We start from the raw sequence: 57671 nt of genomic DNA, 5'->3' as shown, positions 1-57671 counted from the left end.
TGTGCCAGAAAAAATCCGCTGCATTATTCCATTGCTGGTTGTTTTCAAGATCGGCGATGCGTTTATATCCGATTACTTTCGGAATCTGAGTATTGGCATGAATTCCTGTAAGTTTGTCTTCTCCCAGAAGCAAAGGATTAAGAATTGCCTGATGCGAAAATCTGTGGGCAAGCTTAAGGTATTTTTTATCTTTTGTAATTTCATAAACATCCGCAAAAACCTCATTCAGTCCGCCGTGCTCACTTCGAAGCATATCCTGGATCTGTTCATCAGAAAGTCCGGAAACTTCATTGACCATCCAGTCGGTAAGCTTAATGAGCATATTTTTTGCCTTTTCGCTTCCGGCATACCAATAAGCATCCCGGAGCCCGGCATACATTTTATGAATATTGTATAAAGGAACCCATCTGTCATTCAGTCCAAAACTGGAAGCGCGGATGTTACCTTCTGAAATTTCTTTCCAGATTTTTTTGCCTGCAGGAACTCCTGAAATATAACCTTCCCCGGACGTCATCTGACAACGGTCAAGCTCATCAATCATGTAATCCAGTCTCTGTTTGATCTTAGGATCTCCTGTTGACGCGTACATCAGTGATAACGCCGAAAGATAATGCCCTCCGATATGGCCGTCAAGACCTGTATTTTCCCAGTTCGGATAGTTTTCCGCTTTTGGTTTTAAGCCTGCTTCCTTGAGATAAGGTGCCAAAAGTCTGTCGGGTTCCATAGAGAGGATATAATTTTTATCCGCCTGCATGGCTTTATTGAAAACACTTTCCGACAGCCTGACATCTCGCAATGGAAAATATTGGATTTTCTGACTCACTTGTGCGAAAGTCAACGATGCGAAACCTAATGCTATAATGGAGAATTTTTTATTCATTAATAAATGTTATTTCAACATTTCTAAAATAAAAGAAAGAATCTATATACAAAACATTTTAAGAATTTGTAAGGTAAAATCGTTTAAGCAGAAAATTTAAAATACAATTTAAAACAGACAAAACTTTAGTAACTTATCATAAAAAATAAGATTATTAATCGATAAGAAAATCAGACCAGTAAATTTAAATGATTGTATACAAAATGAATACACGACATTTAACTAAAATTGTTAATAATTCAGAAAACCACTTATCGTATTTTTAATAGTAAGGCCTGAAAATTATTTTCTGGTTATTGATTGAATAAAAATTTAAAAATTAACATAATTTTAACATTGATTTCATGTTCAATTAATGCTTTTTATTGATAAAAATTACGCTAAAATGGATTTTTATTCTCCCGAAATCATTTCCAACAGACGTATTTTTAAGCAAGCTAAAAAATTTCAGAAAAAAAGTGTAAAAAACACATTTCTATATTATCGTAACACTAAATACTTTACCTTTGTATAAAATATAAAGATGACGCAGGATTATTCTCAATATCCCAGACATTTAGTAGCTGTTGACTGCATTATTTTCGGATTCGATGGTGAAAATCTTAAAATACTTCTTGTACAAAGAAATTTTGAACCCAAACTGGGAGAATGGTCGCTAATGGGCGGTTTTATTGATGATAAAGAAAGCTCTGACCAAGCGGCCAATCGCGTTCTGAATACGCTTACCGGGCTTGAAAACATCTATCTCGAACAGCTCAATTCATATACCGAAATTAACAGGGAGCCGACAGCCAGAATTATGTCGATTTCGTATTACGCTTTAATCAATATTGAGAAAAATATTCAGATTAATGAGAAATACAGTGCCAAATGGTTTGATCTTCAGAATTTCCCTACTCTTATTTTTGATCATAATGAAATGGTGAAGGATGCAGTATTACGATTAAGAAGAAGAGCTTCTACAAGACCTATTGGATTTGAGCTGTTACCGGAAAAGTTTACCATGAAAGATCTTCAAAGTCTTTATGAAGCCATTTTCAATGAGCAATATGACAAGCGTAATTTCATCAGTAAAATCAATGCGCTGGATATCCTTGTGAAAACAGAGGAAAAAGATATGACATCTTCGAAAAAAGGATCATTTCTGTACCGATTTGATGAAGGTAAATATAAGAAAAAGCTTGCTGAGGGTTTTATGTTTAAGATTTAGATATCATTCTTTTTACCGGCCCAGCCTAAATGGGTATGCTTAGAATGATCGTTGAATTTCAGTCCGTATCCGAAAATCCGGTCCATCGCAGAATGTGCGAATAGAATAATTCCAATAAATTCTACAACTTGAATTTTAAGGTAAAATCCTAAAATCAAAACAACGACTGCGAACAATTTATGATGGAAAAAGTTATAAACCCAAGCTCCAATTTTAGGACTGATTAAGTAACCAATCATGGATACATCTGGAAGCAAGAGGCAAAGCGGAAAAAGCCACCATGAATACTGTAACTGACTGAAAAGGAAAATAGCGAGACAAAATTGTCCTAATTCTTCAAGCATCAAAAGATTTTTCATTTCGAATATTTATCAGACAAATGTCTGACAATTCAAAATATGTTCGCTTGACAAAAATCAAGAATTTTCCGCCTGTCGCTTTCTGATTCTGCTGAATGTTTCCGGCGTCATTCCCAAAACTGATGCAATATACTGCAACGGAACCTGATGGAATAATTCCCTATTTTGCTCAAAATATTGATTGTACCGTTCCTCTGCCGTCATCGAAAGATGCGAAAAAATTCGGTCTTCCATCATTGCAAAACATTTAATAATAAATTGTTTCTCAATTTCAAACCATTTTGGAAATTCCTGACAGAGTTTTACATAATCTGTTTTGGAAATGGTCAGTAATTCGACTTCGGTAAAAGCCTGTATCGTCCATCGATTGGGTTGATTAAAGAAGAACCCCATTAATTCGGTAACAAAAAAATCTTTGGTGGAAAGCCATTGCGTAATTTCTCTGCCATTTTCCGACAAAGCAAAAACACGTAAAATACCAGATTTTACAATGCTTAATCTGTTGCAAATCTGTCCGGAATTTGTAAATATTTCATTTTTACATAATTTCTCTTCTTTAAAATAAGACTGAATAACAGAAAGTTCCTGAGAACCCAACGGACCAAAATATTGCTGTATCAATTCCTTAAAATCATTCATTTAATTCTTTCTAAATTGTGAATTAAAATTAAACAAAAACAGGATACCATTTCGGCATCCTGCATTTATTTTATTGTATGATAATTTTACCAGAACCTCACATAAAGTGCTGTCAGTAAAAGTAATGTTACTACAATCAGAACCAACGTTCTGTTATCCACTTTGAACATTGAAGCGTCGATAACAAAAGCTTTTGGATTCACTTTAGGGCCGGCAAGACTTATGAGAATCATAACAACAATTGTGATAAAGAATGACCATCCCATATTAATCAAAAATGGAATTTCGGTAATCGTGTGAACTACGCCATTTTCCAGTTTTTCATAAGTGAAAGCTGTGTATAACCAGGTTTCTTTTCCGAAAATTTCCACAGCAAAGCTGTTGAAGAAAATCGCCAGAACGAATCCTAAAATTACGCCTACCAAAGCTGCAGTTCCCGTCGTTCTTTTCCAGAACATTCCCAGTAAGAACATCGCAAAAACTCCCGGACTTATGAATCCTGTATATTTCTGAATGAAGGTAAATCCACCTTCACCGCCGATTCCTAAAACGTCTGTCCAGGTAAATGCTAAAGCGACAAACATCGCAATAATAATTGCCCAACGTCCGGTTCTTACCATCTCAATTTCTGTGGCATCAGCTTTTAAATACTTTTTATAGATATCTAAAGTGAAAATCGTCGAAATACTGTTTACTTTCCCTGCCAGTGAAGCAACGATTGCTGCCGTCAAAGCCGCTACAGCAAGACCCTTCAGACCAACCGGCAAAAATCCTAATATTGCAGAATAGGCGCCGTCTTTCACTCCATTGAAACCAGGCAAGTGACCTTTCGTGTATAAAACATAAGCTGCAATTCCCGGAAGCATTACGATAATCGGCATAAATAATTTTAAGAATCCTGCGAATAAAATCCCCGTTCTCGCCGTCTTCAAATCAGCTCCCAAAGCTCTTTGCGTGATGTACTGATTACAACCCCAATAATTTAAATTTACAATCCACTGTCCGGCAAAATACATTGCTAATCCAGGAAGAACGACATATTTCTGAACATTCAGGTTTTCAGGCATTGCCAACGTTGTAGTTGTGGTCGTTGGTTTATCAAGCATTAATTTAAAATGTTGTGGTGCTTCATGTATTAATGTATTGAAGCCTGCCAAAGCATTTCCTACCGCCGCGCCGTTTACTCTTTGGTCAACGATCTGAAGCGCCATATATACCGTGGCAAAACCTCCGATAATCAAAACCGCCACCTGAATTACGTCGGTGTAACCGATTACTTTCATTCCGCCAAGACCGATTAACAAAGCCATTACAAGTAATCCGATCATGATGATATGCAGACTGCCGCCGCCAAGCAAAGTATCAATTGCCAAAGCACCTAAATAAAGGATTGAGGTTAAATTTACAATTACATATAAAAACAGCCAGAACACAGCCATAATCAGGGAAACCGATTTGTTGTAACGGGTTTCCAGGAATTGCGGCATGGTGTAAATTTTATTTTTAAGATAAATCGGAATGAACCAAATCGCAATAATGATGAGAGCCAACGCAGCAATCCATTCGTAAGCAGCCACCGCTACGCCCACGAAAAATCCTTCGCCGGACATTCCGATGAACTGTTCCGCCGAAATATTAGAAGCAATTAAACTCGCCCCGATTGCCCACCAAGTTAATGAACCTTCCGCCAGGAAATAATCTTTACTGCCTGTTGCTGCAGATTTTTTTCTGTTATAAATCCAGATTCCGTAGCCTGCAACCACCACAAAATAAACCAGAAATATGATGATATCAAGAGTTGCTAAATTTCCCATACTTTATTTTTTAACTGAGAATTTATAAATTGTTTTCGAATGATATTTTTGTCCCGGCTTCAACTCTGTAGAAGGGAAATTCGGTTGATTCGGAGAATCCGGAAAATGCTGGGTCTCCAGACATAAACCTGTTCTTAACTCATTTTTACCACCGGTTTTGGCATCGAATTTTCCATCAAGGAAATTCCCTGAATAAAACTGAACACCTGGTTCATCGGTTAACACTTCCATTACTCTCCCTGATTCCGGGTGATAAACTTTGGCAATGCTTCTCAATCCGCTTCCGTTCAGAATCCAGTTGTGGTCGTAACCTTTTCCTTTTTTCAATTGGTCGTCATCAGCATTGATATCTTTTCCGATAGGTTTTGAAACTGTGAAATCGAATGGACTTCCTTTTACTGCTTTTTGCTCACCAGTAGGAATCAATGTTTCATTGACAGGTAAAAATTTATCTGCATTGATTTGTAGTTCGTGGTCAAGAATTGTTTTTGAGAAATTTCCTGAAAGATTGAAATACGAATGTTGAGTTAAATTAACAACAGCCGGCTTATCGGTTTCCGCTTCGTAAGAAATTTCTAAGGCATTGTCGTCGGTTAAAGTATAGAAAACGGTTGTCGTTAATTTTCCAGGATAACCTTCTTCACCATCTGCGCTGGTATAAGTCAGTTTCAAAGTCGGAAATTTGGTATCTTTCAACGGTTCGATATTCCAGAATTTGGTATGGAATCCTTCTTTTCCACCATGAAGGCTGTTTGGTCCGTCATTTTTATCAATGTCATACGATTTGCCATCCAAAGTGAACTTCGCATTCGCAATTCTATTTCCGTAACGGCCAATTAATGCTCCGAAATAGTAAGGATTTCCGTTGAAATAATCTTCAGGCTTGGTAAATCCTAAAACGACATCTTCATATTTTCCTTTTTTATCAGGAGCGGTAAGTGAAGTGATGATTCCACCGAAGTTAATGACTTCCAGCTTCATCCCGTTTTTATTGGTTAAAGTATATTTTTTGATAGAATCACCTTTTGAGGTAACTCCGTAATCTGAAACCTGTATGTTTTCCATGGGTTGCGCTTGAGTTTTTGATTGATTTTCCTTTTTATTGCAGCCGAAAATACATAAAAAGGCAAAAAGAATGAGCAGATTGATACTTGTTTTTTTCATTGTTGAGAAAGTTTTGCAAGTTTAACGATAATATATTTCATTCCAGCGAAGCGTGTTCTTAAAATCACGGATTTTCGTATCTTCATCGATAACAAGCGATTCGATACCTGCAATCTCCGCAAAATCTTCCAATTGTTCCACGCTGATGTTTTCACTGTAACACGTGTGATGCGCACCACCTGCCAAAATCCAGGCTTCAGCTGCAGTGTACAGGTCAGGAAGCGGTTTCCAAAGCACTCTCGCAACAGGAAGTTTTGGTAATTCTTCGGTGATTTCCAATGCTTTTGTTTTATTGATTAATAGTCTGAAATGATTTCCGAAGTCCATCAACGCAGCATTTAAAGAATCAATATTTCCTCTCGAATTGAACACCAGACGAACCGGATCAGCTTTTCCACCAATTCCCAATGGATGAATTTCACAAGAAGGTTTGTCAACCGCCAAAACAGGGTCAACTTCCAACATGTGCGAGCCTAAAATCGAAGGATTTGAAGGGTTTAAATGATAAGTATAATCTTCCATGAAGGCATTTCCGCCTTCAAGACCTTGTCCCATTGTTTTCATTGCACGAACTAAAGCGGCAGTTTTCCAATCACCTTCTCCAGCGAAACCGTAACCTTTTTCCATTAATCTTTGAACGGCAATTCCAGGCAATTGTTCCAAGCCGTGAAGGTCTTCAAACGTGTCTGAAAAACCTTTGAAATTTCCATCTTTCAGGAACTTTTCCAAACCTAATTCAATTCTTGCAGCAACTTCCAGAGATTTTCTGTTTGAACCTCCGGAAAGAAGAGATTCTGCCATTTTGTAAGAAGCTTCATATTCTTCAATTAAGGTTTTGATTTCACCATCGCCAATCGAATTGACAACGCTCACCAAATCTCCGATTCCCCAGGTATTGACTGAAAAACCAAATTTGGTTTCCGCTTCCACTTTATCGCCATCCGTAACGGCTACAAATCTCATATTATCGCCAAAACGGGCGAACTTCGCACCTTGCCAATCATCCCAACCTGCGGCAACTCTACTCCATTCTCCGATTTGTTTTTGAACTCTTTCTTCAGCCCAGTGTCCTACGACCACTTTTCTATTTTTGCGAAGACGGCTCACCATAAATCCGAATTCCCTATCACCGTGCGCAGCCTGATTTAGGTTCATAAAGTCCATATCCATTGTAGACCACGGAATATCCTGGTTGAACTGTGTGTGAAGATGCAACATTGGCTTTTGTAAAGCGGTCAGTCCGCGAATCCACATTTTTGCGGGTGAAAATGTGTGCATCCAGGTTACGATTCCGATGCAGTCTTTTGCGAAGTTTGCAGCGGTAAGTGTTTCAAAGATTTCTTCCGTCGTTTTTACGGTTGGCTTCAAAACGACTTTCACAGGAATCTGTGAAGAAGCGTTTAAAGCTTCCACGATTTTCGCTGAATGTTCTGCAACCTGCGCTAATGTTTCAGGGCCGTATAAATGCTGGCTTCCGGTGATGAACCAGATTTCTTTCGTATTGAGAGGTGTTAACATATTTTATAAATGATGATTTATAATTGATAATTGATTTTTATTTTCATTTTTCCATAGGTTTCACCTACGGTTACTGATGTTGAACCCTTCGGGTTCGTAGTGTTCTATTGAACGATGACAATTGCCAAAAGCTAAAAGCCATTCGCCAGAAGCCAAACTACTGTCCGTAATAGGCATTTTTGCCGTGTTTCCGTTCGTAATGTTTTTTGATGAGTGAATCTTTCAAACGGGGCGCATTTGGGTTGATTTGTCTTGTGAGATAAGCCATTTCTGCGATGGTTTCGAGAACTTTGCTGTTGTAAACCGCTTTGTCTGCATTTTTTCCCCAAGTGAACGGTCCGTGATTTCCGATGAGCACCATTTCTACTTCTTCGTAAGACAAATCTTTTTCTTTGAAACAGTCGAGAATCTGGATTCCGGTGTTGTATTCATAATTGCCTTCGATTAAATCATCGTGCATCGGTGGTGCGCAAGGGATATCCGTTGTGAGATGGTCTGCGTGTGTCGTTCCGAAAATCGGGATATCCAGTTGCGCTTGTGCCCAAGCTACTGAATAGATAGCGTGCGTATGTGAGATTCCGCCGATGTTTTCCCAGTTTTTGTAGAGATAAGCGTGGGTTTTGGTATCGGAAGATGGTCTTAAATTTCCTTCGACCACGTTGGCATCGTAATCTAAAATCACAATGTCTTCCGGTTTCAGTAATTCGTAAGGAACACCGCTCGGTTTGATGGCAAAGATTCCTTTATCACGGTCAACCGCGCTTACGTTTCCGAATGTGTAAACTACCAACTTCAATGCATCGAGCTGCATATTGGCTTCGTAACATTCTCGTTTTAATTCTTTATAGATGCTCATTTTATTTGCATATTTTTTGAAAATCTGTTTTTTCATCCATAGGTTTCACCTACGGCTATTTATATTGAACCCTTCGGGTTCTCTCCTACGAATCAATCGCAGCCCGGCTTGAGCGGAGCTCTTTTTGTAGCATAGCGGAACAAAAAAGCGGGAGCCCTTCGACAAGCTCAGGATAAACTGCAGACGGATAAAGCTGCCATAATTATTTTAGTTATTGGTTGATGGTTGTTGGTTGATGGTTTTTAAATGATTGTAAATATTTAAAAGGTCGCCTCTACGAGGCTCTCTTTATGATGACAATATTTACATATTTGCTATTAACAGGGCGCTCCTACGGAGCTTTTCTGCTTTAACTTCTATCAACTACAAACTGTCAACCGTCAACTTTTTCTTTGATTTGATATTGTTTTCTGTGAAATCTGCGAGAATCTGATATTGTTTCATAAATTCAGCATATTTTTCTACCTTTTCCACTTGTGGGAAATATTCTGCTTCGAAATCGGAGCCCATTTTCTGGCTGGCTTCCTGAACAGTCGGGTAAATTCCAGCCGCAACAGCCGCATAAATGGCTGCACCCAAAGCCGGAGCCTGGTCTGATTCCGCCACTACAATCGGCATATTAAGAACGTTGGCCAACGTCTGCATAATGAAAGGGGATTTTCTGGCAACGCCTCCGATTCCGATTACTTTTTCGATTTTTACGCCTTCTTCTTCGAAACGGTCGACGATTTTTTTGGCTCCAAAGCAAATCGCATTCACCAACGCTTTAAAAATATGCGGTGCTTTTGTCCCCAAGGAAAGGTTGCTGATCGCCATTTTCAGTTCCTGATTGGCGTCTGGCGTTCTTCGTCCGTTAATCCAATCCAAGGCAACCGGAACCACCTCCGAAAGTGGAATTTTTTCCGCTTCCAAAGTGAGATTGCGGATAAGATTGTTTTCTATTTCGTCTTTCAATAATTGCTTTTGATTGTCGTCAATCACGTTGGAACTCATCAGAATATTGTGAGTTGGCCAGGTCAGAATATCTTTGTACCAGGCCAGAACATCGCCAAATGCAGATTGCCCTGCTTCCAATCCCATCAAGCCTGGAATCACGGAGCCATCGACCTGTCCGCAAATCCCTTTAACCGTATTGTCGCCGATGATTTCTTTGGGAGCCACCATAATATCACAAGTAGATGTTCCCATAATTCTGATCAGCGTATTTTCCTCCACTTTTGCCCCCACCGCTCCGGAATGAGCGTCGAAAGTTCCGACAGCAATTACGGTGTTGGTTGTTAAGCCTAATTTTGTTGCCCATTCTTCATTCAGATTTCCGGCAATTTCATCGGAGGTGTAGGTTTTTTCATACAATCTGTCGCGAAGCTCTGCCAGTGAAGAATCCAGCTGACCGAGAAATTCTTTGGAAGGCAATCCGTCCCATGATTCGTGCCACATTGCTTTGTGACCGCCTGCACAACGGCTTCTTTTAAACGTTGCTAAATCCTGATTATCGGAAAGTAAAAAGGTAAGGTAATCGCAGTGCTCCATCCAGCTGTATGCTGCATTTTTTACGGTTTCATCTTCTCTGTTGATGTGAAGAATTTTTGCCCAAAACCATTCGGAAGAATAAATTCCACCTTCAAATTTTGTATAATCTTCGCCGCCCCAGTTTCTTGCCAAATGATTGATTTCTTCAGCTTCGTTGATGGATGTATGGTCTTTCCATAACACCATCATTGCATTCGGATTTTCTGAAAATTCAGGTAAAAGTGATAAGGCAATTCCTTCTTTGTTCACGGGAAGCGGTGACGAACCTGTCGTATCTATACAAATACTGACGATATTTTCAGGAGCAACACCACTTTCTTTGACAACAGTTGAAATGGTTTTTTCCAACCCTTCGATATGGTCTAGCGGATGCTGACGAAATTGATTTTCTTCCGGCTTACAGAACTTTCCTTCTTTCCATCTTTGGTAATAACTTACGGAAGTCGCCAGTTCTGCCCCATTCTCCGTATCAATCAAAACGGCTCGAACAGAATCTGTCCCATAATCTAAGCCGATAACGTACTTTTTCATTAACGAAAGTGATTTATTTGATTATTTGTTTTAGCTCTTTTTAAAACAACAGATGTAATGGATTACATTCTGCAAAGATTTCTCCTTAAGTTTTCATTTACCTTAAAGAATCCTTTAATTTTCTATTTAAGAGATAAAACAAATATAAGATTCTATTTTAAATAAATGTAATAATCACACTTAATTTTAAAATTTCCTTTATTAATGGTAGTTTACAGCTATTTTATTTTCAAAATAACTAAAGAATTTGCCGGAATTTCAACAGAAATCTTTCCTTTTTTAATGGCCTGCGTTTCCTCTTTTGGCGTAATGGTTTCTGATTGGAAATTATTTTCATCGGAAAGTCCTGCAGAGGTCAGCACAATTTTGGTGAGTCGACTGCCCATTTTGATGTTTTTCGGATTGATTTCAACGGAAGTTTCCTGAGGATTAGAATTAACAATTTTAATGATGATTTCTCCTTTTTTAAGGTCACGAACTGCCGATGCGTAGAGATTATTCTCACCTTTCAACGGTTTTCCGTTTTCTGAGATTTTAATTAAATCCGTTCCTTTGTTGTTGGAGAATAATTTCTGAACGTAATAATTCGGAGTGGCATAAGATTTTAAATTATTGAACCAAATCAAATCCGGAGTCCATTGCCAACCTTCTGCGTGAGCGAAAAGCGGTGCGTAGGAAGTCATTGTCACAACATCTGCGTTGCGTTCCAATCCGGTCATAAAAGCAGCTTCTGAAAGTGCGGTCAGCCAATTGTTCTTATTGTCGGGTTTTACAACACCAACCGATTGCGCGGCATATTCTCCGGCAAAAACTTTTGGTCCTCTTCTATCGTATTTATCGTATCTGTCAGCATTTTTTAAGAACCATTCAGGGGAATTGTAGTAATGTTCGTCCACAATCTGAGCATTCAGTTTTTTAAGTTCTTTCCAGCCGTAATCGAAAAATTCGCCATCGGGAGACGGTCCGCTTCCGGAAATGATTTTGATGTCGGGATATTTGTTGTGAATCGCTTTTTCAAAAACTTTGTAGCGTTCAATATAATCCGCGCCCCACTGCTCGTTTCCAACGCCAATGAATTTCATATTAAAGGATTTCGGATGTCCCATTTCAGTACGGATTTTTCCCCATTTCGTGTTGGAATCACCGTTTGCAAATTCAATCAAATCCAAAGCATCCTGAACGTAAGGGTCTAAATCTTCCATTTTTGCAAGTTCAGCTGTGTTAAATTGGCAAGCCATTCCGCAGCTGAGAATCGGAAGCGGTTCTGCTCCCAAATCTTCCGCCAACTGGAAATATTCAAAAAAGCCAAGTCCGAAAGACTGCCAATAATCCGGAGTGAGACGGTGGGCAAATCCATTGTTCCATTTGTTAATCAAATTTTCGCGGTCTTCTACTTTACCAATCGTCTTTTTCCATTGATATCGCTCTGCTAAGGTTCTTCCTTCGACGATACAGCCACCAGGAAAACGTAAAAATCCAGGTTGTAAATCATATAATTTTTGAACCAAATCCTTTCTTAAACCGCCTTTTCGGTTTTTCCAGGTGTCTTGCGGGAACAGTGAAATCATATCCATATTCACAACGCCTTTTCCTGTAAAAGTGATTTGAAGCTTTGCTTTTTCAACAGTTTTAGAAGGTGTGAAAACAGCATTGTATTTTTGCCAGCCTCTGCCTTTTATAATTGTTGAAACTGAAGAAATCACTGTTCCATTTTCATCAATCAGGCTTGTATTGATGGCAGAAATATTTCCTGAAATGTTTTCTAAATTGAAACTTAAGTCATATTTCTCCCCTTGATGCAAACCAATTCCTCGGAAACCTTCGTTTTCCAGCACATAATTTTTGTCATTCCAGACCGTAATTCTTGCGTAGTTTTTATTGGTTTTGGATTTGTCGGTTATAATCGTCAAAAAACCGGAATCCAGATTCGGAGACAATGTTTTTGTGTTGGGTTGTTTCCAGCCTGTCAGAGGTTCGTCAAACTCGAAACTGCGATTTTTTATGAGCTCAGCATACAATCCGCCGTCTGCCGCAAAGTTGATGTCCTCGAAGAAAATTCCGTACATTGTTGGTTGGATTTTGATGTTGGTGGAAGTTCCGTCCAATTCGAGAAAATGCTTTTTTATATTTCCATTTTGTGCCGAAAAGAAGGTTACGCTTAAAGAAAATGCGGTTGCGAATATTTTGGATTTTGTTTTCATTTTTGAGTTGAAAAGTTGAATTTTTTATTGATAAACCTTATAGGTTTTTAAAAACCTATAAGGTTTCGTTGTCTGAGGGCTAATTAACTTTCATTTGAATACTTTTCAATCCGGATTCATCGGAAGTTCCGCCGTAGAAAATCGTGTAATTTCCAGCTTTTGCAGCCAAATCATCTACTTTTTCATCATAAAATTTGAATGAATCCTGAGAAATAGTAAGCTGAATATTCTTTGTTTCGCCCGCTTTAATCAACACTCTTTCAAAAGCTCTCAAAGTCTTTACTGGTGCGGAAGCATCATTATTTCTTTTTACATATACCTGAATCACTTCCTCTCCATCTCTGATCGAACTGTTTGTAACAGGAACTGTAATCGTCAGATTTTCATTAGAATTGATGGTATTTTTGTTCAGTTTAGCATTTCCGTAAGCAAATTTTGAATAACTCAACCCGTGACCGAAAGCATACAAAGGTTTTTCGGTCATATAACGGTAGGTTCTTCCCTGCATATCGTAATTTTCAAAACCCTGATGCTTACTGGTTTTTGATAAATTATTATCGAGTTGTGCCAGATTTTTGTAGAAGGTAATCGGCAATCTTCCTGACGGATTGTAATCTCCCGCCAACACATCTGCAACCGCAGTTCCTCCGGCTTGTCCGCCATACCAGGCATTCAGTAATGCATCATAATTTTTTTCATCCTGTTCCAAACCAAGCGAACTTCCCGTACACAGTACAAAAACGACTGGTTTTCCGGTTTTTCTTAATTCCGCTAACAATTCACGCTGGACTTTTGGAAGGTCGATGGAAGTTTTATCACCACCTTTGAAACCTTCTGCATTCACCATCATTTCTTCACCTTCCAGACTTGGAGAAAGTCCACCTGCGAAAACGATAACATCTGCATCTTTCACTTTTTCCCTAACCGCAGCAAAATTCACAGGGTCTTTTCTGTACACATCGAATGTGATGCTTACATATTTCCCTTTTTGCGTGTGGCGTAATTCAATATTATATTCCTTGCCCTTTTCCATTTTTACAGGAAATTCTGAAGGATGTCTCGCATCGGGACCTTTTCTTGTGGCAATTTCTTTACCATCAACAAAAAGTGTGTAAACATCGGATGTTGATGGCGAAAGAATCACATCACCCGTGTAAGGACTTTTGAAAATGCCGGAAATAATCGCCGAAGTATTTTCCCTTCCAACGTTTGGGGCAAGCTGAGTTCCCCCAAAACTGTTGTAGTTGATCCCTGCTTTGTTGACTGAAATATTAGCCGGAGTTCCTTTAAATTCATTGTTGTTGAAAAATGTTACTTTCATTCCTTTTTCGCCTTTTTTCTGGCTTAAAAAGTTTTGATAAAGCGAAGTTCTGGAAGATGGATCGGCAACTTCAGTTCCTTTTTCATAAATGATTTCTGCGTTTGGAAATTTAGTTTTAATTCCATCTAAAATGGTAACGATGGATGAAGGTGTTCCATTATAGTTTCCTAATTGCATCAGTCCGTCATCGGCGTTTGGACCGACAACAGCGATTTTTTTGATGTTTTTATGTAAAGGCAAAACATTATTCTCATTTTTCATCAGCACAATAGATTTCTGAGCCATTTTCAACGCCTGTTTTTTATGCTCTTCAGAATCCACAACAGAATATGGAATTGAGTTCCAGTGAACGGAAGATTTTGGGTCGAGCATTCCCAATTCAAACCAGCCTTTCAGAATTCTTCGCATTGAAATATCTAAGTCCTTTTCGGTAATTAATCCGCTTGCGAGAGATTTGTTTAAGTTATTATAAGTATCGCCACACTCTAGATCTGTAGAATGTTTCAAAGCATCTGCAGCGGTGCTTTTTTCATCAGGATGTGTTCCGTGGTATTGTTTCTGGTAGAAGTCTGCCAAAGCCCAGCAATCGGAAACGACCATTCCGTCATAGTTCCACTTTCCGCGGAGAATTTCCGTCAATAAAGTATTGTTGGCACAACAAGGCTGTCCGTCGAATGCATTGTACGCACACATCACTTCCCTTACATTTCCTTCCAAAACCAATGCTTTGAAAGCCGGCAGATAGGTTTCATACAAATCTCTTTTGGAAACTTCGGCGTTGTAAGAGTGTCGGTTCCATTCCGGGCCGCTGTGAACGGCGAAATGTTTGGCACAGGCGTGGGTTTTAAAATATTTCGGGTCGTTTCCCTGTAAACCTTTTACGGCAGCAACACCCAAAACGGAAGTCAGATACGGGTCTTCGCCATAAGTTTCCTGGCCTCTTCCCCATCTCGGGTCACGGAAGATATTGATGTTCGGTGTCCAAAATGTAAGTCCTTCGTAACGTCCAGTTTTTTGAGATTCGTCAAAAGATTTATTGTATTTTGCTCTGGCTTCGTCGGAAATCATTTCAAAAGTTTTGAGATGTTCGGGAACGTCCCAGCTTGCCGCCATTCCGATGGCTTGCGGAAAAACCGTTGCTGTTCCCGCTCTCGCGACGCCGTGAAGTGCCTCATTCCACCAGCCGTAACCGGGAATATCCAACCTGGGAACGGCTTTAGAATTATCCATCATCATTCCGATTTTTTCATCCACCGTTAATAATCCGAGTAGATTTTCGATTCTCTGATCGACCGGAAGCTTGGGATTTTGGAAGGGATATTTGAAATTCTGTGCTGAAGAAACGGTACAAATAAAAACCGATATATTTAGTAATAGTTTTTTCATTTGATTAAATCAAAACATTTTAAGGTTAAAATTTATTAATCATTACAATATATGATTGATCATTTTGTAAGAAAAACAAATATAAGATTCTATTTTAAATAAATGTATTGTTTACACTTAATTTTTCAGATTGATTCTTTTCAAAAAAGAAGTTTATTCTTATTGCAGCACGCTAATGAGTTTAAAATGTAACGGAATGATGTTTTTATGTTTGAAACAGATAATTATTTCCATAAGACTGAAAATATCGCTTTAAAGTTTTAAAAAAATATATTTGATACTTAAATTTTTAGGTCTAAGACTTAAAATTTTAAGTTTAATGTTTAAAAATTTACGTTTAATGCTTAAAAATTTAACTTTAAGATCTAAACTTTTAATGATAAGACCTAAACGTATCATTAAAAGACCTAAACTTTTCAGAATGAGACTTAAATTAAATGATTGGGCTGTTCATTATGGTATTAAAAAAAAAAGAGACTGTCCAACTTTTAGGACAGCCTCAAATAAAATTCTTCACTGGTGATCTGAAATAACTTACTGCTTAATAAATTTGCTGTTTAAAATTTTATTTTTTCCATCAGCTATTTCAATGAAATAAATCCCTGAAGTTAATGTTGAAATATCGATCCTGTTTTTTCCTGATTTCATTTTTAAATCTGAGATGATCAGACTTCCTTTGGAATCAAAAACTGAAGCTTTAGCATCGTTCTTTATTTCAATAAAGATCTCTGTTTTGGCAGGATTAGGATATATTTTAGATTCATTATTTGTCATTTCTTCTTTTGTAGAAAGAACTGAGAAATTTAAAGGAAGAACACTTGCCGAATATGCATTTTCTTCGCTCAGATAAGCTCTGAAAGGATTAATCAATGGCTCGCTTCCTACTGTTACTTTGTAAAACCCTGTCACTCCATTTTCTGTTTTTAAAACATAGGCATTGGCAGGAACTTTAATAGCCTGATAAACTCCGTTCATCTGATTTACGGTAATGGCCTTCGGTGTAGAAACATTTCCTGTACCGGTAAAAGTAAAGCTTCCTGTTGCATTTACGAGAACCGGGGTGTTCGCAGGAACTGTATTGGAAAGCGGGGTACAAGAAACTGCCGCTGAACCTGGTGTCATGAGATATGCATTTACTCCTGAAGGAATATTCGCTTCGAAAGGTAATAACAACACATCGTATCCATTAAAAATCCTGCTGTAAGAAGCTACCGCGGCGGTAAAATTAAACGGAACCTGGAAATCTTTACCCTGATCTGAAAGTGTCAGTGTGGTGCAATTTGTTCCTGAAATGACATTGGTATTGGTATTTGCCACACTGCTGTTAACATAAAAAATACTGTTCTTGTTCTCAGAACCAGCGATCCAGCTTGAAGTTGGCGTGATGCCGGTTGCCGTACGGAAATCGAGTGAAGTATACTGATTGTTTTCCATCGCATCTAAAAGACTGCTGTCTGTCTCGGTATATGCTCCGGTAAACTTTGCCGCTCTTTCGTTTCCGACATTAAAATAAACATCACCCAGGTTTAAGGTTAAGATCGAACTGTAATTTCCGCTTCTTAAACCCAAAATCCCTTTGCATCCGAACGGAAGCGTCGCCCTCGAAAGATCAAAGACCAGATTAAAGCTTCCGGATCCGGGTGCTGGCAAACTCACACTTCCATAATTGTAATTTCTTACCACATTATCATTATCAACATAGTACAATGTCGTATTTGATGATGACTGACCAAGCGTTGTCGTATAACTTAGAACATTTAAAACCAATTTATTATAACGGTCATTCAAAGCAATATATCCGTTTGCTGCCGTCATATTCTGGCTGAAAAGCGGTGTTGAATTATAAAACGTCACAGTCTGCCCCGAAATCTGGTATGCTGTACCAAAGGCCGGATTTGTCGTCGCTAAAGTTTCAATTTTGTTGTAATGAATTTCAGTTCCGGTCATGTTAGAAACGGGTCGGTCGCCACTTTTTGTAAACACAAAAGTCATTACACTAGACGGCGCCACAGACACCTGCGGTCTGAACGTATCTGTAGTAAAGGTTAGCGGTGCCGAGGTCATATTCTGCGTTTGGGAAGTAGTAATGCTGTTCGCAGAATTGGTATAAAAAGGAAGATCAACCTTAAGATTATAAGTGTTTGAGGAAGAATTTATAACCATTAACGTCACCTGATTTCCATCCAGAGAAATATAGGAAGAACCTTCCAGACTGCCTGTCGTAACCTCCCATTTGGTATCAATTCTGTTTTTGTTGGTGGTGGTTTTAGCATATTGAGATAAAATGTAACCGCGTTTGGTCATTTCACCTGCAACGGTTCCGTTTGTACCGTCCCCCATCATTCCATAATATCTTTTGGATGCATAATGTACCCATGCGTTCACATTTCCGAGCATCGCATTGTTGACCGCTCTCGCAAAAGAAAAACCATCAATCGACCAGCTGAAATCACGTGCAGGAACACTTGCATTAGAGTTCCAATTGATCAGATATTCTGTCTGCCAGATCTGTTTATTATTCGCCTGAAACTGCTTGTAAACGGACTGCATACTTCCATATTGGTGTCCGCCATAGACTTCAAAATTGGCCATCGTTGCCGTATTTAAAAAGGCATTGGCAAAATTATCTGTAAAACCAACGCTTTCGGGAGCAATGACGTTGCAGTTGATGAGCTGGCCGTAATCCCTTACAAAATTTGCGATCTGTGTCGGCGTCCATATACAACCAGCATATTGCGCCATTTCATCCGGCTCGTTTTGAATTGAAATGTAATCCAGCGCCACACCATTATTTGCCAGATAGGTTACGAAACTGTTCAAATGCAAAGCGTAATCCTGATAATGTTCCGGCTTCAGATAGCCGATCTGCTGCACACCATTGGTATCCGTAAAAACTGCATTCGAATTGTTGTTGGTTTTCCATGCCGCGGGCATTGTCCATGGACTTGCGAAAACGATCAGTCCCATTGCTTTTGCCTGTTGAGCAGTTGCCAAAACCTGCGGCCAGTCCGCTTGATTTTCAGGAATATATAGCCTCAAAATATTGTATCCTGCGTCGGTTGTGCCGGTTCCCCAAAGTTTCTGAATCTCCGCCGGAGTCATGTGATTGTATGCAAACTGCGGGCTGCATACGAAACCACCATAGCCAGTCACCTTTTGATACACAATATTTTTGTCGATTGTTACTTTTGCAGGCAACGCTGTCTGTGCATCTGCAAATTGATTACAGGTGATGCCTACCGCCAGAGCAAGCATCAGGTTTAAAATTTTTCTCATAATGTTCTAGTTTTAATTTTGATAATTTTCAGTAAAGTTTGGATAATACAATCCTCTTCAAGACAGTTTATGATTAAAAACCATCAAGAAAATACCCTGAAAAGTTTCAGGCAGCTATCGTAAATAAAGTTATACTACAAGATCCTTAGCTCTTCCTGTACATTATTTTGTTGAAAAACGATACTTAGAATTCAGATGTGAAATAGATTAATGCTTCATAGGCAAAACGTAGATTATTATTAATATTCTGCTGATTTTTAGTGAAGAATTTCACTTTCGGGTGCACCCAGATAAGAAGGCTGTAAACCTCCCGTATTGATCAATATTTTTTCCATCACGATTCCCGGCTCAAGTACTTTGAATCGTAACGTATGTTTTCCGGGTTGAGAAATCTGGTGTTTCGTTGTAGACTTAATGATATGTTCGGATTGCCATCTTCCCAATTCCCCTTTGTAATGACCATTGAAATTGACAACTTGCGGAGTTCCGCCATCAAATGAAATCTCATAACGCAATCCTTTATTATGATTGAAATTCAAAGTCGGAGCTAATAACAACTGAACTTCAAATTCGCCTTTGGATTCAAAATTTACATCGTACTCCAGATAAATATTTTCATCAGCTTTTGGATAAGCATTTTGAGGAAAGGTTGTTACACCGGATTTAGTTTTTCCGAAATAAGGAATCACTTCCCAATGGATTCGGTCTGAATTATTCATTCTTGCAAAATTTTCAGCTTCAATAGAAACATAACCGTTTTTCTCCTGAAATACTTTTTCTTTCGGAACTTCAGACTCGGAAACACGGGTAACTTCAGGCATTATATTTTCTTTTCCGTCAAACCAGGCTTTGTAACCTATCTTCATCTGGTCCATCATATGCTGCCATTTTCCACCGGCAATGACGTTGTTGTACTGATTGTCGAGATAAGCGTTTCTATCAAAACATTCTTTGACTTTATCGGCATAGACATTAGCTTTAACATCTTTTTTAGCTGCCAATTCTTTGTTTTTTGCCACTGCGTAGTACATTTCATACAAATTGCTGCACGCGTCAATCGGATATAAAACCAGCTGAAAATAGGCATCCTGATATTCTGCAGGAATCTTCTCTTTCAAACGTAAAGCTTCTAATGCCAAAGACTTGTAATCATTTAGAACCGTTTCAAATTCATTATAATTTTGAAGGCTGTAAGTTTTCCAGTCTAATGTTTCTGGCGTTACACGGCGGTTATATTTTGAATAAAGATTAATCATTGCCGCAATTTCTTTGGCGTACTTTTCTCCAAATTGCTGTGCTGCCCATTTTTCGGTATATTCCAAAAGATTTTTTGAATTGAATTGTTTCGGATTCCAGGCCATTTCCAGGAAAAAGCTGATTGGGAATTCCATCGGCTTCAAATCCCCGACATTGACGACCCAAACCTTATCCACATTATGTTCGTAAGAAAGATTCATCTGTTCCCAAACTCTCTGAATCGGACTGATATTAATCCATTTTGAATTTCTCGGTCCACCAACATAATCGAAGTGGTAATACATCCCGTAACCGCCTTTGTGTAAAGGTTTTGAAAGGTCCGGAAGTTTTCTCACATTGCCCCAGTTGTCATCACAGAACAACAGAATAACATCGTCCGGAACTCGCATTCCTTTGTCATAATAATCCTGAACTTCTTTGTACAAAGCCCAGACCTGCGGTGTTTTCTCCGCTTTTTTTCCTGTTACGTCAGCAATAATTTTTCGCTGGTCTTTCACAATTTTTTCAAGTAAGGAAATATTGGTTCCCTCTCCCATCGCTTCATCGCCGTCGCCACGCATTCCTACTGTAACTAATTTTTCCCAGTTTTTACTTCTTTCCAGCCCCAATTTCCAGAATTCCTGCAAAACTTTCTCATTTTTCGAATAATCCCAGACGTTCGGCAAATTATTTTTTTTGATGTATCGATGCCAATCGGTTTGAGCCTGAGCCATCGGTTCGTGGTGCGAAGTTCCCATAATGATTCCCATTTCGTTGGCTAAAGGTCCGTTCAAAACGTCATCATCATAAAACGCTTTTCCCCACATGGCTGGCCAGATGTAATTACCCTTCATTCGTAAAATCAGTTCAAAAACTTTTTCGTAAAATTTAGAATTGATTCCTCCAAAAGTAGCTCTCGCCCATCCTCCGAGCGAAGGTTCTTCATCATTCAGGAAAATTCCGCGATATTCTACTGCAGGTTCTCCGTCGGTATAAATTCCTTTTTTAAAGTATAGATTTTCTTTTTTCTCAACCGGAACATCCGCCCAATAATACCAAGGTGAAACCCCGATTTGCTGGGACATTTCGTAAATTCCGTAAATTGTTCCGCGTTTGTCGCTTCCGGCAATCACAATTGCTTCGGAAACGCCGGGAAATGGATTGCTGACGTTCTGAATGATAAATTTTTCATTCTTTCCTTTGATTGAATTTCCGTCAATTTTTTTAGCTTTAATCAACGCATCAATGGTCTTGCTTTTCCCGGCTTCACCAATAATGATGAGCATTCCGCTCGCTCCGGAACTTTGGGAAATAAGATTCGGCTGAATGCCTGTTATTTTTTGAAAATCAGATTGAAGATTTGCAACTGCACGAAGAATTCCTTTGTCCGAATCGTTATCCGAAAACAGCATCAAACCTGAATTGTGCTCTTTTAACACAACCGAATTTTCCGTTTTAGTAAAAGAAATAAAAGGGTCGGCAGCCTTTACAATCGTTGTAAAAACCAATGTTATCAAAAGAGAAAAAAAGTTAAAAATCGTCTTCATAATCAATATTTTATGAGTATTTATTTTAATATTTACTGATTTTTAGTCAGACTTTGAAATTTTGAACACTAAGTTCACAAAGTTTTTATTTTAAAAAGAATTGTTTTGAGACTCACAAAGCCGCTATCGCTTATAAAAGTCCACTATCATTTTAATTATAAAAACTACCAATCATCCGTTCTGAATGGCGACGCCAGCAAACCTTCTTTATTTTGTAGGTTGGCATCTTCGGGATTATTGCTCCACGCATATCGCACTGCAACAGGATTTTTGATTTCCTTGCTGGTCACAATGACTGTGTTTCCTTTAATTCTTGCTTCAGCCCAGACAAATTTCTTGTCGCTTCCGGCAATTGCAAAATGTTTCAGGTTTCCGTTTTTACTTTGCAAACCGCTTCCAACATTGTCAAACGAAAGGATGATATTTGAATTTTCAACTTTCATCGAATTGAAAACAGGTCCGCTGCTTACCAATTTTTCACCATACACCAATTTTCGGGCAGCCAGAAATAGACGTTTTGCCATATCTTTTTTATTGAGAGGGTGAATGTCATTCCATTCTCCAATATCATAATTGACACTCATTGCCGTGTACGGAACCGTCTGTGACGTTTTAAACTGAGCCTCACGAATTCCTGCCCATCCGCTTGGTGCATTCGGGTCGTTTGTTTTTTCCATAAAATTCGGAAGCTGAACCAATAAAAACGGCATCTGACTCCATTGAAATACGTCCCGCCAATTTTCGATAAGATTTTTCAGCAAACCGGCATAATCTTCTGATTGACCGGCATTGTTTTCGCCCTGATACCAAATAGCACCACGAACTTTGTAATCCCGAATCGGATAAATCATTCCGTTGTACAATCCGGAAGGCGTGCTTCTCAGGTTTTTCAGTTTTGATTTATATTCTTCATCTTTGCTCGTATCTCTACCGATGTTATATTTCCATTCGCCCGTTAAATCAACGGTAACGCCATCTCCAACAATTTTATACGGTTTATCGGCTACAAATTCTCCGTTTCCGAAATTGGAAGTCAGTTGGATGGCAATTGTATTTTTTCCCTGTTTTAAAATTCCGCCTGGAATATCATATTTCCTTGGTGGATACGTGTATGAAGTAGAACCTACGAATTTTCCATTTACAAAAACAGAATCGCTGTCCACCATTACTCCCAGATACAGACGGGCAAATTTTCCATCCATTGAGGCTGGAAGTTCAAAGTTTTTTCGAAACCAGACCGTTCCTTTTGCGCGGATTCCATTATCTTTCCATTTGCCGGGAACTTTTGCCTTTCCCCAATTCCCGTCATTAAAATCCTTTTGATTCCAAAGATTTCTTCCCTGGTCCAGTTTTGAAGAATTGAGCGCTGACAATGCCTGTTTATCAATAATATCATCAGGAAAATTCTTGAGATGCTCCTGACTGACCCAACTCTGAATTGCCGAACCACCCAAACTGGAAACCAGCATTCCCTGCGGAATTTTGGTGTGTTCATACGCTTCCACCGCATAGAAATACGCAAAGGCCGTCCAATTCATCACTTCAGAAGCCGTCCCTGTGAACCATTTTCCGCCGGATGCTATATTTTCCCGGACAGATTCAACAGTGTTCTGTGTAGGAACTTTGAAGTAGCGGATTTTATTAAAATCAGAAACATTAATCTCCGGAAAACGGTCTGTTAACCGTGCAATAGGCGTTTCCATATTGGACTGCCCGGAAGCTAGCCAGACATCTCCCACCAAAATATCGCGAATCGTAATTTCGTTAATTTCCATCACAAACGGTCCTCCTGCTTTCTGTGGTTTCAATTGGACAGACCATTTTCCGTTTTTATCCGGTGATGTATTGTAGGTTTCATTTCGGAATTTGATGGTAATATTTTCACCAACATCTGCCCAACCCCAAATTTTAAGCCCGACATCACGTTGCAAAACCATCTTATCACTTACCAAATCGGGAAGTTTAATTTTCCCGAAAGACAATTGATGGCTAAGAACAATCATCAAAAAGACAATTTTAAAAACCGTTGAGAATTTGAAATTTCTGGATTGCATTTTGAGGTTTATTTTTCGGGTTAAAATGAAATATTAATGAATTACAAATCCGCCTTTGGATTGGATTTCTATTTTGAGTTCTCCGTTTTTGCCAACAGTAATTGTTTTTTCAGAAGTTACCTCTTTTGAATCATCATTAATCAACCTAACCGACTTTCCGGCAAGCATCGGAAGTTTTAAAGTAAGCTTCTGAACAGCATTTTCAGCGTTCACACCTGCAACATACCATTGATTCTGATGTCTTCTGGCAATCACGGAATATTTCCCGGGGTATCCGTCGATGAACACCGTTTCGTCCCAAAGCGTCGGAACTTCTTTCATAAAATCGAGCTGGAATTTCGGTGCGTCGCTCAGGTTATTCGGCATTACACCAAACATCTGAACCGGATTTTGAAATAAAACGGCCGTTGCCAACTGGAAACCATCTGTTGTGTATCTTTTATTTTTATCCTTGTTGGATTTTGTCAAATATTTGTTGAGGAAAGTTCCGCCAAACTCCATACTTCCGACCGTATTTCTGATGAACGGATGTAATGTTGCGAAAAAAGCTTCCTGTTTGCGGACGTCTTCTGAAAAATAAAGCATTTCCGAAGCTAAAACCGCTTCGCTTCCTGCATAATTCGGGTACATTACTTCCCAGCCTCTCGGTAAAGTTGCCCCGTGGAAAATAATTTTTAATCCAAAATCATTAGCATCGGAAAGAATATCTTCATAAAGACGCATCGTTTCCTGCTTGTCGCCTCCGAAAAAGTCGACTTTCAGACCTTTTACACCAATATCTTTCAGCCATTTCATTTCTTTTTTTCGTTCGATGGATGAGCTCATTTTATTTCTCGGTCCCATCGGTGCATCATTCGCAGCACCGTTGGAATTGTACCATAACAGAATTCCGACATTTTTGGATTTTGCATACTGAATAAGGTCTTTCATTTGCTCTTTTCCAATATTTTTATCCCAAAGCGCATCAATCAAAATGTATTCATAACCGAGTTTTGATGCTAAATCGATAAAGAGACTCTGGTCTTCAAAATTCATACTGTTGTCCTGCCAGAGAATCCAGCTCCAGGTAGATTTTCCGAAAGTGTATTTTTGTGAAGGTTCATACATCGCTTCTACGACATCAAAAGGAATCGTCGTTTCAACAATCGGTTTCAAAGAATCGCCAATGGTGATGGTTCTCCAAGGTGTTTTTCCCGGAAGTGAAATGGCAGCTCCGGTACTTCCGAAACCATTGTTTTCAGCCATATTCGGATAAGCAACCTGATAAAGATTTTTTTCTGAAGTCGTATCCAAATGAGAAGCGCAGTACAAACTGTTCACTCCTGTTTCAGACAATAAAATCCAGCCGTCGTTTCCAATATGAAATAGTCCAGGGAAAACGTAACCATAATCGGCTTTTCTTCCTAATTCTGCATCAGCTTTGTAACCGCTTTCGTAGCTTGGAGCGGTTCTTGCAAAACCTGTCATCGGTTTCATCATCGGAGAAAGGAAAGTTGTAGTTTGAGACGGAAATCTGTAACCTGTAATTTCCGATTGTACAATTGCGCTCAAACGGTCTTTCATCGACTGAATCTCATACCTAAAAGCTATATTATTATCACTCACCTGAAATTCAATTCCGATATTGAAGTTATCTGCATTGGTAAAATTGACTGTCAGAGTATTAGCCGAATAACTGACTTGTGATTTTTTGATTTTTTCGTTGGTGTAATTTTTGGAAACCTTATCTTTTTTGCTGTCAATGAATTTTAAATTTTTAGAGAAATCAGATTCATTGGTGACTAAGCCCAATGGAGATTTATCAAGCATTGTTTTTCCCTGAAAAGTAACATTATAAAGCGTTTTTCCATTCTCTGAAAAGACATTCAGTTTCAATTTTCCATCAGGACTGGAGATTTCTGCAACCTGTGCAAAAACAGTATTCATAATGAGAATACTAAAGGCGAGTGATAGTTTTAAAAAAAGTTTAATCATAATTAATTATTTTCAAGAAAAGTCCAATAATCGAAAAACATAATATCCTTTGCTGCTTTTCCATTAAATACAAAATACACATCGTGAACACCGGAAACTTTTTCCTTAACTTCGGCTTTCACGGTTTCCCAACGGTCGTCTCCGCCGGTCAACGGAACTTTTACCGTAGTGATAACCGGTCCGTTAATACTGTCCAAATGAACGTCCATCGTCACATCGCTGTTGTGTGTCGTTCCAACTCTGGCCGAAAATGCTGATGCTCCTTTTTTACCAAAATCCACATTTTTCACACTGGTGTAAGCGCCACTTTTTTTAGCTTTGATGAAGACGCCTGCTTCTTTGTTCTGATAAGATTTCACATTTTCAGACCAGGCAATCATTTCTGCCTGATTAAAAGCATAAGGATTAACGGTTGCAATGGCTTTGGTAATTCCATTGGTCATTTTGATGGGTGAAATAGAACCGTCTTTATTAAAATTAAGTTCTTCCACACTCACCGACCTTGTGAAACCGCTTCCTCCCGGCAACGCGCCGTTGTGATAAAAGAAATAGGATTTTCCTCTGAAATCGACAATTCCGGGATGGTTGGTGAAAGATTTTCCTTCGGTTGGCATTACGATTCCACCGTCTTTCCACGGTCCCTGTGCACTTTTGCTGGTAGAATATCCGATAAATTCAGGGAGCGGACCGCCCGGCCAAAACAGATAATACAATTTTTTTCTTTTATATAACCAAGGTCCTTCCTCGTATTTTGTCGGTCTTTCAGGGTTTTCTTTTCCATCCCTTTTCCCGAAAGATTCTGCGGTCATTGGCACTTCCACAATATCGCCGGAATAGGAAATCATATCCTGATTGAGCTTAACCATTTTAAGTTTAGGATTTCCCCAATACATATAGGCTTGACCGTCATCATCAATAAAAACCGTCGGGTCAATGTCGCCCCATTCGCTCTGTACCAACGGTTTTCCAAGCGGGTCGTGAAATGGTCCAAACGGACTGTCACCTACCGCAACACCAATCGCTCCTTTGTTGTTGGTTTTGGACCACATCGGAACATACATAAAGAATTTGCCATTTCTTTCCACGCATTGCGCTGCCCAGGCATCACGTTTTGCCCAGTCGAAATCTTTATAGCTCAGAATACTTCCGTGGTCGGTCCAGTTCACCATATCGTTGGTGGAATAGACCTTCCAGTCGTTCATCACAAACCAAGTGGAATCGTCCTCATCGTGCGTGGTGTAGACATAAAGCCTGTCGTTATACACCATCGGCGCAGGGTCTGCCGTATAATTGGTCTGAATAATGGGATTTTGAGAAAATAATATTCCCGAATAGCCTATTAAACAGAGATTGAGTATTGTTTTTATTGTTTTTTTCATATTTAATTTTTTGATTTTGAACACTAAGTGCGCAAAGTTTTTTTATAAATATTTTTTTTAGTTTCACAAAGCCGCTGACGTTTGTAGAAGCTGTATAATTGGGTGAATCCAGTTTTTATATTGTTATACAGAACATTTTAACCACCCCGTCAAAAATTCTTTGAATTTTCGCCACCAGTGTCTCAATATTTATTAATTGATTTTTTGTTTCGGCGAATCTCGTCCCTCGATTTCCAGAGGAGGGGAATTTTTATCTTATTTCTTTTTAAAACTCCAATAGTCGAAATTGAAAAGCACCCTTCCTGCCGTAATGTTTTTACCTTTAAAGACAAAATATACATCGTGAACGCCGGAAACCGATTCTGAAATTTTTGATGTCAGGGTTTTAAATTCTTCCCAACCTCCGGTTCTCGGAACTTCAATCTCGGCAATTTTATTTCCATCCAATTTATCTAATCTGACTTCTAAAATTCCTCCGTCAACACCTGCGGCAATTGAAGCTGAAAATTCAGAGGGACCTTTTTCAAAATCTACCGAACGAACTTTGATATAACCACCTACTCTGGTATCGGAAACATAAACTCCCGTCTTTTTGTTTTCGGAAGTGCTGCATTTCTCTGACCAGGCTATTGTTTCCGCTTCGTTTCTTTTGTAGGGATTGAGTGTTGCAACGGGATTTACGCCCTCTTTGGTCATTGCAATTTTCGGGATGCTGCCATCCTGATTGTATTTGAATTCTTCAATAGACGTTGACCTTCCGTAACTTCCTGCGCCGGGCAATAATCCTGTGTGATAGAACAGGTAGGATTTTCCTTTAAAATCGATAATTCCGCCGTGGTTGGTGAAACTGTTGGTCGGCTGACCGGTCATTATTTTTCCCTGATATTTCCACGGTCCGGTCGGCGAATCGCTTATGGAATAAGACAGACATTCGGTTCGGTCGGTCATCCCGGCGTACATCATATAATATTGCTTGTTGCGTTTGTAGAACCAGGGACCTTCCACAAAAACATCTTTAAAATGTTCCTGTTTCTGTAAAACCTCATCGCTTCTTCCGGGACGTCTCAATCCTCCAAAAGCTTCTACAGATTGTGGAATTTCGGTGATTTTCCCTTCATAAGAAACCATATCTTTGTTGAGCTTCACGTAAAATAATTTGCTGTTTCCCCAATATAAATAGGCTTGTCCGTCATCATCAATAAAAACCGTCGGGTCGATATTATCCCAGGTTCCTGTTGTCACCAATGGTTTTCCGAGTGCATCTTTAAAAGGACCTGTCGGACTGTCGGATACCGCAACGCCAATCGCCATATTGTTATCAACTGTCTGAACGCAGATGTACCAATAGAATTTGCCGTTACGTTCAATGCATTGCGCCGCCCACGCTCTGTCACGAGCCCAGCTGAAAGATTCCAGTGAAAGCGGAGAACCGTGGTCGGTCCAGTTGACCATATCATCAGAAGAATATACTCTCCATTTCGTCATATAATAAAAATCATAGCCGGGAATATCGTCTCCGGTGTAGACATACATCTTATTTTTGTACACCATCGGCGCAGGGTCCGGTGTAAAATGAGTCTGGATTACGGGATTCTGGGCAAATAAAGTATTTAAGCCACCATATAACAGACTAAGTGTAATGAGTATTTTTTTCATATCCTTTTCATTTAAAATTGAATGGTAAGTTCATTGCCTTCGTAAGAGACCTTCCGGGTGATAACTTCCTTATTGATTCCTATAAATTCCAGATTAAAAATTCTATGGTTGTTTTGTCCTGTGTAAATTCCTACACGTTTATCAATCAGTAATTCTCTTACTTTATCATTCCATTTGAAATGAATCAGGGTATATTTTCCTTTTTCGTAGTTATAATTATCGCCTTCATCTTCATAGAGTGTAAAATTTCCATCATTGCCCGCATATACTTTTATGGTAAGTTCCTCATTAGATTTTTCCGAAGTATATTGCATTATTTTACCAATAGGAATTATAGAACCTGATTTTATAAAAAGCGGAATCTTATTGTGTGAAGCATCAGCTAAAACAGTTTTTCCTCCATCATTTTTTTGGTTGGTGTAGAAATCATACCAAGAATAACCTTTTGGAAGATAAACCTCCCAATTTTCAATATTTGGTTTAATAACAGGAGTAACCAGTATAGATTTCCCAAACATATACTGATAAGACTGTTCAATAGCTTTTTTATCCTTGTGAAAATCCATTACCATTGGCCGCATAATGGTAGAATTATTTTTTGAAATTTCCCAAGATTGAGAATAGATGTAAGGCAATAATTGATATCTAAGATTCATCAAATCGCGCATATTGCTTTCCACTTTTTCTCCATATTTCCAAGGTTCTGTTTCGGTCTGGTAACCGTGCATCCTGAAAATCGGACTAAAAACACCCCACTGAAACCATCTCATCAAAATATCGTGATATTTCGGGTCAGAATATTGGGAAGAACCGGGACGGAAAAATCCTCCAATATCGGTTGTCCAATAAGGCATCCCTGAGATGGAATAATTCAGTCCAGCCACAATTTGTCTTCTGTAAGCATCCCAATCCCAGCCAATATCACCGGACCAATTGATGGTTCCGAACCGCTGTTGCCCGGGAAATGCAGACCTGGTTAAAATAACTACTCTTTTATCAGGATTAGTTGCTCTCTGTCCTTCGTAAACTGCTTTGCTTACGAAAAACGGATACGTTAGTCTGTAAAATTCACCAATTCCTAAAAAAGTATTTTTGCCGACCAATGCATCATTTTCCGGTTCCGTTGCATCCATCCACCAGGAATCTACTCCATTCTGAAAAAGATTTTTGTTCAAAGCATTCCAATGTGTTTTTTGTGTTTTCGGATTAAAAATATCAATCCAAGGACTGTCTGGTATGTATAGTCCATCATAATCTTTGGCGACCTCAGATTTTTTATCTAAATTTTCCCAAACAGATACCGAAAATCTAGAATGTAGCCGATGCAATCTTTCAATAAATTTTTCGGGCTCAGGATAATTCTGTTCATCAAATTTAGGTACACCCCAACCATATTTTCCCCAATATTGCCAATCCTGAACAATGACATCTACCGGCAAATTACGCTTTCTAAATTCCTCTACGGTCTTTACCAGATGCTCTGCAGAAGTATATCGCTCTCTGCATTGCCAATATCCGAAAGCCCATTTGGGCAACATTGGCACTTTACCCGTGATTTCCCGGTAAGACGAGATAACCTCATCTGCATTATTTCCTGCAAACAAAATATAATCTAATGACTTGCTGTGCGGTGAACGGAATGTAGTCATGTCCTCCGCCAATTTATATTGTAATGAAGGCGTGTTGGTGGCTTTACAAACCACCTGGAAATAATGTTCTCCTTTTGTAAGAAAAACTTTAGTGCTCACCGCAGGAGGAAGCCAAAGGTTGGACTGGTCGATTACAGGTTTTCCATCAATGGTAAGAAAATGACGGTTATCCATGTTCCCTAAATCCAGCATAAAAGTATATTCTCCACTTTTTTCAATTAAAATCTTACCATTATGCAAGGCTTGTTGCTGTGAAACTTTTATGGTTCCTGAAGTACCTGTGACTTCTCTCTCCTCACCATTAGTAACGGCTTCTTTTTCTAAAGGAACCGATTGGTCTGCCGGATTATACCAGGTTAATCCAAACTGATTCCACAAAATCCCGTATCCTTTTGAAGAGTATAAAAAAGGTAAAGCAATCTGGCTGTTGACCTGAATCAGTTTCCTGCTGATACTTTTCAAATTATAATGACCATCCTGAAACTGACCTAATCCCAAAAGTTGCTCATCTTTATCAGTGATAAAACTTTGCTCCGCAATATAACAGGGCTGTGAAGAGACAGTACTTTCTATCAGTTTTCGGCTATTTACAGCTTCTGAAAGTAAGACTTTACCATTGCCATTCAAAAAGCTAAGCTGAGCCGTTTTTTTATTGAATAAAACAGCATAATTTTTAGTTTTTAGTTTTAAAGAAGAAGCATTTTCTTCCAATTTAAAATCTGAAGAACTATTTTCATTGACGAAAACAAACTGATTTTCTTCCGGTTTTATTTCTTTTATAAACTGTATTCTTACCGCATTTTCGTTCATAGGTCTTAAGACTAAATATCCATCAGAAAGTTTTACAGAAACCTCTTCAGCATTTCTGCTATAGGATATGTAGTGCTGCCCAAAAATTAAAATGGGAAGAACAGTGAGCCAATATGTTATTATTTTAAATCTCATCATTAAACTTTTACAATGGAGAAATTACTGCTACAAAACCGCCTCTTCTTAAAATTTTCACGTCAACAGAATCTGTACTTTCTATCACAGAATCATCTGTTACAAGCTGTTTATCGTGTTTTCCGTCTTTTATTAATCTCAGTTTGTACTTGTTATGTTTATCTAAAAAATCAAATTTAAGGTTGATGTTTTTTTCAATATTTTCCCCGTTGATTCCTCCAATATACCATGCATTATTTTTTCTTCTTGCTATTACAATATCTTTTCCCGGAAACCCTTGTAACATTCGTGTTTCATCCCAACTGGTCGAAACTTCTCTTAAAAATTTCTTCGGCTCATCCGGCAATTCGTAATAACCTTCCGGTCGGTCGGCAAAATGTTGCAATGCAGATTCAAATACTACACTTAAAGCCAGCTCGTGACCATAAGAAGTCAGATGCGGAAACTGTGAATTGGTGAAGGTTACTGGCGTGTAATCCATAGAACCGACCACATTTCTGGTAAAAGGGAGAATCGTATTATGAACAGGCGCAGTTGCCGTAAATTCAGGGCCGTTGTTGTACCATTCCGCACCACGAACGGCTTCGTAAGTCATGAGGTTCGGATAAGTTCTCGACCAGCCTCTCGGAACCAGGCAGCCGTGGAAGTAAACCATCATTTCAAATTGGGCAGCATCTTCCAGAATGTCCAGATAATATTGAATCATATCCTGCTTCTCACTTTCAAAGAAATCTACTTTTACTCCTGCAACACCAAGTTTTTTTAGTTTAGTAAATTCTTCGATTCTGTTTTGGTGAGTCAGCATTCTGTCTTTCGGTGTAGAAGCAACCCACGTATGGTCGCCACCTGAATTGTACCACATCAAAGGCTTTATCCCTTTGGAATGAATGTATTTTAAAGCATCTTCCAGATTTCCGCCATTTCCCATAGAGTCCCATTCCCAATCCAGTAAAGTATAAGGCCAATCCATTGCAACAGCCAAATCTGCAAATTTGCAAACCGTTTTAAAGTCTTTGGTTCCGTGATTACTCGACCAATAATTCCAGGAAACTGCGCCCGGTTTTATCCAATCCGTATTTTTTATCACGGAAGGCGGCGCAACATCATCAACTAAAGTAGAAGCCACAATATCATTGAGGTTTCCAACGATAATCACTCTCCAAGGCGATTTCCAGGGCAGTGAAATTTTGGGCAACGATTCTCCTTTTCCGCGTCCGTCTTTTGGGTCGGGGAAGGTGATTTTATATTTATTTTTATCCTCTTTATTACTCAGTTTAGACCCGCAGTAACTGCCATCAACAGCCGATTCGTGAAGCAAAAACCAGCAATTATTATCTTTTGTCTGAAACAATGCGGGATAACACCACTCTTCCTGCTGAATTTTTTCGCCAACCATTGAAGCATAAAGTCCTTCGTTCGCAGGATTCCATTTTTCTGCCCAGCGAGTAGTTTCCTGATTGATAGAATAAGAAGTCAATTCATCCTGTACTATAAAACTTCCTTTTCCTGACAACGAATATCTGAAAGCAATCCCATCATTATAAACACGGATAATCACATCCAGTTTTTTCCTTTCTTTGTTTTCGAATGTGAAAACAACTTCATTTCCCGTATTATGTCTTTGGGCAGATTTCCCGTGAGGCATTGTGTAATTTTCTTTTATTAACAAGGGTTTTGAAGATTTCAGAAATTTCATATCCGTAAAAGAAATACCATCAGAAAGAATCAATCCCAAATCTATTGACGAGATGGCTTCTGTCATTTTACCATCATTAAAATAATTTACCTTCAAAAACCATTTTGCATTTTCAGTACTATTTTCATTAAAAACTTGGACTGAAATCTTTCCGTTGGGTGATTCAACCGTTAAATTCCGGGCTGAAACAGCCATATAAGAATACAGCAAAACCATCATCAAAATTGCTTTTGAGAAGATATTTTTTTTGATATGATTTTTGATGCGATTCATTTTTTTTTATTTGGAATGTCTAACTGAATTATTTTGAAATGAATTTGTAAAAAGCAACGCCGTGCGCCGGAATATCCAAAGCCAGATTTCCCGTATCAGCATTGATTTTCGAAATATCTTTCTGTCTCCAAATATCTCTCACTACCTGATTTCCTGAAATTCCCAATTTTTTAAAATCATTGTAAGACATATCCACTTTTTCCCTTCCGAAATTGGCAAAAGCCACCGCTTTTCCGCCATCTTCAAGGTCTTTTACATAAATTTTCAATTCGCCAATGGTCTGCAGACAAACGCCCTGTTTTCCCAGAGCATCCTGATTAACGGCAATGACCTCATCATTCGTTAAAAGATTTAAAGTAAAATCATCCAATTTCTCAAGGTCGCAACCAATCAGTAATGGCGCAGAAAAAATGCTCCAAAGACTGATGTGTAAATATTGTTCGTCCGGTTTCAATCGGCTCTGGTGTGGATTTCCCCAACCTACGACGCCTACCACCAACATATCGGGGTCGTTCCAGTTGCCGGGTTTTGCGTAGGGTGCGGCTTTATCCTGAGCCAATGCTATATTTTTGACACTTGCCCAGGTATCGGTAATGTCATTGGTCGTTCGCCAAGATTGCGCATCCGCATCATTTCCCCATTTCCAGACATCGCCCATCCCGTATTGACAAAGATTGTACACAATATCACGAGGCTGATTTTTTAATAAATCTCCCATTAATTTAAATGGCTTTACGCCTTTATCCAAATCTCCTCCACCCTGAAAATTGAGTGAAGAAACTTTGTTTGGGTCATTATCGGGCAAACCGTCAATCACGCCACCGTAACTGCACCAATCGTATTTCAGATAATCGATTCCCCATTTAGCGTAGCTTTCTGCATCTTGTTTTTCGTAGCCGTAGCTTCCTGCACAACCGCCACACGTCCAAGGTCCGGGAGAAGAATAAATTCCTGCTTTCAGTCCTTTTGAATGAAAGTAATCGGTTAATTCCTTCATATCCGGAAATTTGGAATTGGTCAGAATATAACCGTTATCGTCACGCATTTTACCTTTGAAAGACGGGTCTTTTCCGTCTCTGTTAAATTGCCACGAATCATCGATGTTGATGTAGTTCCAGCCGTGGTTCACCAATCCTGATTTAACCAAAGCATCGGCGGCACGTTTTACTTTGTCGGCCGAAACTTCGTGTCCGAAACAATTCCAGCTGTTCCATCCCATTGTGGGTGTTAAAGCTATTTTGTCACCGCTTTCTATTCTTAATTTTTTGGAAACCGAGCCTTTAGCATTTTTAGCTGATAAAAGGACTTCATAGATTACTTTCGTATCTATTTTTCCGGTGATGATTCCGGTTTTGGAATCTATTGTTAAACCTTTCGGAAGATTTTTTGCCGTAAAAGTCATCGGTCTGTCACCCGTTGCTGCAACCCTGAACAAAAAAGGTGAGCCGGGACGAACGCCATAAACGCCTGCCGAATTAATTTTTGGAGTTGCCGCTGGTTTTGGCGTTAAAATATAAGGGACTGATGAAATCGGGTTAAATGTTATCAGTTTTGCACCGTCTGTTGTTTCAAATTTGGCATCTGCCCAATCGGCGTGGTCATAATACGGTCCGTTTCCGCCATCTGTTACGACTAATTCTAATTGTTTTACACCTTCCAACGAAACGGAAACAGGCTTTGCTTTATCGCCTAATTTCATTATTCCGCTTGACCAAAGCTTTTTGTTGTCGCCATAAATTTCAAATTCAACGGCGGGATTTTGACCTTTCATTTCGTCATCCAATCCTACCAAAGCTGAAAAGCTTTTTGCCTTACCGTTTAATTTAATCAATAAAGAACTTTCTGCGTGCGTACCAAAACCTCTTTTGAAAACCTCACCGGCAATGGTCAAAGGTTTTCCGTCAACTGAAGTATTGATGCCTGGTTTACCGTGTCCCTGAGTTGCCACGCTTAAATCCAACTGGTCTAACCAAACGGTTGACTGCGCCTTGGAAATATTTCCCGACAGCAAAAATGTTACAGCAATTAAAAGTATTTTCGTCTTCAACATTATTTAAAAATTTGGATTTAATTAAATTTCCACCAATCAAAATAGAAAAGGTCTTTTTCCCCCTTAAAAACAAAATATAAATCGTGGATTCCTTTTATACTTTTCAGAGGTGTATTAATGGTTTTATATAAGTCGCCCTCACCTTTTCCTGTAACGTTAACAACTCCCAGCAATGGCCCTTTAAGAGCATCTGAACGCACTTCTATTTTTCCGCCATAGAGAGAAGCGACATTCACATCCAAAGATTTTACGCCTTTGGAAAAATCTACCCCCTGGATTTTAATATAATCACCATTGTTAATTGAGGTAACGATGACGCGGTCTGTGATTTTTTTGCCTCTGTTATAGGGTTGATTGCGTTCCCATTCTGTGACCATTTCTGTTTTCAGACCTTCGCTGTAAGCCATCGTTTCTGCTTCAACTTTTTTATAGGGGTCCAGAGTACCCACTCTTTTCGCACCATCCGTAGTCCAGAAAGGAAGCTTCTGAATTGTTCCATCTGCATTGTAGGTAATTTCTGTGACACTAACAGACCGGCGTTCGTAATGTTTGCTCATCGTCTGCATTCTAAGCATATGATTGAATCCGAAAACATAAGATTTACCTTTGAAATCTATGATACCGGGATGATTTCCGCTGGATCTCTGATCGCCATCCATTATTACACCTCCATAATTCCAAGGACCTGTAGGTGATTTTGCCATTGCATAACCAATCCCTTCCGGACAACATTTAGAAGCGTAAGCCATATAGTAAATTCCGTTTCTTTTCCACGCCCAAGGTCCCTCCTGATATTTGAAAGGATCTGGCTGGTCTTTGACCTTCGCAAACGAAGGGTCTTTGGTAATTGGTCCAGCAAGAGATATCATATCTTCGTTGAGTTTAGCATACCAAAGATTCGGATTTCCCCAGTACAGATAAGCCTGCCCGTCGTCATCAATTAAAACTGTGGGATCGATGTCATCCAGAGAATTTTTGATCAAAGGCTTGCCGATAGGATCGGTGAAAGGACCATACGGACTGTCCGCCACCAAAACGCCAATACCCATATTGTTGGGCATTGGACAATACATATAGAATTTTCCTTTTCTTTCAACAACCTGTGGCGCCCAGGCACCGTTGTCGGTATTTACCCATTTAAAATCTTTAAGAGAAGCCACTACACCGTGGTCTGTCCAATTGACCATATCTGTGGAAGTGTATAGTAACCAGTCTTTCATTTTGAATCCGAAGGCATCGTCTTCATCGTGACTCGTATAAAGATAAACCGTATCCTTATAAACCATCGGTGCAGGGTCGGCGGTGTACTTGGTTTGGATAATCGGATTTTGAGCGAAGGAAATCTGAAAAAATCCTAAAATGGTTATTATACTTAAAAATTTCATCGTTAATACTTTAAGGTTATTTAAAACTGACATTTATTTTTTTTCCGGAATAATTCACCGATTTTTGTTGACCATCAGGAAGGATTATATTGAAATTCCGTTTTTCAATCATTCCTTTAAAATTTCCTTTTCGGGAATCTATCGTCAAGGTTTTTGATTTTTCGTTCCAATGGAAAGGGATTTCTGTATAATTTCCTTTTTCGTAATTGTAATTATCGAATTCGTCTTCGTATAAGACGAAATCTGCGTCAGTTCCCGGGTAAATTTTCAACGTAAGATTGTCCCATTTTTTCTCGGTTGCGTATTGTACATCAGGACCAAAAGGAATAATACTTCCCGCTTTCACATACAACGGAATACTTTGAAGATTAACAGATTTTTCTATTTCCTGACCACCTTTATATTTTTCATTCGTCCAGAAATCAAACCAGTCTGCGGCGGCCGGTAGATAAACTTTCACGGTTTTATTTTTTGTGAAATCTACATTGGAAAGTGCATTTTCTTTTTTGGTGGCATCGGTTTTATTCCAGCCTTCATTTTCATCGGTTTTTACTATTTTTTCAGGAGTATATTGAGCATTTAGAACAGGCACAACCAGAAATGATTTACCGAAAAGATATTCATTGTTGATATTCCAGGTTTTTTGGTCTGATGAAAAATCCATCGAAAGTGCTCTCAAAAAACTGGAATTATTTTTAGAAACATCCCAAGAAACAGAATAGATATAAGGCAGCAAACTATATCGTAGTTTAATGAATTTTTCTATCGCATCATAAACTGTATCTCCTTTTTTTCCGAACTGGTAAATTTCCCTCGGGACATCAGTTCCGTGCGAACGCATCATTGGTGTAAAAGTTCCGTATTGCAGCCAGCGAACGTACAATTCCTGAAACATCGGGCTTTTTGCACCGCCGTTTCTTTTATAGACTCCGGCAAAGAAACCGCCGATATCAGAATTAAAATTCGGATTTCCTGTGAGGCTGAAATTTAAACCTGCCGGAACCTGATTGCGCAAAGATTCCCACGAAGAGTTGACATCGCCCGACCAAGTGTTTGCTGCGTATCTTTGCTGTCCTGCAAAGGCTGACCTCGTTAATATAAAAACCCTTTTATCACTCGTAGTTTCACGCTGATGGTCGTAAACGCCGCCAACCGTCATCAGCGGATATGCATTTCTCACTTTTCGGAATGAGCCGAGGTGCGTTTTGGTGTCCAAATCTTCCGGTTTTTGGCTTAGATGGTCGGGTTCCGTAGAATCCATCCACCAGGTATCGACACCCAGACTGAAAACGCCTTTGTTGAGATACTGCCAGTAAATATTTCTGGCTTCGGGATTGTAAGCATCGTAAACACGGACTCCTGAAGGATAGTTCATATCGGGAGGCCAGACTTCCCGGCCAGATTCCGGCCAGGTTTTGAAATCGAACAACATTCCTTTTTTATCCATTTCACGGTACTGATTGGTCATCGGTCCGAAAGACGACCAGATGGAAACCGAAAGATGCGCATTCCTATCGTGGATATCCTGTATCATTTTTTTGGCATCGGGAAAATCAGGGCTGATGAAATCCATCGCATTCCACTGGTAATTGTTTCCCCAATACTGCCAATCCTGAATGATTCCGTCAAGAGGTACTTTTAATTCCCTGTATTTTTTCACTACATCTACCAGTTCATCCTGACTTTTGTAACGCTCTTTGCTTTGCCAATAACCATAAGTCCAAAGCGGAATCATCGGGACTTTTCCGGTCAAATTTCGCATTCCTGCAACTATGCCATCCGCATTTTTTCCGTAGATAAAATAATAATCAACTCCCTCCCCAACTTCCGATGAGAATGATGTTTTATCTGGTTTATCGGTAAATTGCGTCGGAGAATAATTATCCCAAAAAACGCCATACCCTTTCACAGACTGAAAAAACGGCACAAAATCCCAGGTGTTATTCTGAATCATTTTTACATCCGTATTTCGCTGAGACATTTTCCCGTTCTGTAAAATTCCTAAACCGTAGATGGGTTCGTCTTTTTCCAGCTGAAAAGACTGTGTCACCGAATAAGTCGGGTTTCCTGCATCATTAAAAGGTTTGAAATCGCTTCCGGTTTCTTTTAATAGTTCTTTTCCTGAAGGTGAATTGTACGTTATTTCACCATTTTTAGCATCAATAAAAAGCTGTACATCATTTGTTTTTAATGAAATAATATGATTACTTTCCGAAACTGAAAATCTGGTTTTCTGTTCTTTTTTGATAACGGACAAACTGTTTTTGTCAAATGCTTTTCCGGCGGGATACTTAATAATTCTAACTGTATTTTCACCGTACAATTTCACTTCAACAGTCATATTATCCATAGAAAACGTCAATCCCGAATCTGTTTTTTGATAAGATTGTGCATTAATATTTCCCGATACAAGAACAACCGTAATAATGAGTGTTTTTATTTTGTTTAAATTCATTTTGGATGATTTTGGATTAAAACATTAAGAAACCTTTAGGTTCGACGGAGTCAAATTAAGCTTAACATTTCTGAAATCAAATTAATCATCAATTGTGTTCATTCTAATTAGCAAATAATATAAAATGCTTAATGCCTTAATGTTTTTAAGGACAAAGTTTATTTAAAAAGTTCCTGTGCAAACTGGTGCAGACTGTCTCTCCAAACCGGCCAACTGTGACCGCCCGGATAATCCCTATACGAATATCTAATTCCGATTTTATCCAGTTCTTTCAGCATTTTCTGACCGTTTTCGTAAGCAATATCTTCTTTTCCGCCCATTGAAATCCAGAAATTTTTGACGTTGGATGAAAAGGCAGATTTATTTTCATTTAAAAATTTGTACTGTTTATCGGCAACGTCCTGAAGCATCGGCAACATATATCCTGAACTGAAAACGCCCAAGCTTGAGAACATATCAGAGTTCTGAATCCCGGCATACAATGTATAAATCCCGCCCATTGAAAGTCCGGCCAATGCACGGTTTTCTTTACCTTTTTTAATTCTGTAATTGGATTCGGCAAATGGGATGATGGATTCTTTCAGCTCTTTTTCAAACATCTGAAGATTGCGCTCGCCAAAATTTCGGATTCCGCTTTGACCGATATTGGCATCGGGCATAATAATGACCATCTTTTTCGCTTTACCTTCCGCAATCAGATTGTCTAAAATCAAATTGGTTTTACCCTGATTTGCCCAACCGCTTTCATCTTCTCCTCCGCCATGTAAAATATACAATGCCGGATAAGATTCAGAAGAATTTTGGTCGTAACCCGGTGGCGTGTAGATGAAAACCCGTCTCCAAGAATTGGTTACTTTTGAATAGAAATTTTTAATACGAATATCACCGTGCGGAACGTCTTTTAATGCATAAAAATCATCGCCATCAAAAGGAATATCGATTCCGCTGGCGTATCTTCCCATTCCGTAGAATGTTTCGCTGGACGGGTCTGCAACTGCAACACCATCAATCAGCAAAGAATAATAATGGAAACTTCCGCTTTGAGGCTCGGTCGTTCCAGTCCAAAAGCCATCTGTATCTTTTTTCAGGTCATATTTTTTTCCTAAATCGATTTGAACTTTTTGTGCTTCCGGCGCTTTTACCTTGAACATCACTCTTCCATCGGGAAGGATTTGAGGATATTGAGCGTTTCTGATATTGGTTGCTGCAGGCGTTCCCAAAACGGTAAATCCGTCAAATTTAGTTTTATCAACAGGCTTAAATAACAGCTGTGAAAAGATGTACAAATCATTTTTCCATACCTTGAAATCATGACCGCCCGGCTCTATGTAAAAAATGTGCGGAATTTTATTTTTCTTCAGATAATCGCTGGTTCTTTTGCTAAAAGGCATCAATCCGTCTGCATCGCCGCAGGAAATAAAAATGAGCTTCATTTTCAACGCATCTTGCGGATTGGGTAAAAGCTTGCTCGGTTCTTTCGTATTGGGTGCTGAAGAAAATGCGCCCAACCATGCAAATTTATCGATGTTGCCGAAAGCAAAATTTTGCGTTTGTCCGCCTCCCATTGATAGTCCAGCCAAAGCCCGGTTTTCACGGTCTTTTTTGACAGGATATTTTTTTTCTACGAATGGAATAAGGTCGTCCAGCAAATCTTTTTCAAAAGTTGCGAAAGCTTCCACTTTATCCGGAGCCATAATATTTCCTGTTGCCCTGTCATCTTTCATCGCACGACCATTCGGCAAAACGACAATCATCGGCTGCAGTTTTCCCTGTGCGTACAGATTATCCAGAATAACATTCGGTTTTCCCTGGTTGAACCATTCTTTTTCATCGCCGCCAATGCCGTGAAGAAGATAGAGAACAGGATATTTTTCCCCTTTTTTGAATCCCGGCGGTGTGTAAATCAATGCTTTCCTTGTAGTTCCAACCGTTTTTGAAGCATATTGAATTGTATCGATTTTTCCGTGGGAAATGGCTGGGTTTTCAATATCAAAACCCTGTAGAGCCTGTTTATCAATAGTTTGTGCCGAAACAAATATTCCGGATAACATAAAACTTACTGCTAATATGATAGATTTGTTCATGATTTTTATTTGTATTTTTTACACTTATTAATTTAGGTAAAAAAATAATACCGACAAGGGTTTTATCTTTTTCATTTCTATTATTGGGGTTTTCAGCTGTTTTATGAACAGGTCGCCTCTACGAGGCTTTGCTGTTCTTGTAATAACGATCTATTAACAGAATGCTCCTACGGAGCTTATATATTTTTAAATAGCGAATTATTCGCAGACCAAACTAAATAAAGCTCTTTTGAGCGAAATTCTAAGCTTTCCAAATCAATTCCGATTTAATTATTCTGAACTCTTATTCACTCTGAAAAAATCAACATCTATAAAACCTCCCAGATTTTTGGTTGCATAATTGAAAATCGCAAACTTGGAACCCATAAAAAATCTTCGGTAATCGAAAATCATTTTGTAATCTTTTGCCATTTCGATCCAGTTTTTTTGGTCGGTGCTATAATAAAAATCGGCCAAATCTTTTCCGAGGTTGAAATCGGCATCAATTTTAAAATAAACTTTGTTCGAGTTTAATGCAATTCTCTTTTTTTCATCTTTTTTAACACCTGTAACCGCCTTAGTTTTATTATCTAAACTGACTTCATTGGTTGAAAAGACAATAAACTTTTTACCATTTTCCATTACCACAGATAAAATCCCTGAATCGCCGTTGAAAGCACTGAAACCGGCAACATCACCGTCTTTCATCCCTTTCACATCCAAAGCCACTACGCCGCTGGATTTCGGGCCTTCCATTCTTTGCGTTAAAGTATTTGGAGCGAGGTACAGATTATCGACCACTCTACTGGTTTTAAGCCTTAAAAAGCCTTTCCTTTCGGATAAAGACCAAGCTGAATTGACAGGATTATGATTCCACTGCCACTGAATTTTCATTTTTTTGTCGGAAAATTCGTCACTTTCTACCATATGATTTTTGGGTTTAAATGGTGAAAGCGGAATTTCACCCGTCAATGGCACTTTTCCGTTGTCGCCCAAAATTGGCCAGTCGTTTTCCCATTTAACAGGAAGCAAAATCGGAACTCGTCCTACTCCATTTCTGTCCTGGAAAATCAGGGAATACCAATTTCCGTTCTTATCATCAATCAAAGCACCTTGTCCGGCATAGGAAAATCCAAGAAAATTGTCTTCAAGAATGACCTTTTTCTCATAAGGTCCGGTTACTTTATCAGCCCTGTAAACTTCCTGACGGCGTTTTCCGCCTCTCGGCCAGGAAATCATCATCATATAATATTTACCGTCTTTTTTAATGATTTGGTTACCTTCCAAAAGTCCGGTTTCCGAAGCATCTTTCTGGAAAACTTCCGTTCCGTCATGATTTCCGATAATGGTTTTAAAATCCGGACTCAGCTCAAAAACTTTGTTGGAAGTAAAAACGTAAACTCTATCATCATCATCAAAAAGCAAAGATGCATCGTGAAAATGTCTGGTTCTCGTGATAAGCTTCCAATTGCCTTTTTCAGGATTATCGGTTACATAAAAATACGATTTGAAAGGTTCGTCATTCGGGGAAAACAGAACGTAATATTTTCCTTTATGATAACGGATGGAAGAAGCCCACTGTCCACGTCCGTAAACACTTCCGTCAATCAAATCATATTTTGAATTGTCATTTAATGTATCAAAAACATAACTTGACATTTCCCAATGAACAAGATCTTTTGAATGCATAACCGGAGCGCCGGGCATAAGATGCATGGTGGTGCTTATCAGGTAAAAATCGTCGCCGTTTCTTGTGATGGATAAATCCGGAGCATCTGCCCAAATGATGGGATTTTTAAACTCGGTTACTTTCTTTTGAAAAGGGTCTATCTGGGCTGAAAATTGATTCAGCCCGATAAATCCCAAAAAAGAAACTATATAAAATGATTTTTTAATATTCACGATTTTGATATTTTGGTTGGTTCGATTCTTAATCGATATCAAAGAGACACTTCGACAAGCTCAGTGTGACATTGCTAATCCTAAAAGTCTACTTAGATTGTCTTATTATACCGAAGCCTAAATATTATTTAAATTTTAGCTAAAGCTAAATAATCTTTTCTTCTTTGAAAACGGGCTAAAGCCCGCTCCTATTGATATCATATGATTATTTTCAATTTTAATTCGGTACAATATCATTTGAAGACGTGCTGTACAATCCAATCAAACTTCCTGTGAAACCACCTGCAACATCGGTAGAAAGGATGTCTCCTGATACCGGACCTCCCAGATTTTTAAAATTTTTGCCGTCCAAAGAATAATTGAAGCTGATTTCATCTTTTTCTCCAGTCACCTGAAATTTAATGCTTTTTGAAAGTGAAATTTTTTCACTTGCGATCAACTTTGATGTCCCCTTTTCAGTCCTTTCTAATACAATATAGTAGTCTTTGTCTTTTTTCGTAATTCCGAAAACGTAATTGAATGTTTCGCTTTGGTAACAAGTGATTCCCGCAAGTTCCTTTTCAGATTTTGGCTTATAATCAAGCGTTACCGAGGTTTCAAAATCTTCGTGCTGCAACCTGTGGAATAGTGCCGAAACCGGAGCTAAAGCTTTGATATTCGTCTCCATAGGATTCACTTTCACCCCATTTTTAGTCACGTTAATGAAATTTTCACGAGGTCCTCGCATCGCAATCCAACGGAAATCGAGATTTTTATCGGTTAATTTATCGTTATACGTGAAGTTTCCGTTCGGGAAGAATCCGTTTTGTCCGGTTTGATTCTGAACGCCTTGCGGCATTTTCAATTTTGGTTTCATAGGAACTAATCCGTTCTGGAACACAGGATACGTTCCACTCCAGTCAACCGGAAGAATGAAAGTTTCTCTACCGTGATTTACACGTCCTTTTTCGTTGGGACGAATGGCTAAAAATACACCGTACCATTGCCCATTCGGACCTTCTACCAAATCGGCATGACCAGCCCAGTCTACTTTTTCTTTTCTGTCTTTCGGAAAATATCTTTGGGTAAGAATTGGATTGTTTTTAGCGGGAACAAATGGTCCTTTCGGAGAATCAGCCATAAAAATCACTTCACTGTGGTTGCCTCCGGTTCCGCCTTCTGCACACATTAAATAATATTTTCCTTTGTATTTGTATAAGTGCGGACCTTCAATCCAAATTGGCTTTTGAGAAAGGTCGACTCCACCGTTTACAATAATTTTGTCAGAACCTGCTACCACCTGATCTTTTTCCAAATCGTAATCCCACATTTTGATTACTCGGTGTCCCTGATACTGCTCTGTTCCTTTTGGAGGAGCATCATTGTGTACGATGTAGGCTTTCCCGTCATCATCGAAGAAAATAGCAGGATCGATACCGTCGAAATTAAGTTTTTGGACTTCGCTCCAGCCTTTCGCAGGATCTTTGGTTTTTACGACCATATTTCCGACTCCGCCCGCAATCTGCGTGGTAATCATATAAAACGTGTCGTTGAATTTGTTGTATTTGATGTCCGGTGCATAGATTCCCTGAGAAACTCCGCCTTTTTCGACTTTTAACTGAGAAGGCCTGTCGAGAACGTGACCTACCTGTTTCCAATTCACTAAATCTTTAGAGGTGAAAATCGGAACTCCTGGAAACATTGAAAATGAAGAATTAACCAAGTAATAATCTTCTCCTTTTTTGGTAATACTAGGGTCCGGATAACATCCCTGAAGAATCGGTGAATAAAATTCGTCCGGTTTCAGCGGGTTGTCGTTGTATATTTTGTCGTTTCCTTTATATTGAAAATCGGTGAATGTCTGTGCTGAGATTCTTGTCATCGACAGTAAGGCTGCTGCTGCAAAAATGCTGGTCTTGTTTTTTAGAAAATTGGAATTCACTGTTATCTTTTTCATATATAATTTTTTTTATTTAATTTTTTGTTGAACCCTTTCAGGGTTCGTGGTTTATTTTCACATTGTCCCACAGGTTTCACCTGTGGCTATTGTTGTTGAACCCTTCGTTCTATTATCAGGTCACTCCTACGGAGTTTCTTTATCATTAGACTTTACTACATTTACACAGATATTGCTCCTACGGAGCGCACTTTTATTTCATTCTTAAAATATAAGTTTTTCCTGCTTCTGTTGGGAAATCGTACATCACCGATTCTTTTATTTCGACAGGATTTAATTTGGCTTTGTTAGAAATGATTGGTTTCTTAATCTCCGGAACATCAAAAAAAGGATTGGGATTTTTGCCTTCTGCTTTTTTGAGTTTTGATTTTCCTTTCAGTTCCATTTCGTTCGGGATTCTGAGCCTACAATTTCCGCCTAAATTTGATTTTATTATGATTTCTTTTGCTTTATTGTTTTCCCAAACAATGCTGATTTCAAAACCACCGTAGGTTTTTAACCCGGAAATGTTTCCATTTTTCCATTCATCAGGAAGCGCGGGAAGAATGTCGACGAAGCCGTTTTGCGTCTGTAGCAGCATTTCAGTGATTCCCGATGTACAGCCGAAGTTTCCGTCGATCTGGAACGGCGGATGGGCATCGAAAAGATTCGGATACGTTCCACCTTTACTGCCCCAGCCATCTTTTTCTACCAGCGTTAATTGGTCTTTGATTAATTTATTGGCATGGTTCCCATCGAGTAATTTTGCCCAAAGATTCACTTTCCAGCCCATACTCCAACCTGTGGAAACATCGCCGCGATGGATGAGAACGGTTTTTGAAGCCTCCAGCAATTCCGGTGTAGTGAAGGGATTAATTTGATTGGAAGGAAACAAACCATACAGATGTGAAACATGCCTGTGATTGTCTTGCGGATTATCAAGGTCTTCCATCCATTCCTGCAGTTGTCCGTATCTTCCGATCTGCATCGGTGGTAATTTTGAAATAATATTGTTCCAAACCTGGATTTTATCTGAATCTATATTTAAAATTTCTGCTGCTTTCTTTGTTTTGCTAAAAAGGTCGAACATTAATTGATTATCCATTGTATTTCCAGCTGCCAAAGCACTCCCCTGATGTCCGTTCGGAATATTCTCGGGAGACATTGACGGACTTACCACCAACCATTTGTGGGTTGGTTCTTCAATTAAAAAATCTTCATAAAACTGAGTGGCAGATTTCAAAACGGGATAAATGGATCTAAGATAATTAATATCCCCACTATACAGATATTTGTCCCAAAGATGCTGGGAAAGCCATGCGCTGCCTATCGGCCACATTCCGGCATTGGCAAAATCTACCACTCCGGTGATCCTCCAGATATCGGTATTGTGATGAGCAACCCAGCCACGGCTGTTGTACATCACTTTTGCCGTTTCTTTTCCTGATTCGCTTAAATCTTTTACCATCTGAATCAACGGCTCATGCATCTCGGAAAGATTGGTATTTTCTGCCGGCCAGTAATTCATTTCTGTGTTGATGTTGATGGTATATTTGCTGTCCCAGGCCGGTTTGTTGGAATTGTTCCAGATTCCCTGCAGGTTGGCTGGCTGACCGCCAGGTTGTGAAGAAGAAATCAGGAGATAACGCCCAAACTGATAATATAACGAAATAAGTTCCGGATCGAAACCTGTAGCAAAGTTTTTAATCCTGATATCAGTCGGATTTTTTGCAGCTTCAGAAGTTCCTAAATTAAAATCAACTCTTTTGAAATATTTCTGATAGGCAGCAAGATGATTGTTATATAAAGTATTAAAACCTTTATTTTCAGATAAATCGATATATCTCTTGCTTTTTAAAACCTCGTCTGTATCTAATGTTTTATAATCTGTAAAATTGGTTGCGATAGAAATGAGAATCATCACTTCATTAGCATTACTTACCGAAATTCCATTTTCTGAAACTTGCGTTTTGCCGCTTTTGGTGACGAATTTTGCGAGTGCATTGAATTTAACCTGACCTTGAACCCCGTCTAAAGTGGTGGACAATCCATCGATCTGTAACGTGCTGGCATCAATAGCCCTGGCATTTTTCTTAAGTTCGCTGTTAAAATTGGCTGTGAAATTCAAAGCGTTCTTCTTGTCTGAACTTAATTTAATGACAATAACGTTATCAGGAATTGAAGCAAAAACTTCTCTTTTAAAATGAATTCCATTCGAAGTAAATGTTGTAGTAGCAACAGCCTTTTCAATATCTAATTCCCTGTGATAATTTTTAACATCATTAAGATTATTAAAATTCAACGTAAGGTCGCCAATATTTTGATAAGCCGAACCATGGAGGGTTTTCGCTGTTAAACCTTTATCAGCAAGAATCTGCGCACGTTTGTAATTTCCGTTAAATAAATAATATCTGATGGAGTCCAGGAGTTTTGGCCCGTCCGGATTATCATTCCGTGAAGGACCTCCGGACCAGAAAGTGCTTTCATTCAGCTGAAGTTTTTCTTTAGAAGGATCTCCATAAATCATTGCAGCCAATCTGCCATTTCCGATCGGTAACGCTTCGACCCATTGTTTGGCAGGTTTATCATACCACAGCTTATATTTTCCTCCTTTCTGGGCAGAGGAAAATATACTTATCAAAAGACATAATATGATATAAAGTCCGGCTTTCATTTTTACTTTCTAAACTTCAAACTGTATTATTTTGATGTTAAGCTGTTTTCTTCCTGTTAATCAACCAAATAATTCCCCATGCCGCAACATACGAGATTCCTGCAATGAAGAAGATGATATTGTAACCGCCGTTGATGTTTCCGGCTTTTTTAAAAGTATCCAAAACAATCCCGATGAACAGTGGAAAAATAATTCCCGCTGCCGAACCGAGCATTCCGCCAAAACCGATTACAGAACTTACATAATTGTTCGGTAATTTATCCCCAACCGTAGTCATCAGATTGGCTCCCCAGCCCTGATGTGCAGCCGTTGCAAAGGCTATAATAATGGTTATCAACCACATATTATCAACATATTTTGAGAACATTACCGGAACGACCATTAAAGCAAATAATAACATTGTAAAGCTTCTTGCTCTACCGATCGCCCATCCTTTTTTAATTAACAATGAAGAAAGATACCCGCCGCCTATACTTCCGATCGTTGTTCCGCTATAGATGATAATCAATGGAATGGAAGGTTTGGTTAAGTCCATTTTAAAAACATCTGCAAAATAAGCAGGCAGCCAGAACATAAAGAAATACCAGATCGGGTCGGTAAGGATTTTTCCTATGGCAAAAGACCAGGTTATTTTATATTTTAACAATTCAGAAAGTGGAACTTTTGACTGTTCTTCGGTTTTTCCTTCCTGGTCACTTTTGATATACTGAAGTTCCCCGGGACTCAGTTTTTTTGTTTTTTCCGGAATCTGGTAAAATTTCCACCAAAGAAGAATCCAGACTAATCCCAATGCTCCGATCCAGACAAAAGTCTCTCTCCAGCCGTAGTGCCCCAGAATAAACGGTACCAGAAGCGGCGCTAATATAGCACCCACTGTAGCTCCAGAATTAAAAATTCCGGTTGCCAATGCCCTTTCTTTTTTCGGAAACCATTCGGCGACAGATTTTATTGCAGCTGGAAAGTTTCCGGCCTCACTGATTCCCAATGTGCTTCTCGCGATGATGAATCCCAACGTGCTTTTCACAAAACCATGTCCTATAGAAGCCAAGCTCCAGACAATCAAAGAGACCGCATATCCGATTTTGGTTCCGACTCTGTCGATAAATCTCCCCATTGCCAGATAACCAATCGCATAACTTGTAGTGAAGGCCATTACGATGTAGCTGTAATCTTTTTCATTCCAGTCAAATTCTTTTTCCAGAATAGGTTTCAGCAAGCCCATAACCTGACGGTCAAGATAATTGATCGTCGTTGCGAGAAATACCAGAGACAGCATAAACCATCTTATATTGCCATTTTTTGGAGCCTGCATTTAGTTTTGATTAAGTTGTTGTAATAGATTCTGAACTTTTTCTGTAAGCTGTTGCGATGTGAAATCCTTTTTTATTAATGAACTTCCCAAGCCGACTGCTACCGCTCCGCCTTTTAGCCAATCGTTAATATCGTCTGTATCAGCATTTACGCCTCCCGTTGGCATAAAATTCATTCCCGGAAAAACGGGTTGAATGGACCGGATATAATTTTTACCCAGAGCATCAGCAGGAAAAATTTTAACTAAATTTAATCCGTTCTGAAAAGCAATATTAACATCAGATGGCGTGAAACAGCCCGGAATCAAAAGAATATTCCTGCTTACCGAATGTTTTACCAATTCTTCGCTGATCACCGGAGTGATGATGAAATCGGCTTTTGCACGGGCATAATCATCCATCTCCTTCGTATTTTTTACCGTTCCTATTCCAAGTAAAAGCCCTGGAAATTCTATGGCGGAAATTTCTTTCAGCTTTGTAAAATTTTCTAATGCCTGAATACCGCGGTTGGTATATTCTATTGCACGAATTCCGGCTTCGTACAAAGCTTTTACGGTATCTTTTGAAACTTCAAATGATTCGTTGTAGAACAACGGAACGATTTTTTGGTTTTTTATAGTTTGTATAATTGAATTCATAATTTCTCAATGTTAATAGACTCGTCAATAGTATCACCCTTTACAAAAAGTTTTTTAAAGGCAACCTTTGTGGCATCTTCCAATATTTTCTGTGACAAATTTCCTTTGAGCTTTCCGTGAATCAGTGCAGCCATAAATGAATCTCCGCTGCCTACTCTTTCTTCTACTTTTTCGGAATTATATTTTTCTGAAATCAAAAGCTCATTATTCTCAAATAATGTCGCATAGTAATTGACTTTTTCACCGTTTGTAAACCGGAAAGTATTAGCAATTATCGCAACATTCGGAAATTGTTTCTGAATTTCTGATGCTGATTTTTCAGCTTGCCTTAAAAGATTTTCGTCATCAAAATTTCCGTTCAGTTCATATTCTATCGGAATCTCCAGAAATTGCTGAATCGACCAGATATTTCCCATTAATACATTAACAAAAGGCATTAATGTTTTGATTGTATCCGAAGCAATTCTTCCCTGCCAAAGTGCTGCACGGTAATTCAGATCTAAAGAAACGATAATATTTCTTTTTGACGCTTCCTCCATTAAACTCACACATTTTTGACAGGCATTTTCACTTAAAGCCGGTGTAATGGTGCTGATATGAAGCCATTTTACCCCGGAAAATATTTCATCAAAAGTAAATTGTGAAAAATCCGACTGTGTAAAAACTGAGGGGAAACGGTCGTATACTACCGAAGCATTTTGCATATCGCCATCTGAAGACAGGTAAAAAGTTCCGATTCTTCCGGTATTTTTTTCTGCAAGAACTTCAATCCCTTTATTTTGAAGCTGACTTTCCAACTGATTTCCAATGAAATTTTCAGGTAAAGCAGAAAGAAGCTTTACAGGATTTTTCCATTGGGCAAGAGCCGAAGCCACATTGTATTCAGCGCCGCCTACAAAAGTTTTCATAGACTGATCATTGAGCCAGTTTCCATGAGAATCCGGTGCAAAATGGAGCAATAGCTCTCCGAAACACAATATTTTTTTGGAATCAATCATTATTTTGGTTGAACCCTTTCGGGTTCTGTTTATTTAATTTTATATTTTTTCCATTAGGTTACACCTACGGCTATTAATATTGAACCCTCCGGGTTCTTAACTTCGTCTCAGTCTATTTGCTAGATATCTGCCTGAATTTTATATTTCAAAATAATTTTTGGTGTTGTAATAACAGATATCCTGAATGATCTTCCCTACCCACTCTTCGTCATCGGGAAGCAAGCCTGTTTCCATGTCACTGCCAAACATATTGCACAAAAGTCTTCTAAAATAATCATGTCTTGAGAACGATAAAAGACTCCTGGAATCGGTAAGCATACCTACAAAAGTGCTGATAAGTCCAATATTGGAAAGCGTGTTCATCTGTTTTTTCATTCCGTCGAGCTGATCTAAAAACCACCAAGCCGCCCCAAACTGTACTTTTGATTTAATTCCGCCTTCGTTGAAATTTCCGGCAAGTGATGCGAGAACTTCATTAAATGTGGGATTAAGATTATAGATTATGGTTTTGGTAAGCTGTCCGGCTGTATTTAATTCATCTAAAAGAACACTCAATCGTTGAGCAAAATATTGTTCTCCAATCGCATCATAACCTGAATTAATACCTATCTTATTAAGCATTTGAGAGTTGTTATTCCTCGTTGCTCCAACGTGAAACTGCTGCACCCAGCCTTTTTCGTTGTACATTTTGCAAAGTTCCTTAAGTACATAACCGCATAAAGCTTCCGGATTAGAAAATACAGTTTTATTTCCTTTCAGAAATTCTGAAAATTCGTTTTCAAGATTCTGGTTCCAAAGCGTTGTATCAGGAAAATATTCGAACCCATGATCTGCTACTTTTGCGCCAGCCTCTGCAAAATAATTAATTCTCGACTGAAGCGCATTAAGCAAATCAGACACTGATTGTATTGAAATTCCTCCGACTTTTTCAAGTTTTTTAATGCCTGCAAGATATTGCTGAGGATTAATGATATTAATGTAAGAATCGGGGCGAAAAGCTGGTAAAACCGATGTTGCAAAACTACTGTCCTTAATTGCTTTGTGATAAGCAAGATCATCAGCTGGATCGTCTGTCGTACAAAGCGTTTCAACCTTAAAATAATTTATAATTGATTGTGGTAAAAAATCGTTTGTCTGCAAACTTTCATTCATCTGAGAATAGATAGAATCTGCATTTTTGGGCGAAAGATATTCGGTAATTCCGAAAGGATTTTTAAGCTCAAGATGTGTCCAGTGAAATAATGGATTTCGAAGGGTGTAAGGTACAACTTCAGCCCATTTTCTGAATTTTTCGATATCCGAAGCTTCTCCTGAAATGAATTGCTCATCGATCCCGAAATTTCTCATCGCACGCCATTTGTAATGATCACCATCCAGCCAAATTGCCGTTGGAGATCGGAAATTAAGATTATTGGAAATGACATCCGGCTCCAGATGATTGTGATAATCAATAATCGGCATTTCTTTCGCAAATCCGAAATAGAGATTCTCTGCCTTTGCCGACTCCAGCAAAAACGACTCTCCGAAAACTTCTTTATTTTTATTAGAATAAGTCATTATCTGGTTTAAATGATTTAAAATTTTATTTAAAAATCAATTTTTTAAAAACAAGACCTTAAGTTATTTTAAGATCTTGTTTATTTAAATATGAAGAAAATTTAACTTTAAACACCGCTAAAAGCACTGAAACCACCATCAACAGGAAGTAAAGCGCCCGTAATAAAACTTGCGGCTTCTGAGCAAAGGAACTGTACTGCTCCGTTCAGCTCTTCTACTTCTCCGAATCTCTGCATCGGCGTTTTAGCAATTACTTTTTTACTTCTGTCAGTCAGGGAACCATCAGAATTCAGGAGAATAGCACGGTTCTGATCACCGATAAAAAATCCAGGAGCCACGGCATTTACCCGGATTTTATCTCCGAATTTTAAAGCTACATCAGAAGCCAGCCATTGCGTAAAATTGGTGATCGCCGCTTTCGCTGCCGAATATCCCGCTACTCTCGTGATCGCCGAATAGGCTGCCATTGATGAAATATTTACAATACTTCCGTTTCCCTGCTCTGCCATTACTTTTCCAAAAACATAGCTTGGATATACTGTTCCATTGATATTGAGATCAGTCACCTCATCCCATCCTTTCATATTCATATCAAAGAATGACTGTTCGGGAGATAAGGTGGCTGCAGGAATATTTCCTCCGGCAATATTTAACAGAATGTCTATTTTTCCGTACTTTTCTATGATTTTTTTTGACGCTGATTCAAGACTTTCGATGTCCATCACGTTGGCTTCGACGGCAAATGCGTTACCTCCGGCATCGGTCAATTCCTGTATGCGGACATCCAATGTCGCCTGATTTCTGCCTAATGCAACTACTTTTGCACCGGCTTCAATGAAGCTTTGTGCCAGGCTTCCACCCAAAACACCGGAAGCTCCTGTGATGACGGCCACTTTATCTTTTATACTGAATATTTCGTTCATTATAATATTAATGATAATTTATATTGAACCCTTCGGGTTTCTTTTATATTAATCCTATTCTTTGCCATAGGTTTTAGCTACGGCTATTGTTGTTGGATCCTTCGGATCCTGTTTTGCTTAAAATGTCTTCTGCATTTCATTTTGGACAGCTGCCATTACCCCTTCAATCTGACCTAAAGCCAGCATTCTCCCTAGAAATGAATACCCTGGATTGTAATCTTTATCGATATCTTCGGTTAAGAGTCTTCCGTGGTCAATTCGCATTGGTAAATCTGGACTTTCCTTTTCAAATACACGGATAACATCAATCAGTTTTCCTCTTCCACCCAAATGATGCGCTTCTATAAAATCACCGTTTTCAAAAACATTGGTGCTTCTGAGGTGAACGAATTTTGTACGGTGTGCAAATTTATGAGCCAGTTTCGGAACATCATTGTTAAGGTTAGCACTTAAAGATCCGGCACAGAAAGTAAGTCCGTTATGAGGATTATCCACTGCATGTAAGAACCAGTCTATATCTTCTTCATTGGTAACGATTCTTGGCAAGCCCAGTAAAGCAAATGGCGGATCATCTGGATGTACACACATCTGGATATTCCATTCTTCGCAAACCGGCATTATTTTTTCGAGGAAATATTTAAGATTAAGGCGAAGCTGGTTTTTATCAATTCCATGGTATAAGGCCAATAAATTGTTGAACTTTTCGACAGGATTTAAATCTCCTTCTTTTATGTTTCCGTTGACAAATCCCTGAGTTTTTACAATGACTGAATCAATCAGATCATTGTTGTCTTCTTCAGTCAGCGTATTTTTAAGTTCTTCTACTTTCTGAAGAATTTCTGCATTATAATCCTTTTCTGCTCCTTGTCTTTTCAAAATATGAATTTCAAAATAGGCAAATTTAGCTTTATCAAAATATAGCGATGAGGAACCATCTTCCCATTCGTGGAAGAGATCTGTTCTGGCCCAATCCAAAACAGGCATAAAGTTGTAGCAAACTGTTGTCACTCCTGCTCTACCCAGGTTTTCGAGACTTTTGATATAATTTTCTATTAAAAAATCCCGGTCTTCACCTCCGTATTTGATGGCTTCGCTCACGGGAAGACTTTCCACGACAGACCAGCGAAGACCGTGACTTTCTATATAGTTTTTATAATCATTGATCGCCTCTAAACTCCAGATTTGTCCATTCGGAACATCATGCAGTGCGGAAACAATTCCTTCTACTCCTATTTGCCGAAGTGTATTCAGACTTATTTTATCGTTCTTCCCAAACCAACGCCATGTTTTTTCCATAATCTTTAAAATTTTTATTCATTAAACAAAGCAGGTGCTTTTTTACAAACACCTACTTTGCTGTTAATATGAATGTAAGAATAAAATCAATTAATAACCAGGGTTCTGGTATTTTGCTTTCACATCAGCAGAAACTTCCATTGCATCAAGCTGTCCCTGAGGGATTGGTCTCAGATAATGGAAAGGCTGAATATTTCTTGTAACAGTCTGAGGAGTATGATCTCCATAAGATGCACCACCAATTTGGTAAGTAGCAGCATATTCTGCCCATTTCTGAGTACGTACCAGATCATACCATCTGTAGAATTCTCCGTAGTATTCTCTTGATCTCTCTGCAAGAATGTAATCAATAGTAATTGTTGCCGGAGTTGCTGCAATCATCGCCGCACTATTATCAGCTACATAAGATGTATTCTGAGCATTATTGAATTTCCATTTTCCCGCTCTTGCACGGATAACATTGATAAGATCTCTGGCGCTCATTGCTCCTGATGCTCCTTTTACAGCTGCTTCTGCAGCAATAAAATAAAACTCAGAGAATTTAGCTATTGTAAAAGGACGAGTAAGACCCGCATTTGGATAACCTAAACCATTAGGATCGTCCGTACGATACGTTCCTATCTTCCATAGACCAGGATATACAATTCTGCTGATTCCGCTTGGTGCAATTACCCAGTCTGCCCTATTTGGCAAAGTACCGGCTCCCACTCCATTTTGACCTGCACCTGTAGCATATGTCGGAGTTTGAGAATCATCACTCAAGAAACTAAGAATAGCACCACCTGGCTGTACTGGCAGATTATTGGCATTGTAAAGGGTACCAACACTTGTAAGACCTGTTCCATTTTTATTCCAGTTTCCTCTGTATGTAGTAACAAAAGTACCATCATAACGGGAGTCATTGGTTTTGTCTGCAAATGTATTTTTTATTACTCCTATGGTAGGACACATACGAACCCAAGGACGACCTAAAGACTGTGCTGCCTCACGCTGTACGGAACTTACAACATCCGCAGGAGCCCATGCTGTTGTCTTGCTGCTTTTAATTGCAGTGTAATTCCAGGTCTGCATCCATGCTGCAAAATTGTCCGGAGCCCATCCTGAACCAAATCCTACAGGATCACTTTCATTGTAATATGTGCTTGACTGCGTGTGATCTGCATATAGCATGCTTTCTGTATTTCTGTCGTTTGATCCAACATTTACATCATAGAATGTAGGCTGCAGAGCATATCCTCCAGGGTTATTAATTCCCGACATAGCCATATCATATGCCTGTTGGAAGTACCATTGAGCATTATGTCCGTCAGGATCATTTCTTGCTGCTTCAGGATAAGTAGGAATGTTATTAGGGTTCTGTAGCCACCATCCATAAGTAAGATAAGCTTTGGCTAAAATCAATCTTGCAACATTTTTGGTTACTCCTCCTGTTACTCTTGGTGATGTCGGAAGATTATCTATTGCTTTTTTTAAGTCCGGGAAAACCGCTTTCGTATATACTTCCGGAACTGTATTTCTTACAGAAGTTGTCGATGGAAGTGTATTGTATTTTAATTCTCCTGCTCCTAAATCTAAAGGAATTCCTCCATATGTCTGTACAAGCATAAAATAATCAAATCCTCTGAAAAATCTTGCTTCAGAGATCATTGCCTCAGGAATATCGAATCCGGGGCCTTTTTCAATAATTCCGTTTGCTGTATTAATATATGGGAAAAATGCTCCCCAAACCATACTTGTAGGAAAGGTATTTGGGTTAATATTTCCCTGACCTGACATATCTAATTCTTTGAAGTTACCATCAGCACTTTGTGCCCAGGTAGATTCGTCGGTACCATTCTGGCAGTTGCTCATGAAGTACCCGTTTCCGTACAACAATCTTAATTGTCTGTACAGCGCAGTAAAGCTCTGCTTAACACCATCCGGTGTATTAAAATATTCAACGCTGTATCCTGATCTTGGCTGCTCGTCAAGAATCTCATTACAACCAGTAAATGTTAATGATAAGAAGATTGCTCCAATTATCATTTTTTTATTAAATTTTATCATGACTATACAGTTTAGAAGGTTAAATTAAGTCCCATTAAATAATTTCTTGTAGAAGGGTTATTTGTTCCTATGATCAGCTGTCTGCTTTGGTATCCGCTTACAGCCTGGTTTTCATTACCCATTGAATTCGGTTCAGGGTCCATTCCTGAAAATTTATGGTAAGGTGAGAATAATACAAGAGGATTGGTTACTGTGAAATAGATTCTGAAACTATTAATTTTTAGATCTTTTAAAAATTCTTTATCAACATTATATCCTAAAGTAATTGTACGTAATTTAAGATATGAAGCATCAAACATAGCCAATGTAGAAGAATATTTCGGGTTGTCACCACTTAAATGGCGCCCAGGACGTGGGAAATAAGCATCTGTATTATTCTCTGTCCAATAATCTACATCAACATTATTCCCTCTACCGGTCAATCTGTTAAGGTAACTTGCAGATCCGTACAATGAACTTATTAGAATTCCTCCGTGCTGAAATGCACCTACGGTACTCAATTCAAAGTTTTTGTATGAAAATCTCATATTAAATCCTCCCTGATACTTTGGAGCCGTATCAAAAATCTGTCTGTCATCGGGTCCGATTGCTCTTACAGGTGTTCCGTCAGCATTATAGCCCCCTGTGTATAGAACTTTTATAGATCCAATCACATCTGCAGCGGTTCCAGGCTCTAAAATATTCTGGTAAGGATCACCTGCCTGCCAAAGACCTATATACTGGTAATCGTAAAGAGAATTGATATTATGGCCTACAAACCACAGGTTATTCACATCACGCTGTGTTCCCGATGCAAGAGATAGGATCTGGTTTCTGTTTGTATAAAAATTAAATCCTGCTTCCCATGAAAAACCATCCGGGTTATCAAAGATAACACCATTTAATGAGAGTTCCAACCCTTTGTTTTCAGTTTCAGCTACATTGGAAACGATTGATCCCCAACCACTTGAAGACGGAAGACTTTTTTGTGTCAAAAGATCTACAGTGTGAGTTTTATAATATTCTACACTACCTGATAATCTGTTATTAAATAAGCCAAAATCAACTCCATAGTTTTGTGTTCTGGAATATTCCCAACCTAATCCAGGGTTTGGTGCCTGGTCTCCGTATACTCCTGTACTTCCTGTACCTCCGAAATTATAAGGAGCAACATTCAGTCTACCCATAGTAGAATAAGGGCTTACCGCCTGGTTTGAGGTTTGTCCCCATCCTGCTCTGAATTTAAGAAGATTAAGAGCCTTTATATTTTGCATAAATGACTCATTAGTTACATTCCAACCTAATGATAATGCAGGATAAGTATGCCATTTGTTTCCCGGTGCAAGTCTTGATGATCCATCAGCACGAAGTGTTGCAGTTAACATA

34 protein-coding genes (2 of these 34 only partly in view) are annotated in these 57671 nt (G+C 38.9%); 1 reads left to right on the top strand and 33 read right to left on the bottom strand.

Annotation, left to right across the window (positions count from 1 at the left end; all coding sequences use genetic code 11):
- Positions 1-880, bottom strand: the beginning of a protein-coding gene (locus tag BMW64_RS05180) for a glycoside hydrolase family 127 protein (RefSeq protein ID WP_089998924.1). Its footprint begins 1508 nt before the window's first position; the window shows 880 of its 2388 coding nt (coding positions 1-880); it begins with the start codon at positions 878-880; the stop codon falls past the left edge of the window.
- Between the two features lie 523 nt (positions 881-1403).
- On the opposite strand from BMW64_RS05180, the gene BMW64_RS05175 reads away from it, so the two are divergent.
- A complete protein-coding gene (locus BMW64_RS05175) occupies positions 1404-2090 on the top strand; it encodes an NUDIX hydrolase (RefSeq protein WP_089998923.1) in 687 nt (228 codons plus the stop codon).
- Here BMW64_RS05175 and BMW64_RS05170 read toward each other — a convergent pair.
- The 32 genes from BMW64_RS05170 to BMW64_RS05015 form a co-directional block, all read right to left on the bottom strand.
- Positions 2087-2449 (bottom strand): DUF4260 domain-containing protein, encoded by a 363-nt coding sequence (locus BMW64_RS05170; RefSeq protein ID WP_089998921.1) that lies wholly within the window; start codon positions 2447-2449, stop codon positions 2087-2089. The genes BMW64_RS05175 and BMW64_RS05170 overlap by 4 nt on opposite strands.
- A 57-nt stretch (positions 2450-2506) precedes the next feature.
- The gene (locus BMW64_RS05165; protein ID WP_089998920.1) at positions 2507-3088 is read right to left on the bottom strand and encodes a Crp/Fnr family transcriptional regulator; all 582 of its coding nucleotides are present in this window, start codon (positions 3086-3088) and stop codon (positions 2507-2509) included.
- 86 nt (positions 3089-3174) lie between these two features.
- Positions 3175-4902, bottom strand: a complete 1728-nt coding sequence (locus tag BMW64_RS05160) for a sodium:solute symporter family transporter (protein ID WP_089998918.1) — start codon at positions 4900-4902, stop codon at positions 3175-3177.
- 3 nt (positions 4903-4905) lie between these two features.
- Positions 4906-6066, bottom strand: coding sequence for an aldose epimerase family protein (locus BMW64_RS05155; RefSeq protein WP_089998917.1), 1161 nt, complete (start codon positions 6064-6066; stop codon positions 4906-4908).
- Positions 6067-6087: 21 nt separating this feature from the next.
- Entirely contained in the window at positions 6088-7584 is a 1497-nt protein-coding gene (araA, locus tag BMW64_RS05150) for an L-arabinose isomerase (RefSeq protein WP_089998915.1), read from the bottom strand.
- A gap of 157 nt (positions 7585-7741) precedes the next feature.
- Positions 7742-8440, bottom strand: a complete 699-nt coding sequence (locus BMW64_RS05145; RefSeq protein ID WP_089999272.1) for an L-ribulose-5-phosphate 4-epimerase — start codon at positions 8438-8440, stop codon at positions 7742-7744.
- A gap of 363 nt (positions 8441-8803) precedes the next feature.
- The gene (locus BMW64_RS05140) at positions 8804-10501 is read right to left on the bottom strand and encodes a ribulokinase (RefSeq protein WP_089998914.1); all 1698 of its coding nucleotides are present in this window, start codon (positions 10499-10501) and stop codon (positions 8804-8806) included.
- Positions 10502-10719: 218 nt separating this feature from the next.
- Positions 10720-12702, bottom strand: coding sequence for an alpha-L-arabinofuranosidase C-terminal domain-containing protein (locus BMW64_RS05135; protein ID WP_089998912.1), 1983 nt, complete (start codon positions 12700-12702; stop codon positions 10720-10722).
- 79 nt (positions 12703-12781) lie between these two features.
- Positions 12782-15409, bottom strand: coding sequence for a glycoside hydrolase family 3 C-terminal domain-containing protein (locus tag BMW64_RS05130; protein ID WP_089998911.1), 2628 nt, complete (start codon positions 15407-15409; stop codon positions 12782-12784).
- Between the two features lie 534 nt (positions 15410-15943).
- Positions 15944-18685 (bottom strand): T9SS type A sorting domain-containing protein, encoded by a 2742-nt coding sequence (locus BMW64_RS05125; RefSeq protein ID WP_089998909.1) that lies wholly within the window; start codon positions 18683-18685, stop codon positions 15944-15946.
- 257 nt (positions 18686-18942) lie between these two features.
- Complete coding sequence (locus BMW64_RS05120) at positions 18943-21468, bottom strand: glycosyl hydrolase 115 family protein (RefSeq protein WP_089998908.1); 2526 nt, start codon at positions 21466-21468, stop codon at positions 18943-18945.
- Positions 21469-21632: 164 nt separating this feature from the next.
- A complete protein-coding gene (locus tag BMW64_RS05115; protein ID WP_228400844.1) occupies positions 21633-23522 on the bottom strand; it encodes a sialate O-acetylesterase in 1890 nt (629 codons plus the stop codon).
- 33 nt (positions 23523-23555) lie between these two features.
- A complete protein-coding gene (locus BMW64_RS05110; protein ID WP_228400843.1) occupies positions 23556-25496 on the bottom strand; it encodes a glycoside hydrolase family 97 protein in 1941 nt (646 codons plus the stop codon).
- 2 nt (positions 25497-25498) lie between these two features.
- Entirely contained in the window at positions 25499-26875 is a 1377-nt protein-coding gene (locus tag BMW64_RS05105) for a glycoside hydrolase family 43 protein (protein WP_089998905.1), read from the bottom strand.
- 255 nt (positions 26876-27130) lie between these two features.
- The gene (locus tag BMW64_RS05100) at positions 27131-28531 is read right to left on the bottom strand and encodes a glycoside hydrolase family 43 protein (RefSeq protein WP_089998904.1); all 1401 of its coding nucleotides are present in this window, start codon (positions 28529-28531) and stop codon (positions 27131-27133) included.
- Between the two features lie 11 nt (positions 28532-28542).
- A complete protein-coding gene (locus tag BMW64_RS05095) occupies positions 28543-31128 on the bottom strand; it encodes a glycoside hydrolase family 31 protein (RefSeq protein ID WP_089998902.1) in 2586 nt (861 codons plus the stop codon).
- Between the two features lie 7 nt (positions 31129-31135).
- Positions 31136-33094 (bottom strand): glycoside hydrolase family 97 protein, encoded by a 1959-nt coding sequence (locus tag BMW64_RS05090; protein WP_089998901.1) that lies wholly within the window; start codon positions 33092-33094, stop codon positions 31136-31138.
- Positions 33095-33122: 28 nt separating this feature from the next.
- A complete protein-coding gene (locus BMW64_RS05085) occupies positions 33123-35144 on the bottom strand; it encodes an NPCBM/NEW2 domain-containing protein (RefSeq protein WP_089998900.1) in 2022 nt (673 codons plus the stop codon).
- A 17-nt stretch (positions 35145-35161) separates the two neighbouring features.
- Complete coding sequence (locus BMW64_RS05080) at positions 35162-36562, bottom strand: glycoside hydrolase family 43 protein (RefSeq protein WP_228400842.1); 1401 nt, start codon at positions 36560-36562, stop codon at positions 35162-35164.
- A complete protein-coding gene (locus BMW64_RS05075) occupies positions 36546-38984 on the bottom strand; it encodes a glycoside hydrolase family 31 protein (RefSeq protein ID WP_089998898.1) in 2439 nt (812 codons plus the stop codon). The genes BMW64_RS05080 and BMW64_RS05075 overlap by 17 nt, the downstream gene beginning before the upstream one ends.
- A gap of 158 nt (positions 38985-39142) precedes the next feature.
- Positions 39143-41068 carry an alpha/beta hydrolase-fold protein gene (locus BMW64_RS05070; RefSeq protein WP_089998897.1) on the bottom strand — a complete coding sequence of 642 codons (1926 nt, stop codon included), beginning with the start codon at positions 41066-41068 and terminating at the stop codon, positions 39143-39145.
- 270 nt (positions 41069-41338) lie between these two features.
- Positions 41339-42949 (bottom strand): glycoside hydrolase family 43 protein, encoded by a 1611-nt coding sequence (locus tag BMW64_RS05065; RefSeq protein WP_228400841.1) that lies wholly within the window; start codon positions 42947-42949, stop codon positions 41339-41341.
- A 217-nt stretch (positions 42950-43166) separates the two neighbouring features.
- Positions 43167-44885, bottom strand: a complete 1719-nt coding sequence (locus BMW64_RS05060) for a glycoside hydrolase family 43 protein (protein ID WP_089998895.1) — start codon at positions 44883-44885, stop codon at positions 43167-43169.
- A 193-nt stretch (positions 44886-45078) separates the two neighbouring features.
- Entirely contained in the window at positions 45079-47538 is a 2460-nt protein-coding gene (locus BMW64_RS05055) for a glycoside hydrolase family 95 protein (RefSeq protein WP_089998894.1), read from the bottom strand.
- 37 nt (positions 47539-47575) lie between these two features.
- Entirely contained in the window at positions 47576-48850 is a 1275-nt protein-coding gene (locus tag BMW64_RS05050; RefSeq protein ID WP_089998892.1) for an MFS transporter, read from the bottom strand.
- Positions 48851-49486: a bifunctional 4-hydroxy-2-oxoglutarate aldolase/2-dehydro-3-deoxy-phosphogluconate aldolase gene (locus BMW64_RS05045; protein ID WP_089998891.1), complete on the bottom strand. Its 636-nt coding sequence runs from the start codon at positions 49484-49486 to the stop codon at positions 48851-48853.
- On the bottom strand, positions 49483-50484 hold the full coding sequence (locus BMW64_RS05040; RefSeq protein ID WP_089998890.1) for a sugar kinase: 1002 nt from the start codon (positions 50482-50484) through the stop codon (positions 49483-49485). The genes BMW64_RS05045 and BMW64_RS05040 overlap by 4 nt, the downstream gene beginning before the upstream one ends.
- Positions 50485-50622: 138 nt before the next feature.
- Positions 50623-52041: a glucuronate isomerase gene (gene uxaC, locus BMW64_RS05035; RefSeq protein ID WP_089998888.1), complete on the bottom strand. Its 1419-nt coding sequence runs from the start codon at positions 52039-52041 to the stop codon at positions 50623-50625.
- A gap of 107 nt (positions 52042-52148) precedes the next feature.
- A complete protein-coding gene (locus tag BMW64_RS05030) occupies positions 52149-52964 on the bottom strand; it encodes an SDR family oxidoreductase (RefSeq protein WP_089998886.1) in 816 nt (271 codons plus the stop codon).
- A gap of 117 nt (positions 52965-53081) precedes the next feature.
- Positions 53082-54260: a mannonate dehydratase gene (uxuA, locus tag BMW64_RS05025; protein ID WP_089998885.1), complete on the bottom strand. Its 1179-nt coding sequence runs from the start codon at positions 54258-54260 to the stop codon at positions 53082-53084.
- Between the two features lie 90 nt (positions 54261-54350).
- Positions 54351-56306 carry a RagB/SusD family nutrient uptake outer membrane protein gene (locus BMW64_RS05020; protein WP_089998883.1) on the bottom strand — a complete coding sequence of 652 codons (1956 nt, stop codon included), beginning with the start codon at positions 56304-56306 and terminating at the stop codon, positions 54351-54353.
- A gap of 11 nt (positions 56307-56317) precedes the next feature.
- On the bottom strand, positions 56318-57671 hold the 3' end of the coding sequence (locus BMW64_RS05015) for a SusC/RagA family TonB-linked outer membrane protein (RefSeq protein WP_089998882.1). The gene runs 1541 nt beyond the window's last position; only the last 1354 of its 2895 coding nucleotides appear in the window; its start codon lies beyond the right edge, outside the window; its stop codon occupies positions 56318-56320.

Origin of the sequence: Chryseobacterium taichungense, from assembly GCF_900109935.1 — a bacterium.
GTDB lineage: Bacteria > Bacteroidota > Bacteroidia > Flavobacteriales > Weeksellaceae > Chryseobacterium > Chryseobacterium taichungense.
Note: the sequence above shows the minus strand (reverse complement) of the source record. Positions and strands in the feature narration are given on the sequence as shown.

Excerpts from the sequence above, each read along its gene's own strand:
- BMW64_RS05155 (WP_089998917.1), bottom strand. The coding sequence starts at position 6,066 with ATGAAAAAAACAAGTATCAATCTGCTCATTCTTTTTGCCTTTTTATGT.
- BMW64_RS05160 (WP_089998918.1), bottom strand. The coding sequence starts at position 4,902 with ATGGGAAATTTAGCAACTCTTGATATCATCATATTTCTGGTTTATTTT.
- BMW64_RS05175 (WP_089998923.1), top strand. The coding sequence starts at position 1,404 with ATGACGCAGGATTATTCTCAATATCCCAGACATTTAGTAGCTGTTGAC.
- uxuA (WP_089998885.1), bottom strand. The coding sequence starts at position 54,260 with ATGGAAAAAACATGGCGTTGGTTTGGGAAGAACGATAAAATAAGTCTG.
- BMW64_RS05050 (WP_089998892.1), bottom strand. The coding sequence starts at position 48,850 with ATGCAGGCTCCAAAAAATGGCAATATAAGATGGTTTATGCTGTCTCTG.
- BMW64_RS05125 (WP_089998909.1), bottom strand. The coding sequence starts at position 18,685 with ATGAGAAAAATTTTAAACCTGATGCTTGCTCTGGCGGTAGGCATCACC.
- araA (WP_089998915.1), bottom strand. The coding sequence starts at position 7,584 with ATGTTAACACCTCTCAATACGAAAGAAATCTGGTTCATCACCGGAAGC.
- BMW64_RS05045 (WP_089998891.1), bottom strand. The coding sequence starts at position 49,486 with ATGAATTCAATTATACAAACTATAAAAAACCAAAAAATCGTTCCGTTG.
- BMW64_RS05040 (WP_089998890.1), bottom strand. The coding sequence starts at position 50,484 with ATGATTGATTCCAAAAAAATATTGTGTTTCGGAGAGCTATTGCTCCAT.
- BMW64_RS05070 (WP_089998897.1), bottom strand. The coding sequence starts at position 41,068 with ATGAACAAATCTATCATATTAGCAGTAAGTTTTATGTTATCCGGAATA.
- BMW64_RS05135 (WP_089998912.1), bottom strand. The coding sequence starts at position 12,702 with ATGAAAACAAAATCCAAAATATTCGCAACCGCATTTTCTTTAAGCGTA.
- BMW64_RS05080 (WP_228400842.1), bottom strand. The coding sequence starts at position 36,562 with ATGTCAGTTTTAAATAACCTTAAAGTATTAACGATGAAATTTTTAAGT.
- BMW64_RS05105 (WP_089998905.1), bottom strand. The coding sequence starts at position 26,875 with ATGAAAAAAACAATAAAAACAATACTCAATCTCTGTTTAATAGGCTAT.
- BMW64_RS05140 (WP_089998914.1), bottom strand. The coding sequence starts at position 10,501 with ATGAAAAAGTACGTTATCGGCTTAGATTATGGGACAGATTCTGTTCGA.
- BMW64_RS05100 (WP_089998904.1), bottom strand. The coding sequence starts at position 28,531 with ATGAAAAAAATACTCATTACACTTAGTCTGTTATATGGTGGCTTAAAT.
- BMW64_RS05060 (WP_089998895.1), bottom strand. The coding sequence starts at position 44,885 with ATGAAAAAGATAACAGTGAATTCCAATTTTCTAAAAAACAAGACCAGC.
- BMW64_RS05075 (WP_089998898.1), bottom strand. The coding sequence starts at position 38,984 with ATGAATTTAAACAAAATAAAAACACTCATTATTACGGTTGTTCTTGTA.
- BMW64_RS05090 (WP_089998901.1), bottom strand. The coding sequence starts at position 33,094 with ATGAATCGCATCAAAAATCATATCAAAAAAAATATCTTCTCAAAAGCA.
- BMW64_RS05170 (WP_089998921.1), bottom strand. The coding sequence starts at position 2,449 with ATGAAAAATCTTTTGATGCTTGAAGAATTAGGACAATTTTGTCTCGCT.
- BMW64_RS05165 (WP_089998920.1), bottom strand. The coding sequence starts at position 3,088 with ATGAATGATTTTAAGGAATTGATACAGCAATATTTTGGTCCGTTGGGT.
- BMW64_RS05115 (WP_228400844.1), bottom strand. The coding sequence starts at position 23,522 with ATGCAATCCAGAAATTTCAAATTCTCAACGGTTTTTAAAATTGTCTTT.
- BMW64_RS05085 (WP_089998900.1), bottom strand. The coding sequence starts at position 35,144 with ATGTTGAAGACGAAAATACTTTTAATTGCTGTAACATTTTTGCTGTCG.
- BMW64_RS05110 (WP_228400843.1), bottom strand. The coding sequence starts at position 25,496 with ATGATTAAACTTTTTTTAAAACTATCACTCGCCTTTAGTATTCTCATT.
- BMW64_RS05130 (WP_089998911.1), bottom strand. The coding sequence starts at position 15,409 with ATGAAAAAACTATTACTAAATATATCGGTTTTTATTTGTACCGTTTCT.
- BMW64_RS05030 (WP_089998886.1), bottom strand. The coding sequence starts at position 52,964 with ATGAACGAAATATTCAGTATAAAAGATAAAGTGGCCGTCATCACAGGA.
- BMW64_RS05095 (WP_089998902.1), bottom strand. The coding sequence starts at position 31,128 with ATGATGAGATTTAAAATAATAACATATTGGCTCACTGTTCTTCCCATT.
- BMW64_RS05120 (WP_089998908.1), bottom strand. The coding sequence starts at position 21,468 with ATGAAGACGATTTTTAACTTTTTTTCTCTTTTGATAACATTGGTTTTT.
- BMW64_RS05145 (WP_089999272.1), bottom strand. The coding sequence starts at position 8,440 with ATGAGCATCTATAAAGAATTAAAACGAGAATGTTACGAAGCCAATATG.
- BMW64_RS05055 (WP_089998894.1), bottom strand. The coding sequence starts at position 47,538 with ATGAAAGCCGGACTTTATATCATATTATGTCTTTTGATAAGTATATTT.
- BMW64_RS05020 (WP_089998883.1), bottom strand. The coding sequence starts at position 56,306 with ATGATAAAATTTAATAAAAAAATGATAATTGGAGCAATCTTCTTATCA.
- uxaC (WP_089998888.1), bottom strand. The coding sequence starts at position 52,041 with ATGACTTATTCTAATAAAAATAAAGAAGTTTTCGGAGAGTCGTTTTTG.